We start from the raw sequence: 45,824 nt of genomic DNA, 5'->3' as shown, positions 1-45,824 counted from the left end.
AAGGTAAGATTGTTCACGTCGGGGGCTTAGTTTTTGTTGGTGTGAGAGCTTACATTTTCTAAGATCCTCGACTCCTTTTCCAGCCGGTCAGATTTTTTCTACACCCTTAAATGCGAAGAGCCAAAAATGGTCGAGTGAATGATTACTACGAAGTGACCTTTAAAACCGCATGTGCGCAAGGCGTGGGGTTCAGGGCCATTGAAGTAGATCCAGGCACCTGGATTGAAATAGATAACTTGTATGACCTGCGTATCGCGTCCTATCAGTTTTCCGAGCACAAGCATGCGCTGCTTTCCAGCCAGCATGGGGGCTATTGGCGTTTTCCGGTGACCGACCACGCCCTGATCTATAACTTGCACTTTCCGCCTGCGGGCCTGAAGAAGCTGATGGTTGATCGCTTTGCTGATATTGCCCTCAACTATCCGGCCTCGTCAGGTGCAAGTCTGCCGCTTTTGTCGGACTTCCTCGGGGTGCCTGCCGACAACCTGGTGATTGCCAATGGCGTCTCGGAAATCATTCGCCTGTTGCCCAGGATTTTTTCCGGCAATGTGCTGGTGTTCGAGCCGTCGTTCAACGAGTTCGCCAATGCCTTCCCCGTGGAGCGTGTCACGACGATCAGGCTGACAGCACACAATCAGTTTGCGCTGGATATCGAGCAGACGCTGCGCGTTATCGAACAGCGGCAGCCGGAGGCGATTGTGCTGGTGACGCCGAATAATCCCACAGGCGGGCTGATTTCCAGGGACACGATCCTGGAACTCTACAGACGTACCCAGGATCAGGCGCCTTATCTGATTGTGGACGAGTCATTTCTCGATTTTGCCGGCGATGCACGGGATCAATCGTTGCTCCATGACCTTCTGGCTTGGCCAAGAGTCATTGTGCTGCGAAGCATGAGCAAAACCTTCGGTATTGGCGGCCTACGGCTGGGTTACGCGGCGAGTGCGGACCAGGACTGGCTGAACGCGCTACGCAAGGAGCTGCCGATCTGGAACATCAATGGTTTTGCCGAGGAGTTCATGCTCAACCTGCCGCAATATCGTAAAGAGTATGCCGCCAGTTGCGCCCAGGTGCGGCGCGAGACGGATGGGCTGGTTGCGCAGCTGCGTGAAATCGAGGCCCTCGAGGTGTTCGCTACCGCCAGCAATTTTGTGTTGTGCCGGTTGAAGCCGGGCTACCCATCGGCCCCGGAACTGGCGGCATTACTGGTTGATGACTTCAGTATTTTCATCAAGGAATGCAGCGGCAAAGTGATGGATGACGCCGACCGATACCTGCGCATCTCCTCCAGGAATCGCGAGCAGAACGACAGGCTGGTGGACGCGTTGAAACACGTATTGCTTTTGGACGACTACACGCCGTCCCTTGGCCCCTGTGTCGGCCTGTCCCGCCTGCCCCTCAGCCAAGATGCAGCGCTCAGCGAGTGAGGACCCATGAACCCGATTGATTGCATGCAAAGGGCAATTGAACTGGCGCAACTGGGCCTGTATTCCACCAGCCCCAATCCACGGGTCGGCTGCGTGATTGTCAATCAGGGGCGCATTGTCGGCGAGGGCTGGCATGTCAGGGCCGGGCACGCCCATGCTGAAGTGCATGCGTTGCGCCAGGCGGGCGCCGCTGCTGCCGGGGCGACGGCCTATGTGACGCTGGAGCCTTGCTGCCACTTCGGCTCCACGCCGCCCTGTGCCGATGCCCTGATCAACGCCGGGGTGAAACAGGTGGTGATCGCCATGGTCGACCCTAACCCGCAGGTTGCAGGCCAGGGTGTCAGGCGCCTGCGTGCTGCTGGCATCAGCGTCGCATTCGGCCTGCTGGAGCAACAGGCCCGGCAGCTCAATCGAGGGTTTATCAAACGCATGGTCACCGGCCTGCCGCTGGTGCGGGTGAAAATGGGCATCAGCCTGGATGGCCGAACCGCCATGCACAGCGGTGAAAGCCAGTGGATCACAGGGCCGGTGGCGCGGGCAGAAACCCAGCGCCTACGGGCGCAGTCGAGTGCCGTTATCACCGGCGCCGACACGGCCCTGCGGGACCAGGCGCGACTGACGGTGCGCAAGGCCGAGTTGCAACTGGAAGAGTCCCAGGCCTGCCTGGCCATGGAACGCCCACCCCTGCGCGTGCTGATCGACAGCCAAAGGCGAGTGCCCCATGACGCCGCCTTTTTTAGCGCCGGCCCGGCGTTGGTGGCAACCACCTCGATCTCACTGACTGATCCGGGCGAGGGCCAGGAGTTACTGATGTTTGATGCGGTCGACGGGCAGGTGCCGCTTGAAGCATTGCTCAAGACCTTGGCAAGCCGTGGCGCAAATGAGGTGCTGATCGAAGCCGGTTCGCGGCTGGTGGCGGCGTTTGCGCGCTTGAACCTGGTGGATGAATACATATTCCATATCGCGGCCAAGTTTCTGGGCTCCACGGCCAAGCCGGCGCTGGACTGGCCGATCGACCATCTGGGGGACGCGGTGAAGCTTGAGTTCACCAGCGTCAAACCTTTGGGGGATGATCTGTGTGTGATTGCACGGCCAGTGGGGGCTGCGTGAAAGGGCTTGGGTCGTTACCGCCATGGTCTGTAGTCCAGATTTGATGCGGGAAGTACTGCTTGCTGGTGGAGCGTCGTTTGTCTGCTCCTGAAATTTGCGTACGAGTAGGAGCTTTCCTGTTTTCATGTAGCCCCATCTTTGATAGCACGGCGTTTGCTACTTTTGCGTAAAAAATATGCGGAGATAGGTTGTGCCCGAAGGCTTCGAGGATACGTTGGGCGGGCAGCGAGGCATCATTTTCTTCAAAGACTTTTGGCGTCGAGGCAACGAGACGTTTGGCAATCGCAGTGGTGACCACATTGATCTGTGGAATGGGCGGCGGTTGACGGATTGGCTGAGCTACCCGCGTATTCAACTGGGTTTTTCGATTGAGGGAACATTCTCGGATTATCACGAGTCCAGGGAGATTTGGTTTTGGAAGGTTTTATGAGGGTGGTTAAGGGCGTGGTATTTGTAGTTTTGGTGGTCGCCGTGGCAGTTGCGGTGTTTAACGGGGTGGTTGTGGCGGCTTCGGCTTACTTTGGGCCGTTTTACGAGAGTGATGCGGATCAGAGTCGGAATTTTGGGATTTGGTTGGTGGGGAATGGGGTGGTGGTGGTAGTTTCAGTGTTAGCTGGAGTTGTTTGGTACCGTCGGCGTTTGCTTAGGGGGTAGAGGGGCACCATACCTGTTGAGTCTTAACGGAGGAGCAATCATGAACTACGACGAAAAACTGATTGAAGACGCCGTGCTCGCCCTGTTGGCGGCCTTCAGTTCAGACAAAGGCAATACCTGGAAAGGTTTCGATTTCGAGATCATGAACCGATTGCATGAACAGGGCTTCATCAGTGACCCGGTGAACCGGAACAAATCGGTATGGTTGACGGAAGAGGGACTGGAGCGAGGTCGGCAGCTGGCCGGCCGGTTGTTTGGGGGGAGCGGATCCAACCCGGAGAGCTGACTTCATATGACGGGCGCGCTGGGTGGGGAGGCAGGTGTAGGCGGGCAGCTCAAGGGGCCCGGGGAAATTCTGCCACCTTCACCCCATCTGCTCGAACCGCCGCCGCTTGAGGAACAACCCCACCCCCAGTGCAACGGCAAAGATCGACAGCAGCCCCAGGTCAAACCCAAATAAACGGATGTGGCTCGCAGCCACGCAGCCGACCGCCCCAATCGTTACCAGCAGCATCCCTAGCCATTTGCGAAGCGGGTACGACTTAAGAAACCGATCGAGCAGAAAGAACAGCACCAGGGCAATGACCAGTTGGGTAATGTCAGACATGTGTTTCTCCCGTCAGGTCTTGATGATCAGGGTCGAGGCGCTACGTTGCGGGCCGATGCCGCCATTCACCTGCGCCTCGATGCTGACCAGTACGTCGCCTGCATGATAGGTGGGCAGGGTTTCATTCACATACATGCGCACACCGGCGCCGATAGGGGCACCCACGTAAGGGGAGGCGACATAAGAGGTGGCGCCAGCGAAGGCCGAGGCCGCGAGGTTAGCGATCTTGGTGCGTTGGGCATTGAGAACATCGCCCTGTTGCCGGGTCAGCGGCTTGGAGATACCGATCATCATCAGGCACGGCAGGTTCTTGGCCAGCATCTTGTCGTACACCTCGACGACCTTGCGGTTGACCTCATAGTGGGCGCTTTTCGCTTCACCAAAATGCAGCTCGCCCAGGCGTCCGCGTTCGCTGTCGGTGAGGGTGATCTGCGAGACGTTGAACACGATCCCGTGATTGCCCATGTATTGGAAAGTCCCTTCAAACTTCATTGCACGCATCCTTTCGAGCCAAAGGTGGGGATTGTCTAGAAGGCGCGCGCTGGATTCAAATCATTTCACCTGCCTGGCAAATCGCAGGCAAGCCAGCTCCCACATTTGATGGCGTACACCCGTTGAGTCAGCACCGCCTGCGGTAAAACGACCTTGGTTTTTACCGGCCGATCAACCCAGCAGGTGCTTGGAAATCAGCCTGGAGATTTCCACCATCGAGGTCTTGCCCGTGAACTCGAACTTCACTTTGCCCAGCGACGAAAAGTAGATCTCCAGCTCCGAATCCAGGTCGAACGTGCCGGAAGTTTCCACCGAGTACGCAACGATGTTTTTGTAGGGCAGGGAGGTGAAGTCTTTCTTGCTGCCGGTGATGCCTTGCACGTTCACGGCGATGATGCGCTTGTTGGTGAATACCACCCCGTCGCGCATGGCTTTGTAGGCATCGACCACGTGTTCGTCATCGAGCAGCAGGGAGGCAACGCGTTCGGCGTATTCATTGTTTTGCTTGAGCTTGAAGAAGCCTTTGTTGTTGAAGTCGATCATTGGGTGGTCCTTGTGGTGGGGAGGGTGCGTTATCGTTGGCGACTTTTATCGAGCAAGCTCGTTCCTACAGTGGTTGGACGGTCGGGGTGGTTACATGTTCAGCGTGCCATAACGTTGACGATCACATGCAGGATGAAGGCGGGTTCATAGCAGGGGTGGCCTTGTGCATCCTCGATTCGCCAGATTGAAGTGACAGTGCAGGTCTCCCTCGGGGCGGCGAACTCTACGCTGAGGTGCACCGGTTGGCCGGGCAGTGTTTCGGCGATGGGGATTTCGTTGCTGAGGCAACGCAGGTGTGTGTTCATCACCACCTCCAAGGGCGTACCCGTTTCGCTGCGCCGGGCGATGACGTATTCGCCGTCTACCCGTACCAGTCGGCGCCCGCGCCAGGGCCGGGTGCCCAGGTTCTGGATTTCCCAGGTTTTTTGAAAGACCTCCCCAGGCAGCACGACGGTTTGATCAGGTGTAGTGACATCTGCGTTGAACACGGCGATATCGCATGGGTCATTAAGGCCAATCGCTCGATTGGTGCTGGCCGTTGAGTAGCTATCGGCAGGAGCTCCCGTGAGGTCGGCGAAGTAGCGGAACAGCAATAGCGGTGATACCTGCAGCGCCTTGGCCAGCTTGATCAGTGTGCGTACCGAAGGGTCTTGAGAGACACCCCCTGCGAGGCCATAGAGATAAGTTCTGGAGATGCCGGACTCCTTGGCCAGAGTCGTCATGGGCTTACCCAGCTCCCGGCTACGCCTCACGATTAATGCTCGGAGTGTGTCGCGTGTTTTTATATTCATCTTCAGTTATTGATCTCCAATCCTTGGTGGCGATCGCTATCTTGTCCGCCAAAAAGGACAACCTGCTCGCCGCTACGTGTTTCGCGCAATGCAGACTGGCAACCTGCTGGCGATGTTGTGAAGGGCATGGATAGGTTATCCCGATGGTCACCCATATCCAGTGTCGTAGTTTCTCGCATGTTGTCAGAAGCTCGTATTTATTTCGTCAACCCTTGCCCCGACCAGGTGCTAACGGGATTTTGTCGTCGTCAGGCAATCAACTTGAACCGCACCGTAAATGCACGCCACACCAGCTTCGGTAATCAACCTATTCAGCTGCTTTGATATTACGGCGGGATTGAACACTTCATGTCTCCTTACTTCAGTGCCCTCTATCTAGAAGGCTTGCTCTTGGGCATCGGACTGTTCGCCGCCCCCGGCCCGAAAGACACCTTGGTCATACGCCAAGGTGTCAGCCGTGGCCCAGTCTGGAGTGTGGTCGCGGTCTGTGTGGTATCCGACGTTATCCTTATCGCCCTCGGCATCACGGGATTAGGCTCTTTGCTCGGCAGCCAGCCGAGTGTGGTGGCTCTCCTGTTGCTGTCGGGCGCGGGGTATCTGTTGTGGTTTGGCGGGCAGCGTTTGATGGCGTGCGTGCGCAATCAGTCGATGCCGGATACCCGGGGCGGTAGCTCACAACGGGGGTTGCTGCGCAGTGCGATGGTTCTCGGGTTTGCCAACCCTTACGCCTGGCTAGACACTGTGGTGCTAATCGGCTCTATCGGTGCCGCCAAGCCCGTTGGTCAGCAAATGCTGTTTGCGACAGGGGCGATGACGGCTTCGTTACTGTGGTTTGTAGCGTTGGCGCTAGGCTGTCAACGGTTGACGGAGTTGTTTCGGTCGTCGGTGGTCTGGCGTTGCCTGGATGCAGGCGTGGCGATACTGATGGTGTATCTGGCTGTGATGCTGGTTACCGACTCACTGGATGTCTTTCAAGTAGTCCTTGAGGGTGGTTAGCGGTACTTGCAGGGCGTTGAGGTCAGTGACGTTTTGCACGTCCGCGGACAGTTTTTGCAGCTCACGGCCCAGCACGGTCTCGGCACCACCCACGGCGTTCAGTGCCTGGTCAATGCACTCATTGAGCTTGAGTTGAATAGCCGTCAGATTTTCCTGGCGCACCAACAGCCCAAACACCTCCCGCTCATACCCATCCATGACCAGATCGTCGCGCAGAATCGGGCTGCCGTCTTCGGTCTCATGCACCAGCTTGAGGGCGAACAGAGCAACGGCTTCGAGTGTCAATTCCATGGTCCTGGTTCCTCGACTGTCGGGTGCGGTGGGCGATGATCACTTTTCTGCAGGCGAAAAAAAAGACCTTGAATTTCAAGGTCTTTTTTTAAGATGGTGCCCCGAGGGAGACTCGAACTCCCACTCCTTTCGAAAACGGATTTTGAATCCGCCGCGTCTACCAATTCCGCCATCAGGGCTCAATGGCGGCGAAGTATAGAGAGGTGATTACCGTTGGTCAATCACGTTTCATGGTCTATTTTCACTATTTCCGCTAGACTTCCCGGCCCTGCTAGACGAACCCCATCATGCGCGTTGCTGACTTTACTTTTGAACTCCCGGATTCGCTGATCGCCCGCCACCCTTTGGCCGAGCGTCGCGCCAGCCGACTGTTGACCCTGGACGGGGTCAGCGGTGCCCTTGCACACCGTCAATTCACTGATTTGCTTGAGCATTTACGCCCGGGCGACTTGATGGTCTTCAACAATACCCGGGTGATTCCGGCGCGGCTGTTTGGCCAGAAAGCGTCCGGCGGCAAGCTGGAAATCCTCGTGGAGCGGGTGCTGGACACCCATCGCGTGCTGGCCCATGTGCGCTCCAGCAAGTCGCCCAAGCCGGGTTCGCAGATCCTGATCGATGGCGGTGGCGAAGCCGAGATGGTGGCGCGCCATGATGCGTTGTTCGAGCTCAAGTTTGCCGAAGACGTGTTGCCGCTGCTGGAGCGTGTCGGCCATATGCCGTTGCCTCCTTATATAGACCGCCCCGACGAAGACTCGGACCGCGAGCGCTACCAGACGGTGTACTCCGAGCGCCTCGGCGCCGTAGCCGCGCCGACGGCCGGGCTGCATTTCGACCAGCCGCTGCTGGACTCGATTGCCGCCAAGGGGGTCGAAACCGCCTATGTGACCCTGCACGTGGGGGCCGGGACGTTTCAGCCGGTGCGTGTGGAGAACCTTGAAGATCACCATATGCACAGCGAATGGCTGGAAGTCAGCCAGGCCGTGGTGGATGCAGTCAACGCGTGCAAGGCGCGCGGTGGGCGGGTGGTCGCGGTGGGCACCACCAGCGTGCGTTCCCTGGAGAGTGCCGCGCGTGATGGCGTACTCAAGCCGTTCAGTGGCGACACCGATATCTTTATCTACCCGGGCCGACCGTTTCATGTGGTCGATGCCCTGGTGACCAATTTTCATTTGCCGGAGTCCACGCTGTTGATGCTGGTGTCGGCCTTCGCAGGGTATCCCGAAGCCATGGCCGCCTATAAAGCCGCCATCGAGCAGGAATACCGTTTTTTCAGCTACGGTGATGCGATGTTTATCACCCGTAATCCGGCGCCGCGCGGCCCAGAGGAACAACTATGAGTCGTATGTCGTTTGAATTATTGGCCACTGACGGCAAAGCCCGGCGCGGGCGCCTGACCTTCCCCCGCGGCACCGTGGAGACCCCGGCGTTCATGCCGGTCGGCACCTACGGCACGGTCAAGGGCATGCTGCCGCGCGACATTGTGGCCACCGGCGCCGAGATCATCCTCGGCAACACCTTCCACCTGTGGCTGCGCCCGGGCACCGAAGTGATCAAGAAGCATGGCGACCTGCATGACTTCATGAAGTGGCAAGGCCCGATCCTCACCGACTCTGGTGGTTTCCAGGTGTTCAGCCTGGGTGCCATGCGCAAGATCAAGGAGGAGGGCGTGACCTTCGCCTCGCCGGTGGACGGTTCCAAGGTGTTCATGGGCCCGGAAGAGTCAATGCAGGTCCAGCGTGACCTGGGCTCCGATATCGTGATGATTTTTGACGAGTGCACGCCGTACCCGGCCGATGAAGACGTGGCGCGGATCTCCATGGAGCTGTCGTTGCGCTGGGCCCAGCGCTCGAAGAATGCCCATGGCGACAACACCGCGGCACTGTTCGGTATTGTCCAGGGCGGTATGCATGAAAGCCTGCGCAAGCGCTCGCTGGAAGGCCTGGACAAGATCGGCTTCGATGGCCTGGCCATTGGCGGGTTGTCGGTGGGCGAGCCCAAGCACGAGATGATCAAGGTGCTGGACTACTTGCCGGGGTTGATGCCTTCTGACAAACCTCGTTACCTTATGGGCGTTGGCAAACCAGAAGATCTCGTAGAGGGTGTGCGCCGCGGTGTGGACATGTTCGATTGCGTGATGCCAACCCGTAATGCCCGCAATGGGCATCTGTTCATTGATACAGGCGTGCTGAAGATCCGTAACGCGTTCCATCGCCATGATGATTCGCCGCTGGATCCCACCTGTGATTGCTACACCTGCCAGAACTTCTCCCGTGCTTATCTGCACCATCTGGACAAATGCGGGGAAATGCTGGGTAGCATGTTGAATACCATCCACAATTTGCGTCACTACCAAGTCCTGATGGCTGGTTTGCGCGAGGCTATTCAACAGGGTACATTGGCCGCCTTTGTCGATGCCTTCTATGCCAAGCGCGGGCTGCCCGTGCCGCCCTTGGACTGAGTTTCCCGACCCTAAGATTCACTATTTGCAACTGGAGTGCTAAATGACCTTTTTTATCTCTAACGCTATGGCTGACGCCGCTGCACCGGCCGCTGCCGGTCCTATGGGCGGTGGTTTCGAGTGGATTTTCCTGGTCGGCTTCCTGGTCATCTTCTACCTGATGATCTGGCGCCCACAGGCCAAGCGCGCCAAAGAGCAGAAAAACCTGCTGGGCAGCCTGCAAAAAGGCGACGAAGTGGTCACCACCGGCGGTATCGCTGGCAAGATCACCAAGGTTTCCGATGCTTTCGTGGTACTGGAAGTCTCCGACACCGTTGAAATGAAGTTCCAGAAGGGCGCCATCGCCGCCACGCTGCCAAAAGGCACGCTCAAAGCGATCTGAGTAACAACTTTTACCAATCGACGGGGCGCGCAAGGCGCCCCGCGTCATAAGCGGGCGGCGTGATGCTGAACAAATACCCTCTGTGGAAATACGTACTGATCCTGGCGGTGCTGGCGATCGGCTTTATTTATTCCGCTCCCAATCTTTATCCAGATGACCCGGCGATCCAGATCAGCGGCGCTAGCACGTCGTTGCAAGTGACCGATGCCGATCTGGAGCGTGCGAGCAAGGCGCTCACCGAAGCCGGTTTGACGGTCAAGGCTTCCAGCCTGACGGCCAACGGCAAGGGCGGCCTGTTGCGCCTGGCCAAGCAAGAAGACCAGTTGCCAGCCAAGGATGTTGTGCGCAAGGTGTTGGGTGATGACTATGTGGTCGCACTGAACCTGGCACAAACCACCCCGCAATGGCTGCGCAGCCTCGGCGCGCACCCGATGAAGCTGGGCCTGGACTTGTCCGGTGGTGTGCACTTCCTGCTGGAAGTGGACATGGACAAAGCCCTCGACGCACGTATGAAAGTCTACGAAGGCGATGTGAAGAGCCTGTTGCGCAAAGAGCGCCTGCGTTATCGCAGCCTGCCGCAGCTCAACGGTGCCATCCAGCTGGGCTTTGCTGACGAAGCCACCCGTGAACAGGCCCGCGCCCTGGTTCGCAAGAGCTTTACCGATTTCGACATTGTGCCCGCCGACCTCAATGGTCAGCCGGTGCTGCGTCTGGCGATGACCCCGGCCAAGCTGGCGGAAATCCGTGAATACTCCATCAAGCAGAACTTGACCACGGTACGTAACCGCGTCAACGAGCTGGGTGTGGCCGAGCCGCTGGTCCAGCGCCAGGGCGCCAACCGCATCGTGGTTGAGCTGCCAGGCGTGCAGGACACCGCTGAAGCCAAGCGCATCCTGGGCAAGACCGCCAACCTTGAGTTCCGCCTGGCCGCCGAGCCGGGGGCTTCCCGTGCGACGACCGAGGAGTTTGAGTTCCGTGAAGGCAACCGTCCTCCAGCGTTGATCGAGCGTGGCTTGATCATCACGGGCGATCAGGTAACTGATGCCAAGGCGGGTTTTGACTCGCAACAGGGTTCTCCCGAAGTGAACATCCGTCTGGATGGTCACGGCGGCGAACTGATGAACCGCGCCACCCGCAGCAACGTCGGTCGCAGCATGGCGGTGATCTTCATCGAGCAGCGCCCGGTGACCACCTACGTCAAGCAGATGGTCAACGGCGTCGAGAAAGACGTGCCGGTGCAGACCTTCAAGGAAGAGAAGAAGATCATCAGCCTGGCGACCATCCAGTCGCCGCTGGGGGCTCAGTTCCGTATCACCGGCCTGAACGGCCAGGGTGAGTCTTCCGAGCTTGCGCTGCTGCTGCGTGCCGGTGGCCTGGCGGCGCCGATGTACTTCGCCGAGGAGCGCACCATCGGTCCGAGCCTGGGTGCAGACAACATCACCAAGGGTATCGATGCTTCCCTGTGGGGCATGCTGTTCGTATCGCTGTTTATCATCGCCATCTACCGCTTCTTCGGCGTGATCGCCACGGTTGCGCTGGCGGTGAACATGGTGCTGTTGCTGGCCCTGATGTCGCTGCTGGGGGCTACACTGACCCTGCCGGGTATCGCCGGTATCGTACTTACCATGGGGATGGCGGTGGACGCCAACGTGCTGATCTTCTCGCGGATTCGTGAAGAGATCGCGGCGGGCATGAGCGTACAGCGGGCAATCAACGAAGGTTTCGGCCGGGCATTTACTGCGATTCTCGACTCCAACCTGACCACTTTGCTGGTCGGCGGGATTCTCTTTGCCATGGGCACCGGCCCGGTCAAGGGTTTTGCGGTGACCATGTCCCTCGGTATCTTTACCTCGATGTTCACGGCCATCATGGTGACCCGCGCAATGGTCAACCTGATCTTTGGCGGGCGTGACTTCAAGAAGTTGTGGATTTAAGGGGCTGCCATGTTACGTACAATCAACTTCATGGGCGTTCGCAACATTGCGTTCGGCGTCACTGTGCTCCTTACCGTCCTGGCGTTGTTCAGCTGGTTCCATAAGGGCCTGAACTACGGTCTGGATTTCACCGGTGGTACGCTCATCGAGCTGACCTACGAGAAGCCGGCTGACGTCACCAAGGTGCGTGCCCAACTGAACGCAGCCGGTTATAACGAGGCGGTCGTGCAGAGCTTTGGTGCGACCACCGACCTGCTGGTGCGTATGCCCGGCGAAGACCCGCAACTGGGTCATCAGGTGGCCGAGGCCTTGCTCAAGGTCGGTGGCGATAACCCGGCGGCGGTCAAGCGCGTCGAGTTCGTTGGCCCGCAGGTCGGCGAAGAGCTGCGCGACCAGGGCGGCCTCGGCATGCTGATGGCGCTGGCCGGCATCATGATCTACCTGGCATTCCGCTTTCAGTGGAAGTTCGGCGTCGGTGCGATTGTCTCGCTGATCCACGACGTGATCGTGACGGTAGGTATCCTGTCGTACTTCCAGATTACCTTCGACCTGACGGTATTGGCGGCAGTGCTGGCGATCATTGGTTACTCCCTCAACGACACCATCGTGGTATTCGACCGGGTTCGCGAGAACTTCCGGGTACTGCGCAAGGCGACGTTGATCGAGAACATCAATATCTCCACCACCCAGACCCTGTTGCGCACCATGGCGACCTCGATCTCCACCTTGCTGGCGATTGCCGCGCTGATGATCTTCGGTGGCGACAACCTGTGGGGCTTCTCCCTGGCGCTGTTTATCGGCGTTCTGGCGGGGACCTACTCGTCGATCTATATCGCCAACGTGGTGCTGATCTGGCTGAACCTCAACAGCGAGGATCTGATCCCGCCTGTGGCGACAGACAAGGAGGTCGACGACCGCCCTTGATGGGTGTTTGTTGATCGGCTGTGACAAAGAAGGCGCGAGTATTGAACTCGCGCCTTTTTTATTGCTCCAAGGCTGGGTATAGCGCGGACGTTTCAGTCCGCTTGTGATGGTCAGGAGGTTCACGTGAACAAGTCGTTACTGGTTGGTGCGGTATTGGGTGCTGTCGGTGTGACTGCCGGGGGTGCTGTCGCCACCTACAGCCTGGTAAAAAGCGGCCCTGAGTATGCGCAAGTGCTGGCAGTGCAGCCGGTCAAGACCCAGATCAAAACCCCCCGTGAGGTCTGCAAGGACGTCACCGTGACCCGGCAGCGTCCGGTGCAGGATCAGCATCAAATCGCCGGCACGGTAGTCGGCGCCCTGGCAGGCGGCCTGCTCGGCAACCAGATCGGCGGCGGTACAGGCAAGAAGATTGCCACCGTAGCCGGCGCAGTCGGTGGTGGTTATGCCGGTAACAAGGTTCAGGAAGGCATGCAGAACCGTGATACCTACACCACCACCCAGACGCGCTGTAATACCGTCAACGACATCAGCGACAAGGTTGTTGGTTATGACGTGCGTTACAACCTGGATGGCAAGGAAGGATCGGTGCGCATGGAGCGTGATCCGGGTAGCCAGATCCCAGTGGATAAAGAAGGGCGTTTGATCTTGGGCCAAAATCAACAGTAATCCCAAGCCTGGCGCAGCTCAAAATGTGGGAGCGGGCTTGCCCGCGATGGCGGTGGATCCGTCAGATGTATCTAACCTGGCCCTCGGCTATCGCGGGCAAGCCCGCTCCCACAGTTGATTTGTGTTGTCGCTGGAATCGAGGCATGCCCAAATCCCGGGCATAAAAAAAGGTTCTTCACGGATTGCCGGGAAAGACGCTCTTGATCTTCATGAAAAAGAATTCGCTGTCCCGGTAACCGTACGCCATTCGTTTGATGACCTTTATTCGATTGTTTATTCCTTCCAACTGACCAGTGTGCATTGGCCAGCGTACCCGGCTCACGATGCCCCGCCAGTAGCCCTTTAGTCGCTTTGCGAACTGGATCAGTGCGGGTATTTCGCTTTCTTGAGCGTGACGCAGCCACTGCTTCCAGGCTGATCTCCAGTCCCAGGCATCGCTCGGCGCCCAGAGCATTTTGAGCTCGGCCTTCATCAAGTAGACCGTCATTAACGATTGGTTAGCGGCCAGCAGATCCTGTAAATGAACCTGCTGTTCCGGCTTTTTCAGGTTCTCCGGGTTACGCAATAGCAACCATCGCGCTTGCTTTATGATCTTTCGAGCGGGCTTGTCATGGCGCAATCGGTTCGCCTCGTCAACGCGAACACGATCAATCACTTCTCGGCCATATTTGGCGACCACATGGAAAAGGTCATAAATCACCCGTGCTTTTGGGCAGTGTTGGCGAACCTCCAGGTCATAAGCCGTGTTCATGTCCATCGCTACCGCTTCAATTCGGGCGCACCCTTCTGGCCCCAGCTCTTCGAAAAACGGTCTGACTGCCGCTCGGCTACGGCCTTCGCCGATCCAAAGCACTCGCCGAGTATCAGCGTCCAACACCACGCTGGCGTAGCGATGACCTTTGAATAACGCGAACTCGTCCATTATCAGGCGCCGTGGCTGGGCCTTGGGTAAGGCACTCAACGCCGCTTGCAGAGCGCGCCGCTCCAGCAACCGAACGGTGTCCCAGTGCAGCCCGAACATTTGCGCAACATGCAGTGTAGGAAGGCGTTCGCAGGCTTGAATAACGGCCTCTGCCAGCCGGCGCGTCATGCGGGCATAGCGATCCAGCCAACTGACGACCTCCATGCGCTTGCCACAATCACGGCAACTAACACGCCTGAGCTGCACGTTGAGGCGGACTGCGCGACCGAGAATCGGCAAGTCACGCACGACTCGATCGCAGTACTCATGAGTTGTTGAACAGAGCTTTTGGCAGCCACCACAGGTGGGAAATCGCGCGGCCTGGGGGATCAGATCGATTTGAAGGGCATCGCCGTCAGGTTTGATCGCAACGACAGAAAAGCCCTCCCAAAAAGGAAGGAAAGTATTAATATCGCGCATAAGAACGCCGGTTTTTTAGATGTGTTTGCTCGCACGAACATCATTCATCAAATCGGCGTTCTTGTTTCTGTGTTTCCCGGGATTCCGTGAAGAACCTAAAAAAAGCACCCCTCGGGGTGCTTTTTTGTGCTCGCTCGCTTAACGCTTCAGCGAAGCCGGCAGGTGCGGCTGGATCGCCGTCAGGACTGCCTTGAAGCATTTGGTGTTGCCTGCAACCACGTGACCCTTCTCCAGGAAGTCGTGACCGCCGGTGAAGTCGCTCACCAGGCCGCCGGCTTCTTGAATCAGCAGGGCGCCTGCGGCCATGTCCCACTCGGACAGGCCCGACTCCCAGAACGCATCAAAACGACCAGCGGCCACATACGCCAGGTCCAGGCTGGCGGCACCGGCGCGGCGGATGCCGGCGGTCTGGCCAACCAGGGCGCGGAACATGCCCAGGTAGTTTTCCAGGTTATCCATCTGGTCGTCACGGAACGGGAAGCCGGTGCCCAGCAGGGCGCCGTCCAGGCTGGTGCGGCCGCTGACGCGCAGGCGGCGACCGTTCAGCTGGGCGCCACGGCCACGGCTGGCGGTGAATTCTTCCTGGCGAACCGGGTCCAGGACCACGGCGTGTTCCAGGCGACCACGGTATTTGCAGGCAATGCTCACGGCAAAGTGCGGGATGCCGCGCAGGAAGTTGGTGGTGCCATCCAGTGGGTCGATGATCCACAGGTAGTCTTCGCCTTCGCCGCTGCCTTTGTGCAGGCCGGTTTCTTCGCCGAGGATGCCGTGGGTAGGGTAGGCCTTGCGCAGAGCGTCGATGATTTTCTGTTCGGCGGCGCGATCCACCTCGGATACATAATCCTTGGCGTCTTTTTCGTCGACCTTGATGGTATCCAGGCGCTCGATGGAGCGGAAGATCAATTCACTGGCGCTGCGGGCGGCGCGCAGCGCGATATTCAGCATGGGCTGCATGGATGTGTCACCTAAGGTTGTTAAAGAAAGCCGAGCATTCTAGCAGAAACTTTCTTCAGGTGAAGGATGGCGTTCGCTTTCATGGCATAACCTTAGGCTGTTCTGTAAGATTTGCTCCCCTTTCCCGTGTCCGCGAGCGCCTCCCTTGCTGCAAAACATTCGTGTCGTCCTCGTTAATACCAGTCACCCCGGCAATATCGGCGGGGTGGCGCGGGCCATGAAAAACATGGGGCTGACGCGCCTGGTGCTGGTGGAACCGCGCGTGTTCCCGCACCACGAAGCCGATGCGCGCGCCTCTGGCGCCAATGACATCCTGGAAAAAGCCCAGGTCGTCGCCACTCTGGAAGACGCTCTGGTGGGCTGCAACCTGGTGCTCGGCACCAGCGCCCGCGACCGGCGCATCCCCTGGCCGCTGCTCGATCCCCGTGAATGTGGAGCCAAAGTGGTCGAAGAGGCGGCCGGCGGCGCTGAAATCGCCCTGGTGTTTGGCCGTGAAGACTCCGGCCTGACCAATGACGAGTTGCAGCGCTGTCATTTTCACGTGCATATCCCATCCGACCCCGAATTCAGCTCGCTGAACCTCGGGGCGGCGGTGCAGGTGCTGAGCTATGAAGTACGCATGGCCTGGCTGGCAGCGCAAGGCCAGCCGAGCAAGATGGAGAAGGACGAGGTCGCGTCCACCAAAAGTGGCGAGTTGGCCACGATGGATGAGTTGGAGCGGTTCTATGAGCACCTGGAGCAAACCCTGGTCGCCATCGAGTTCCTTGACCCGGAAAAACCACGGCACTTGATGGCGCGCCTGCGAAGGCTTTACGGGCGCAGCTCGGTCAGTCGGGCAGAGATGAATATATTGCGTGGCATCCTCACGGAAACCCAGAAAGCGGCCCGTGGCGAGCTTCTTGAGCGGAAGGATTAAAAATGTTCGAGCGTTTGCGAGAAGATATCCAAAGCGTTTTCCACCGTGACCCGGCGGCGCGCAACGCCTTTGAAGTGCTGACCTGCTACCCGGGCATGCACGCGATCTGGATTCACCGCCTGTCCGGCGCCTTGTGGGGCATGGGCTGGAAATGGCTGGCGCGCCTGGTGTCGAACTTTGGTCGCTGGCTGACCGGGATCGAGATTCATCCGGGGGCCAAGGTCGGTCGTCGCTTCTTTATCGATCACGGCATGGGCATCGTGATTGGCGAAACCGCCGAAATTGGCGATGACGTGACCCTCTATCAGGGGGTGACGCTGGGCGGCACCACCTGGAACAAGGGCAAGCGCCATCCGACCCTTGAAGATGGCGTGGTAGTCGGCGCCGGTGCCAAGGTTTTGGGGCCGTTCACCGTCGGTGCGGGGGCCAAGGTCGGCTCCAATGCCGTGGTCACCAAGGCGGTGCCGCCGGGTGCAACTGTAGTGGGTATCCCTGGACGCATCATCGTCAAGCCGCAAGTCAGCGATGAGCAGGAGGCCAAGCGCAAGGCCATGGCCGAGAAAATCGGCTTTGATGCCTATGGCGTCAGCGAAGACATGCCGGACCCGGTGGCCCGCGCCATCGGCCAGTTGCTCGACCACCTGCAGGCGGTGGATGGCAAGCTGGATGGCATGTGTGGCGCGCTGAAGGATCTGGGTAGCCCTTATTGTGCGACGGATCTGCCTGAGTTGCGCGAAGAAGACTTTGCCGAGATCAAGGACGAAAGCGCCACCACCAAGGCTGGCTAGATTTTAAGGCCGAGAAAATCCCCTGTGGGAGCTGGCTTGCCTGCGATAGCGGTCTGCCAGTCACCCCTTGGGCTGCTGATCCGCCGTCATCGCAGGCAAGCCAGCTCCCACATTTGACCTCCATTGGTCTTGAGGTTGAGCTCCGGCCCTGTTCTTGCTGTTCGATCCCACCCCATCCTGCTATGATTCGCGCGCCCTTTTTACGGGTATTCCTGACTAAAGTACTAGGTCTTATAGTTGACTTAAATACTCGGGAATCGCATACTTGCTCCCATTCTGAAACACCTTGGTACTTGTCCATGAGACTGACTACAAAAGGCCGATATGCGGTGACCGCCATGCTCGACCTGGCCTTGCACGCGCAAAACGGGCCGGTGTCCCTGGCCGATATCTCCGAGCGCCAAGGCATTTCCCTGTCTTACCTTGAGCAACTGTTCGCCAAATTACGCCGCAGCAACCTGGTTTCCAGTGTGCGTGGCCCAGGCGGTGGTTATCAGTTGTCCCGTGACATGCAGGGCATCCAGGTCGCCCAGCTGATCGACGCGGTCAATGAATCCGTCGATGCCACCAAGTGCCAGGGCCTGGGTGATTGCCATGCCGGCGACACCTGCCTGACGCACCACTTGTGGTGTGACCTGAGCCTGCAGATCCATGAGTTTTTGAGTGGTATCAGCTTGGCTGATCTTGTGACTCGCCGTGAGGTGCAGGAAGTAGCCCAGCGTCAGGACCAGCGCCGATGCAATACCAAGGTGCCGCGTCTGGACAAGATTGAAGCGTCCGCCGTCGAGTGACAGCCGAAGAGCTAACGGCACGCCAGCCAGCCTGATTTAGGAGAAAGTCCATGAAATTGCCGATTTACCTTGATTACTCAGCGACCACCCCGGTTGATCCGCGTGTCGCGCAAAAGATGAGCGAATGCCTGCTGGTTGACGGAAACTTCGGCAACCCGGCTTCCCGTTCCCACGTTTTCGGCTGGAAAGCCGAGGAGTCGGTGGAGAATGCTCGTCGCCAGGTCGCCGACCTGGTCAATGCCGACCCGCGTGAAATCGTCTGGACCTCCGGTGCCACCGAGTCCGACAACCTGGCAATCAAGGGCGCCGCGCATTTCTACGCGACCAAGGGCAAGCACCTGATCACCACCAAGATCGAGCACAAGGCTGTCCTCGACACCATGCGCCAACTGGAGCGTGAAGGTTTCGAGGTCACTTACCTTGAGCCCACCACCGACGGTATCGTCACCCCGGCCATGATCGAAGCGGCGATGCGTGAAGACACCATCCTGGTTTCCGTGATCCACGTGAACAACGAAATCGGCACCATCAACGACATCGCCGCCATCGGCGAGCTGACCCGCTCCAAAGGCGTGTTGCTGCATGTCGATGCTGCCCAGTCCACCGGCAAGGTCGAGATCGACCTGTCCAAGCTGAAAGTCGACCTGATGTCGTTCTCGGCCCACAAGACCTACGGCCCCAAAGGCATTGGCGCGCTGTACGTCAGCCGCAAGCCGCGCGTGCGCATCGAAGCCACCATGCACGGCGGCGGTCACGAGCGCGGCATGCGTTCGGGCACCCTGGCGACCCACCAGATCGTTGGCATGGGCGAAGCCTTCCGCGTAGCTAAGGAAGACATGGCTGCCGAAAACGTGCGCATCAAGGCCCTCAGCGATCGTTTCTACAAGCAGGTCGAGAACCTTGAAGAGCTGTACATCAACGGCAGCATGACCGCCCGTGTACCGCACAACCTGAATTTGAGCTTCAACTACGTCGAAGGCGAGTCGCTGATCATGGCGCTCAAGGACCTGGCGGTTTCGTCCGGTTCGGCCTGCACCTCGGCCTCCCTTGAGCCGTCCTACGTCCTGCGCGCCCTGGGCCGCAACGACGAGTTGGCGCACAGCTCGATCCGCTTTACGTTCGGCCGTTTCACCACCGAAGAAGAAGTCGACTACGCAGCGCAGAAAGTCTGCGAAGCGGTCACCAAGCTGCGCACCCTGTCGCCGCTGTGGGATATGTACAAAGACGGTGTCGATATTTCCAAGATCGAGTGGGCGGCACACTAACTATAGAAGCCGCCACCCAAGCTCTGTAGGAACGTGGCGGAAAACGCAGGCGTTTCTACAGGGTTCCAGAGCGGCCCTGATGAGTGAGGATTCAGTACCATGGCTTACAGCGAAAAGGTCATCGACCACTACGAAAACCCGCGCAACGTCGGCAAGATGGACGCGCAAGATCCTGATGTGGGCACCGGCATGGTCGGCGCCCCGGCGTGCGGCGACGTTATGCGCCTGCAGATCAAGGTCAACGACGCTGGCGTTATCGAAGATGCCAAGTTCAAGACCTACGGCTGCGGTTCAGCCATCGCCTCCAGTTCCCTGGCGACCGAATGGATGAAAGGCAAGACCCTGGATGAGGCTGTCACTATCAGCAACACCCAGTTGGCCGAAGAACTGGCCCTGCCGCCGGTGAAAATTCACTGCTCGGTACTCGCAGAAGACGCCATCAAGGCGGCCGTTCGCGACTACAAGCAGAAGAAAGGCTTGATCTAAGCATTTGGCGACGAGTAAGGAGTCAACGATGGCTATCAGCATGACAGAAGCGGCTGCGCGGCACGTGCGACGCTCCCTGGATGGGCGCGGTAAAGGTGAGGGGATTCGTCTGGGTGTGCGCACCACGGGCTGTTCCGGCCTTGCCTATGTGCTGGAGTTCGTCGACGAGGTGGTTGCGGAAGATCAGGTGTTTGAAAGTCACGGCGAGAAAGTGATCATCGACCCGAAAAGCCTGACCTACCTGGACGGCACCGAGCTCGATTTCGTCAAGGAAGGGTTGAACGAAGGCTTCAAGTTCAACAACCCCAACGTACGCGGTGAATGTGGCTGCGGCGAAAGCTTCAACATCTGAGGCTATTTGTGGGTACTCCTTGTCATTTCGCTTTATTCGAGCTGCAGCCGAGCTTTCGCCTGGACCTCGATCAGCTTGCCACGCGCTACCGTGAACTGGCGCGTGGGGTGCATCCAGATCGCTTTGCCGACGCTTCCGAGCGTGAGCAACGCCTGGCGCTGGAGCAGTCAGCCAGCCTCAACGAAGCCTATCAGACGCTCAAAAGCCCTCCCAAGCGCGCGCGTTACCTGCTCGCCATGGGCGGTCGCGAGTTGCCGATGGAAGTCACGGTCCATGACCCTGATTTCCTGATGCAGCAGATGCAGTGGCGCGAAGAGCTCGAAGACTTGCAGGACGAGGCCGATCTGGCTGGCGTCGCGGTCTTCAAGCGGCGTCTGAAAGTGGCCCAGGATGAACTCAACGAAAGCTTCGCGGCCTGTTGGGACGATGCAGCGCAACGCGAGCAGGCCGAACGCCTGATGCGGCGCATGCAGTTCCTCGACAAGCTCACTTACGAAGTGCGCCAGTTAGAAGAGCGCCTCGACGATTAACCCAGTGCTGCACAGATTGCACGCCTGATAGACAGATAAGACCTGATTACCATGGCTCTACTGCAGATCGCCGAACCCGGCCAAAGTCCACAACCGCACCAGCGTCGCCTGGCGGTTGGCATCGACTTGGGTACTACCAATTCACTGGTCGCCGCACTGCGCAGCGGTCTCTCCGAGCCGTTGCCTGATGCTGATGGCCAGGTCATCCTGCCGTCCGCCGTGCGTTATCACGCCGATCGTACCGAAGTGGGCGAGTCCGCCCGCCTGGCGGCGTCTGCCGATCCGCTCAATACCGTGCTGTCGGTCAAGCGCTTGATGGGTCGTGGGTTGTCCGACGTCAAGCAATTGGGCGACCAGCTGCCGTACCGCTTTGTCGGCGGCGAATCCCATATGCCGTTCATCGATACCGTGCAGGGGCCGAAAAGCCCGGTGGAGGTGTCGGCCGATATCCTCAAGGTGCTGCGCCAGCGTGCAGAAACCACCTTGGGCGGTGAATTGGTTGGCGCGGTAATCACTGTTCCTGCCTATTTCGACGATGCTCAGCGCCAAGCCACCAAGGATGCAGCGAAACTCGCTGGCCTCAATGTGTTGCGCCTGCTCAACGAGCCGACCGCGGCCGCCGTGGCATACGGCCTGGACCAGCACGCTGAAGGCCTGGTTGCGATTTACGACCTGGGCGGCGGCACCTTTGATATTTCGATCCTGCGCCTGACCGGCGGTGTGTTTGAAGTGCTGGCCACCGGTGGCGACAGTGCCCTGGGCGGTGATGACTTCGACCATGCCATTGCTGGCTGGATGATCACCCGTGCCGGTTTGTCTGCCGACCTCGACCCGGGCGCGCAGCGTAAGCTGCTGCAAACCGCCTGCGCCGCCAAGGAAGCGCTGACTGACGCTGCATCTGTTGAAGTTTCCTACGGCTCCTGGTCGGCCCAACTGACCCGGGAAGCCTTCGATGCCCTGATCGAGCCGATGGTGGCCCGCAGCCTGAAAGCGTGCCGTCGCGCCGTGCGTGATTCCGGCATTGAGCTGGAAGATGTCGGTGCGGTGGTCATGGTTGGCGGTTCGACCCGTGTGCCACGGGTGCGCGAAGCTGTGGCCGAGGCCTTTGGTCGCCAGCCCTTGACCGAAATCGATCCAGATCAAGTGGTGGCCATCGGGGCTGCGATCCAGGCCGATACCCTGGCTGGCAACAAGCGCGACGGCGGCGAGCTGTTGCTGCTCGACGTGATTCCGTTGTCCCTGGGCCTGGAAACCATGGGTGGCCTGATGGAAAAGGTGATTCCGCGCAACACCACCATTCCCGTCGCCCGCGCCCAGGACTTCACCACGTATAAAGATGGCCAGACGGCCATGATGATTCATGTGCTGCAGGGCGAGCGTGAGCTGATCAGCGACTGCCGCTCCCTGGCACGCTTTGAATTGCGCGGTATCCCGGCCATGGTGGCGGGTGCGGCGAAGATCCGCGTGACCTTCCAGGTCGATGCCGACGGCCTGCTCAGCGTGGCAGCACGCGAGCTGGGCTCGGGCGTTGAGGCGAGCATTCAGGTCAAGCCGTCCTACGGCCTGACTGACGGTGAAATCGCCAAGATGCTTAAGGATTCGTTCCAGTATGCCAGTGACGACAAGGTCGCCCGCGTATTGCGTGAGCAGCAAGTCGATGCCCAGCGCCTGCTTGAGGCGGTGCAGGGCGCCCTTGAGGCCGACGGCGAGCGCCTGCTGGACGCTGAAGAACGCCTGGTCATCGACCTGCAGATGCAGGAGCTGGCCCAATTGATGAAAGGCACCGATGGCTATGCCATCGAACAACAGACCAAGCGCCTTTCACACGTAACCGATGCCTTTGCCGCCCGTCGTATGAACCAGACGGTAAAAGCCGCCCTGGCGGGACGCAACCTGAATGAAATTGAGGAATAACTGATGCCACGGGTCATTTTTCTGCCACACGCCGAGCATTGCCCGGACGGTATGGTCGTGGAGGCTGAGACCGGCAAGTCCCTTCTCGACGTCGCCCATGACAACCACATCGAGATCGAAAGTGCCTGTGGTGGCGTCAATGCCTGTACCACCTGTCACTGCATTATCCGCGAAGGTTTCAACAGTCTCAAAGAGGCCGATGAACTGGAAGAGGACTATCTTGATCGGGCGTGGGGCCTGGAGCCCACATCTCGCCTGAGCTGTCAGGCCAAAGTTGGAACCGAAGACCTCACCGTCGAAATTCCGAAGTATTCGCTCAACCATGCGGCCGAAGCGCCGCACTGATTCAAGGAAGTGTCATGAGTCTTAAATGGGTTGATGTGTTGGAAATTGCGATCCAATTGGCTGAAACCAAGCCAGATGTGGATCCGCGCTATGTGCGCTTTGTCGATCTCCATAACTGGGTTGTAGCGTTGCCGGAATTCGATGACGATCATAGTCGTGGTGGCGAGAAGGTGCTTGAGGCCATTCAGGCCGCCTGGATCGAAGAAGCAGACTGAGTCCTTTTTACGCAGTTAGGCAATACCCAAGAACCCGCGTATAATTCGCGGGTTTAATTTTTCGCAAATTACCGTTTCTGGAGTTACACCATGGCTGTTCAACGTACTTTCTCCATCATCAAGCCTGACGCTGTTGCAAAAAACGTCATCGGCGAGATCACCACTCGTTTCGAAAAAGCCGGCCTGAAGGTTGTAGCTTCGAAACTCAAGCAACTGTCCAAGGCTGAAGCTGAAGGCTTCTACGCTGAGCACAGCGCTCGTGGCTTTTTCGGCGACCTGGTTGCCTTCATGATCTCCGGTCCTGTTGTTGTACAGGTTCTGGAAGGCGAAAACGCTATCGCTCTGAACCGTGAGCTGATGGGCGCTACCAACCCTAAAGAAGCAGCTGCCGGCACCATCCGTGCTGACTTCGCTGACTCCATCGACGCCAACGCTGTACACGGTTCGGACTCCGAAGCCGCTGCTGCTCGCGAAATCTCGTACTTCTTCGCAGCTACTGAAGTAACCACTCGCTAAGCATTGGCTTAAAGAGTGAAGGTGAATCCATGACTACATCGACTGTAAAAACCAACCTGCTGGGTCTGACTCAACAGGAAATGGAAAAATTCTTCGACTCAATCGGGGAGAAGCGTTTCCGTGCCGGTCAGGTAATGAAGTGGATTCACCACTTTGGCGTCGACGATTTCGACGCCATGACGAACGTCAGCAAGGCCCTGCGCGACAAGCTCAAGGCGATTGCCGAGGTTCGTGGTCCCGAGGTTGTCAGCGAGGACATCTCCAGCGACGGCACCCGTAAGTGGGTGGTGCGCGTGGCGTCCGGCAGTTGCGTCGAGACCGTCTACATTCCCCAGGGCAAACGCGGCACCTTGTGCGTTTCGTCCCAGGCAGGCTGTGCCCTGGACTGCAGTTTCTGCTCCACCGGCAAGCAAGGCTTCAATAGCAACCTCACCGCCGCCGAAGTCATCGGCCAGGTGTGGATTGCCAACAAATCCTTTGGCAGCGTCCCGGCAACCGTCGACCGTGCCATCACCAACGTGGTGATGATGGGCATGGGTGAGCCGCTGCTGAACTTCGACAACGTGGTTGCGGCCATGCACCTGATGATGGACGACCTGGGCTACGGCATCTCCAAGCGCCGTGTGACCCTGTCGACCTCCGGCGTGGTGCCGATGATCGACGAGCTGTCCAAGCACATCGATGTCTCCCTGGCGTTGTCGCTGCACGCACCCAATGACGCATTGCGTAACCAATTGGTGCCGATCAACAAGAAGTATCCGCTTAAGATGCTCCTCGAATCTTGCCAGCGCTATATGTCGTCCCTGGGCGAAAAACGCGTGCTGACCATCGAGTACACCTTGCTCAAAGACATCAACGACAAGGTTGAGCACGCAGTCGAGATGATCGAGTTGCTCAAGAATACCCCGTGCAAGATCAACCTGATTCCGTTCAACCCGTTTCCCCATTCTGGCTACGAGCGGCCGAGCAACAACGCCATCCGTCGTTTCCAGGATCAACTGCACCAGGCAGGTTTCAATGTCACGGTCCGCACCACCCGTGGTGAAGACATCGACGCCGCTTGTGGCCAATTGGTAGGACAGGTGCTGGATCGCACCCGTCGTAGCGAGCGTTATATCGCCGTGCGCGAATTGAGCGCCGACAGCGATCTGGCGCAGAACGCCGCGACACGAACCTGAGAGAGGAACTCTATGCCCCTGCGCCTTGCGCTGCTGTTGCTTGTTGCCAGCCTGTCGGTTGGCTGTGTTTCATCGGGCTCTGATAGCCCGTTGCAAACCGGCAAGGGCCGTGACGAAGCGCGTGCTGCCTATGTGCAGCTGGGGCTGGGTTACCTGCGCCAGGGTTTGAGCGAGCAGGCCAAGGTGCCGCTGCAAAAGGCCCTGGCCCTCGATGGCCAGGATGCCGACGCCAATGCGGGGCTGGCCCTGGTGTTCCAGGCCCAGGCCGAGCCCGAGCTGGCCGACCAGTATTACCAGAAGGCCCTGGCGGTTCGCCCCCATGACCCGCGCCTGCTCAACAACTACGGCAGCTTCTTGTTCCAGCAGGAGCGTTATAAGCAAGCATCCGCTTATTTCCAGCAAGCAGCCACTGATACCCTATATCCTGAACGTTCGCGGGTTTTCGAGAACCTGGGAGTGACGTCCGTGCGCCTCGGCCAGCGTGAAGACGCCCGCCGGCAGCTGGAAAAGGCCCTGCACCTGAACCAGCGCCAGCCACGGGCCTTGCTCGAAATGGCCCAGTTGTCGTTTGAAGACAGGCATTATGTGCCGGCACGTGACTATTACGAGCGTTTTAGCCTGCTCAGTGGGCAAAATGCACGTAGTCTATTGCTGGGTGTGCGCCTGGCCACGGTTCATGAAGAACGCGACAAGGCCGCACGTTTTGGCCAGCAATTAGAACGACTCTATCCCGGTACGCCGGAATATCAGCAATACCTGTCGGAGCAATGATGAAAGCCGCGCACCCGGAAGTTGTAGCCGCTAATCGCGTAAACCCAGGCGAGACCTTGCGTCAGGCCCGCGAAAGCAATGGTTGGTCGCTGGAAGACGTGGCCCTCAAGCTCAATTTGACCACCTCTTCCCTGGGCAACCTGGAAAATGGCGCGTTCGACAAATTGCCAGGGCATACCTTCGCCCGTGGCTATATCCGTGCCTATGCCAAGCTGCTGGGCATCGACCAGGCCATCCTGGTCCAGCAATTCGACCAGTTCACCGGCACCGACTCCCAGGGCAGCAACGTACACGGTCTTGGCCGTATTGAAGAACCTGTGCGGGTTTCCCACACTATTTTGCGAATTGTCAGCCTGCTGCTGCTGATTGCAGTGATCGGTGGTGGTTTTATCTGGTGGCAGGACCAGACCTCGCTGCGCAGCAAGGACCTGATCAGCAACGCCCTGGAGCACGTCGAAGTCGAAAGCGCCGACGGCACCACCCAGATTCATCCCCTGGACGAGCCGGAAGACCAGGCCGTCGCCCAGGGCCAGGCCGCTCCCGAAACCCCTCTTGACCTGCAGGCGGGCCAGCCGCCGGCCGAGGCCGGCAGTGAAGCGGCGCCTGCCGCCGTAGCGCCGGCGCCAGCCGCACCCGTAACCCAGGCGCCGGTCACTGCGGCCCAGGTGCCTGTCATACCGGCTCCGGTCGCGCCAGCCGCGCCAACGGTTGCCGCCCCTGCCGCCCAGGTGCCTGCTGGTGTGGCGGGCGATGGTCGCCTCCTGATTACCTATGTTGCTGACTGCTGGACACAAGTCACCGACGGCAATGGCAAGGTCCTGTTCAGTGCTTTGAAGCGTAAGGGAGATACGCTTGAGCAGGTCGGCAAGCCTCCTTTGACGCTGCGTCTGGGCTTTGCCCGTGGCGCGCAAGTGGCCTACAACGGCCAGCCTGTAGACGTGGCGCCCTTCACCAGTGGCGAGACTGCTCGCCTGAAATTGGGACAATAGTCATGCACGGCGAATCTCCAATCAAACGTCGCGTATCGCGCAAAATCTGGGTCGGCTCCGTACCGGTGGGTGGCGATGCCCCCATCGCAGTGCAGAGCATGACCAACAGCGACACCAATGACGTAGCGGCCACCGTGGCCCAGATCAACCGCCTGGAAGCCGCAGGCGTCGATATCGTGCGGGTTTCCGTGCCGGATATGGACGCTGCCGAGGCCTTCGGTCGCATCAAGCAACTGGTCAAGGTGCCACTGGTCGCCGATATTCACTTCGACTACAAGATCGCGTTGCGCGTGGCCGAACTGGGTGTCGACTGCCTGCGGATCAACCCGGGCAACATCGGTCGCGAAGACCGGGTGCGTGCCGTGGTCGACGCTGCCCGTGATCGCGGGATCCCGATCCGCATCGGGGTCAACGCCGGTTCCCTGGAAAAAGACCTGCAAAAGAAATACGGCGAGCCCACCCCGGCCGCCCTGGTCGAGTCGGCACTGCGCCATGTCGAGCACCTTGAACGCCTGAATTTCCAGGACTTCAAGGTCAGCGTAAAGGCCTCCGACGTGTTCATGGCGGTAGAAGCCTACCGCCTGCTGGCCAAGGAAATCGTGCAGCCGTTGCACCTGGGCATCACCGAAGCCGGTGGTTTGCGCTCAGGCACAGTGAAATCTGCGGTGGGTCTCGGTATGCTGCTGGCCGACGGGATTGGCGATACCATTCGCATCTCCCTGGCGGCGGACCCGGTAGAGGAAGTGAAAGTCGGCTACGACATTCTCAAATCCCTGCATCTACGTTCCCGTGGCATCAATTTTATTGCCTGCCCGAGTTGCTCGCGGCAGAACTTCGACGTGGTGAAAACCATGAACGAGTTGGAAGTACGCCTGGAAGACCTGCTGGTGCCGCTGGATGTCGCGGTGATCGGTTGCGTGGTCAACGGGCCGGGTGAGGCCAAGGAGGCCCATGTGGGCCTGACCGGCGGTACCCCGAACCTGATTTACATCGACGGCAAGCCGTCGCAAAAATTGACGAATGATAATCTGGTGGATCAGTTGGAACGGCTGATCCGCGAGAAAGCGGCCGAGAAGGTCGCCTCTGACGCAGCGCTGATCGCTCGCGGCTGATCGAATGAATTTAAGGATTTGATGTGAGCAAGTCTCTGCAAGCCATTCGTGGCATGAACGACATCCTGCCCGAACAGACGCCCCTGTGGCGCTATTTCGAGAGCACGGTCGCGCGCCTGTTGGATAACTACGGTTACAAGCAGATCCGCATGCCAATCGTCGAGTTCACCGAGCTGTTCAAGCGCTCCATTGGTGAAGTGACCGACATCGTCGAAAAAGAGATGTACACCTTTGAAGACCGCAACGGCGACTCCCTGACCCTGCGCCCGGAAGGCACCGCTGCGTGCGTGCGCGCCGTGCTCGAACATGGCATCACCGGTGGTGGCCAGACCCAGAAGCTGTGGTACATCGGCCCGATGTTCCGCCACGAGCGTCCACAAAAAGGCCGTTATCGCCAGTTCCACCAGATCGGTTGCGAAGTCTTCAACCTCGATGGCCCGGACATCGATGCCGAGCTGATCGTGCTGACCTGGCGCCTGTGGGGCCAATTGGGCATCCGCGACGCGGTCAAGCTCGAGCTCAACAGCCTGGGCACCAGTGAATCCCGTGGTCGCTACCGTGAAGCCCTGGTCGAGTACCTGTCCGCCCACCTGGACAAGCTCGATGAAGACAGCCAGCGTCGCCTGAAGACCAACCCGTTGCGCGTCCTGGATACCAAGAACGCTGACACCCAGGCGGTGCTGGTCGATGCGCCGAAAATGGCTGACTATCTGGACGACGAATCCCGCACGCACTTCGAGGGCCTCAAGGCTCGTCTGGACGCGGCCGGGATTCCTTACGTGATCAACCCCAAGTTGGTGCGCGGCCTCGATTACTACAGCAAGACCGTGTTCGAGTGGGTCACCGACAAGCTCGGCGCCCAGGGCACCGTGTGTGCCGGTGGCCGTTACGATGGCCTGGTCGAGCAGATGGGCGGCAAGCCGACCACCGGCGTGGGTTTTGCCATGGGCATCGAGCGCCTGATCCTGCTGCTGGAAACCCTGGAGCAGATCCCTGAAGAAATTTCCCGTCAGGTGGATGTGTACCTGTGCGCCTTTGGCGAGGCGGCCGAACTGGCAGGCCTGGCCTTGAGCGAACAGTTGCGCGACCAACTGCCGAGCCTGCGCCTGCAAGTCAATGCCGGCGCGGGCAGCTTCAAGAGCCAATTCAAGAAAGCCGACAAGAGCGGTGCGTTGTACGCGCTGATCCTGGGCGACGATGAACTGGCCCAGCAAGTGGTAAGTGTCAAACCCCTGCGTGGCCAGGGCGAACAACAAAGCATTGCCTTTGATGCGCTTGCTGCGCACTTGGCCACCTGCATCGTGCAGGGTTGAAGCTGTCAAACAGCCGAATTTAGCGATTAAGGAGTATTGGGGTGTCGAGTACTGAAGATGATCAACTGGCCGAGTTCAAAGACTGGTGGCAGCGTAACGGCAAACCCCTGGTAACTGGCGGCCTGCTAGCGCTGGTGGTGGTGTTCGGTTGGCAGGCGTTCCAGAAGTATCAGGGCAATCAGTCGCAAGGCGCCTCGATGCTCTATCAGCAACTGCTGGAAACCACGCTGACGCCCACTGGCAAGCCTGACCCTGCCCAAGTGGCGGACCTGGCCGGCAAGCTGAAAAACGAATTTGGCGGTAGCACCTACGCCCAATACGGCAGCCTGTTCGTCGCGAAAGTCGCGGTCGATACCGGCAAGCTGGATGACGCAGCCTCCGAGCTCAAAGCCATCGCCGACAAGCCGAGCAACCCGACCCTGGGTGAAATCGCGCGTCAGCGCCTGGCCCAGGTCCTGGCCGCACAGAACAAGGCCGACGAAGCACTGAAACTGCTCGACGGCGATGCTGACAAGGCATTTGTAGCCACTCGCGAAGAGCTCAAGGGCGACCTGCTGGTCCAATTGGGTCGTACCGACGAAGCCAATGCTGCGTACCAAAAAGCCAAGGCTGCGCTGTCTGATGAAGCAGCGGTCGGTGGCTTACAAATCAAGCTGGACGACTTGGCCAAAGGGGATGCGTGACGTGATCCGTTGGAAACATGCAGCATTGCTGGCTCTGGCCGTTTTGGCCGCGGGTTGCAGCAGCAACAGCAAAAAAGAACTGCCTCCGGCCGAGCTGACCAGCTTCAAGGAAGAAGTGGTCCTGCAAAAGCAGTGGAGCCGCTCCATCGGTGACGGCCAGGGCGACACCTACAACATGTTGGTACCGGCAATCGACGGTGACAACATTGTGGCCGCTGACGTGACGGGCGTGGTGATCTCCATGGATCGCATGAACGGCGACGTCAAGTGGAAGAAAGACCTCGAACTGCCGGTTTCCGGTGCCGTCGGCGTGGGTTACGGCATGGTGATGATCGGCACGCTCAAAGGCGAAGTCGTGGCCCTGGATTCGGGCAGCGGTGAAGAGAAATGGCGCGCTCGCGTGACCAGTGAAGTTCTCGCACCGCCTGCCACCAACGGCGATATCGTCGTGGTACAGACCCAGGATGACCGTGTCATCGGCCTCGACGCCAGCACCGGTGAGCAGCGCTGGCTGTACGACAGCACCCCTGCGGTGCTGACGTTGCGCGGTACCAGTGGTCCGGTTGTGACCAATAACCTGGCACTGGCAGGTCTGTCGACCGGTAAAGTGGTCGCCCTGGATACCCAGAACGGCGTGCCGGCCTGGGAATCGCGGGTCGCCATTCCACAAGGTCGTTCCGAGCTGGACCGGGTCGTGGACATCGATGGCGGCTTGCTGCTGTCGGGTGAAACCCTGTACGTCGCCACTTACCAGGGCCGTGTCGCGGCGCTGGACCTGCAAAGCGGTCGCGTCCTCTGGCAGCGTGATGCTTCCAGCTACGCCGGTGTTGCCCAGGGTTTTGGCAGCGTCTACGTGAGCCTGGCATCCGGCACCGTTGAAAGTGTCGACGAGCGTTCCACCACTGCCCTGTGGAGCAATGACTCGCTGGCTCGCCGTCAACTGTCGGCGCCAGAAGTGTTCTCCAGCTATGTAGCGGTAGGCGACCTGGAAGGTTACCTGCACCTGCTGAGCCAGGTGGATGGTCGCTTTGTCGGCCGTGAACGTATCGACAGCGACGGCCTGCGCGCGCGTCCGCTGGTAGTAGGCAACATGCTTTATGTGTTTGGTAACAGCGGCAAGCTGGAAGCCCTGACCATCAAGTAAGAACTATGCTTGGGGTAACCCCCCAGGCGGCCCTGCTTCGGCAGGGCATGCGGCACCTTCGGGTGTTGCCCCGAGCACCAGCCGCTGCCTTGCAGCGGCTTTTGTATTTTCTGAAATAACGCAGTGGAGAGCCGCATGGTTCCCGTAATCGCCCTGGTGGGCCGACCTAACGTCGGCAAGTCCACCTTGTTCAACCGCCTGACCAGGACTCGCGACGCCATCGTCGGCGACTTGTCCGGTCTGACCCGTGATCGCCAATACGGTGAGGCAAAGTGGCAAGGGCGCTCCTACATTATTGTCGACACCGGTGGTATCTCCGGTGACGAGCATGGCATGGACGAAAAGATGGCCGAGCAGTCGCTGCTGGCCATCGAAGAAGCTGATGTTGTGTTGTTCCTGGTGGACGCCCGCGCCGGCTATACCGCTGCCGACCAGATGATCGGCGAGCACCTGCGCAAGCGTAACAAGCGCTCCTATTTGATCGCCAACAAGATCGACAACATCGACCCTGAGGCGGCCCGTGCCGAATTCAGCCCGATGGGCCTGGGGGACGCGATTCCGGTCGCCGGTGCCCACGGTCGCGGCATCACCCAGATGCTGGAAATCGCCCTGCGCGACTTCCCCAAGGATGACGCCGACGAAGTTGAAGGCGAAGAGGAGATCGTCGCCGAAGGCGAGGAAGCCAAGCGCATTCCTGGCCCGAGTGAAAAAGACGGGATCAAGATCGCCATCATCGGCCGCCCGAACGTGGGCAAGTCGACCCTGGTCAACCGCATGCTCGGTGAAGACCGGGTAATCGTCTACGACCAGCCTGGCACCACCCGCGACAGCATCTACATCCCGTTCGAGCGTAACGACGAGAAGTACACGCTGATCGACACCGCCGGTGTGCGCAAGCGCGGCAAGATCCACGAGGAAGTCGAAAAGTTCTCGGTGGTCAAGACCCTGCAGGCGATCAAAGACGCCAACGTCGTGATCTTCGTCATGGACGCCCGCGAAGGCGTGGTCGACCACGACCTCAACCTGCTGGGCTTTGCCCTGGAGGCCGGTCGGGCACTGGTGATCGCGATCAACAAGTGGGACGGCATGACCCCGAGCGAGCGTGACTTCGTCAAGGTCGAGCTGCAACGTCGGTTGTTCTTCGTCGACTTCGCCGATATCCACTTTATCTCGGCGTTGCACGGCACTGGCGTGGGCAACCTCTACGCCTCGGTGCAGAACTCGTTCAAGTCCGCGGTTACCCGCTGGCCGACCAACCGCCTGACCCAGATCCTCGAAGACGCGGTGGGCGAACACGCGCCACCGATGGTCAATAACCGCCGGATCAAGCTGCGTTACGCCCACTTGGGGGGTGCCAACCCGCCGATTATCGTGATCCACGGTAACCAGATCGAGAAGGTGCCCAAGTCCTACGTGCGTTACCTGGAAAACACCTACCGCCGCGTCTTGAAGCTGGTCGGCACGCCGATCCGCATCGAGTTCAAAGGTGGCGAGAACCCGTACGAAGGTAACAAGAACAGCCTGACTGACCGCCAAGTGAACAAGAAACGTCGCTTGATGAGCCACAACAAGAAGGCTGACAAAAAGCGTAAAGACCGCCGCTGATAGTGGAGCGCGCTTGTGTGGGAGCGGGCTTGCCCGCGATAGCGACAGGTCAGACACCGATGTGCTGACTGACCCACCGTCATCCCAGGCAAGCCAGCTCTTATGTAAGTTAGGCGTTACCCAAGAAGGGGCTCTGAACGAGCCCTTTTTTGTGCCTCACGATTGACCCTTCGGCGCTTGCAGCTTACAACTTGTAACTCACCGCCAGGGGCCCACCGAATGATCACCAGCAAGTTGCCAAATGTCGGCACCACCATTTTCACCACCATGTCGCAACTCGCTGCCGAAACCGGCGCGCTGAACCTGTCCCAGGGCTTCCCCGACTTCAACGGTCCCCAGGCCTTGCTCGACGCGGTGGGTAAACACGTTGCCAGTGGCCATAACCAATACGCACCGATGACCGGCCTGCCGGCCCTGCGCCAGCAAGTGGCGGCCAAGATCGCCCGCAGTTATGGCGTGCAGGTTTGTCCCGACAGCGAAGTCACCATCACCCCCGGCGCCACCCAGGCGATCTTCTGTGCGATCCAAGCGGTGATCCGCAGCGGTGATGAAGTAATCGTCTTCGACCCGTGCTACGACAGCTATGAGCCGGCGGTGGAACTGGCCGGTGGGCGGTGCGTGCATGTGCCATTGGCGCCGGGGGATTTCAGCCTGGATTTCGAGCAGATCAGGGCCGCGCTGTCCCCGCGTACGCGCATGATCATCCTCAACACCCCGCACAACCCCAGCGGTGCCCTGATCAGCCGTGCCGAGCTGGACCAGTTGGCCGAACTGATCCGTGACCGTGATCTCTACCTGGTCAGCGATGAGGTCTACGAGCACCTGGTATTCGATGGTGTGCCCCATGTCAGCGTCCTGGCCCACGAAGAGCTGTATCCGCGCGCGTTCGTGGTCAGCTCCTTTGGCAAGACCTATCACGTCACCGGCTGGAAAACCGGCTACGTGGTGGCGCCCGCGGCCTTGAGTACCGAGCTGCGCAAGGTACATCAATACGTCAGCTTCTGCGGTGTAACGCCGTTGCAGTACGCCCTGGCCGACTTTATGGCCGAGCACCCGGAACATGTCGAAGAACTGCCGGCCTTCTACCAGGCCAAGCGCGACCTGTTCTGCGATCTGCTGGCTCCCTCGCGTTTTAGTTTTGCGCGGGTGCCCGGTACTTACTTTCAACTGGTGGACTACTCACAGATTCGCCCGGACCTGGATGACGTGGCCATGTCGCTGTGGATGACCCGCGAGCATGGCGTGGCGACAATTCCGGTCTCGGTGTTCTACCAGAATCCACCTCAAGGCCAGCGCCTGGTGCGCCTGTGCTTTGCCAAACGCGAGGAGACGCTGCGCCAAGCAGCTGAGAAACTATGCGTGATCTAAGTGCTTTACCCGACCTGAACATCGCCCTGGTACAGACCACCCTGGCCTGGCATGACCGCCAGGCCAACCTGGAGCATTTTGAACTGTTGCTGGAGCAGGCCGCGGGCGCCGACCTGATCGTGCTGCCGGAAATGTTCACCACCGGCTTCTCCATGGCGTCCGAAGCGCTGGCCGAAGCGGAGCAGGGGCCGACCCATAAGTGGCTCAAGGCCCAGGCGCAGAAGTACAACGCGGTGATTACCGGCAGCGTGATCATCCAGGCGGCCGATGGCAGCCACCGCAACCGCCTGTTGTGGGCGCGGCCCGATGGTGAGGTGCTGCACTACGACAAGCGCCATCTGTTTCGCATGGCCGGTGAGCATAATCACTACACCCCCGGCGAGCGCCAGGTGCAGTTCGAGCTCAAGGGCTGGCGGATTCGCCCGCTGATCTGCTACGACCTGCGCTTCCCGGTGTGGAGTCGCGACGCCCAGGATACCGACCTGCTGCTGTACACCGCCAACTGGCCGGGTGCGCGGCGCCAGCACTGGAACCGCCTGTTGCCGGCCCGGGCCATCGAAAACCTGTGTTATGTGGCGGCGGTGAACCGGGTGGGCACGGACGGCAAGGGTTTTGCCTACACCGGGGACAGCCAGGTCCTGGACTTCCAGGGCGAAAGCCTGCTGAGCGCGGGGGAGGCGGACGGGGTGTTCCAGGTGTGCCTGGAGGCGGCGCAGTTGGCGGAGTATCGTCAAAAATTCCCAGCAAACCTGGATGCCGATGCCTTCACATTCCTGTGACTGATCGTTCCCACGCTCCGCGTGGGAACGCCTCCAGTGACGCTCCGCGTCGTGCCTTTAAGAGCGGACGCAGAGCGTCCTGAGGTGCATTCCCACGCGGAGCGTGGGAACGATCAGGGCAGCGTTACGCCGCTTTCGCTTCCAGCTGGCTCAACGAACGGTTCAGCGCGCTGAACACCGCCTTGAAGCTGGCCGTGGTGATGTTTTCATCGATACCCACGCCATGCACCGGACGCTCGCCGTTCACGCGCAGTTCGATGTAGGCCGCCGCCTTGGCGTTAGTGCCCGCGCCAATCGCGTGCTCGTTGTAGTCCATGATCTCGACCCCAATCGGCAGGCCGGCCACCAGCGCTTCCAGCGCACCATTGCCCTTGCCGTGCCAGCGCAGGTTGGTTTCGCCCTGGCCCTTGCCGGAGACTTCAACTTCTACCGAGCTGTTGCCGTTTTCTTCCTGCAGGCGATGGCTGACCAAGGCGTACGGGGTGTTGGCTTGCAGGTATTCGCGCTGCAATAACGCGTGGATCTGCGCGGCGGTCATTTCCAGGCCCACGCGGTCGGTCTCGGCCTGTACCACCTGGCTGAATTCGATCTGCATGCGGCGTGGCAAGCTGATGCCGTATTCCTGCTCCAGCAGGTAGGCGATGCCGCCCTTGCCCGACTGGCTGTTGACGCGGATCACCGCCTCGTAGCTGCGGCCAATATCGGCCGGGTCGATCGGCAAGTACGGCACTTCCCACAAGGCATCCGGTTTCTGCTGGGCGAAGCCCTTGCGGATTGCATCCTGGTGCGAGCCGGAGAACGCGGTGTGGACCAGGTCGCCGACATACGGGTGACGTGGGTGCACCGGGATCTGGTTGCACTCTTCGACCACTTTGCGTACGCCGTCGATGTCGGAAAAGTCCAGCCCGGGGTTCACGCCCTGGGTGTAGAGGTTCAATGCCACGGTGACCAGGTCGACGTTACCGGTACGCTCGCCATTGCCGAACAGGCAGCCTTCGACACGGTCGGCGCCGGCCATCAGGCCCAGCTCGGTGGCCGCGACGCCAGTGCCACGGTCGTTGTGGGTGTGCAGGCTGATGATCACGCTGTCACGACGGTTGATATGGCGACCGAACCACTCGATCTGGTCGGCATAGATATTGGGCGTGGCGCATTCCACGGTGGCCGGCAGGTTGAGGATCATCTTGTGCTCGGGTGTCGGGTTCCACACCTCGATCACCGCATCGCACACTTCCTTGGCGAATTCCAGTTCAGTAGCGCTGAAAGTCTCCGGGGAATACTCGAAGGTCCACTGGGTTTCCGGCTGCTGGGCGGCGTATTTGACGAACAGCTTGGCGGCGTCGACCGCGATGGCCTTGATCCCGTCCTTGTTCTGGTTGAACACAATACGGCGGAAGGACGGCGAGGTGGCGTTGTACAAGTGCACGATGGCTTTCTTGGCGCCGCGCAGGGATTCAAAAGTCCGTGCGATCAAGTCTTCACGGCCCTGGGTCAGCACCTGGATGGTGGTGTCCTCGGGGATATGGTTGTCTTCGATCAGGGTGCGTACAAAGTCGAAGTCGGTCTGCGACGCGGCCGGGAACGATGCCTCGATTTCTTTCACGCCCACGGCGACTAGGGTTTTCCAGAAGCGCAGTTTCTTCACCGCGTCCATCGGCTCGATCAGCGACTGGTTGCCGTCGCGCAAGTCGGAGCTGCACCAGATCGGCGCGCTGGTGATGGTTTTCGATGGCCAGGTGCGGTCCGGGATATCAATGGTCGGGAACGCGCGGTATTTAGACGACGGGTCTTTGAGCATGCTCATCAGAAGAATCCTTGTTGTAGGGCCGAGAAGAGGCGGCCTGCCAGAAAGCGTTTATTGGATAAAACCGGGGGGCGAGGCAGATCGATTCAGCCTGGCAGTCGTGCGCTGACGAGGCACAGGCTGCGGTGCTGGCGGAGCTGAATGAGGGTGTGAGAGGTTTTCATAAGCTCAACCCTAACCGCCGGGGTGAAAGATGGCAAGCAGTCGAAAAAAATTGAGATAAGTTCTGCTATTGCTGTAGGAAACGAGATTTTATTGTGCTGAAGGTCTAGAGGCTTTGTTTTGTTTGCGTAAGGCTTTCAAGATGCGCAATCAGCGGCGACAGGGCTGGCGCCGTCGCATGCAAGCCCGCGATGGCGCCAGTGTGCCCAGCGATCACATCAAGGCTGGAACGCGCCAATAAAGATCGCCGGGTCCACCCGTGCATCATTCAAGCTGACATTCCAATGCATATGCGGCCCGGTCGCCCGGCCCGTCGAACCGACCTTGCCGACCACCGCCCCACGTACCAATTGCTGGCCTACCTTCACGTCAATTTTCGACATATGGCAGAACATGCTGATAAAGCCCTGGCCATGGTCGACAAACACGGTGTTGCCATTGAAGAAGTAATTACCCACCAGGATCACCTTGCCATTGGCCGGCGTCTTGATCGGCGTGCCGGCGGGCACCGCGAAGTCCAGGCCCGAATGCGGGTTGCGCTCTTCACCGTTGAAGAAGCGGCGCACGCCGAACTTGCTCGACAGCGGGCCGTTCACCGGCTTGTCCAGCACCAGGTTGCTCGGCAGGTTCGGGCTGAAGCTGCGGTAAGCCTTGAGCTGTACGGCCAACTCGCCTTCGATGCGCTTGAGTTGCGCCGGGGCGGGGTTGACCTGGCTTTTGTTCTTCAGGGTGATGCGCTGTTCCAGGTACTTTTTGTAGCCGACGATAAACGGCAGGGTGCGCCCGCCACTGCTGATGCGCTCGTTACCGGGCTTGACCGTCAACGGGATGCCGACAATCGCCAGCCAGTTGTCCTGTTCCTTGACCACCAGCACCGGCTTGCCCTGATAGGTGGCTTTTGGCGCGGCGGCCCCAGGGCCCAGGTCGACCACGGCCACGCCACCGGGCACCGGCTTGTTCAGGGTGCGGGTGATGTAGCTGTCGGCATGGGCATTGAAGGCGAGGCACAGCAACATCAGCAGGCTAAATAGACGAGGCATCAATCAATCCAGTAATGAAAGGGTGACGGGGGTCAGGTGGTTATCTTCGACCCGCACTTGCAATTGGCCTTCACCGAGGCGCGCGGTCAGGCGCTGGCCGGTGTGGGTTTGCGCGGCAGTGCGAATGGCCTGGCCGCGCTCGTCCAGCAGGATGCTGTAGCCACGGCCCAGGGTCGCTAGCGGGCTGACCACCTGCAACGTCTGCACCTGGCTTTGCAGTTGCAGGCGCCGCGCCTTGAGGCCTTCGCGCATGGCCCGGGGCAGGCGTTCGGCGAGGCTGTCCAGGCGTTGGCGCAGCAGGGCCAGTTGCCGCCCCGGATGCTGGCCGGCCAGGCGCGTTTCCAGGCGGATCAGGCGCTCGCGCCGGGTATTGAGGCTGCGCTCGAACGCACGGCGCAGGCGCATGTCCAGGTCATCCAGGCGCTGGGCCTGCTGGCGCAGGCGCTCACCGGGGTGGCGCAGGCGCCGGGCCATACCGTCCAGGCGCAGGCGGTCGTGGGTCAGGCGGTTGCGCATCAGCATCACCAGGCGCCGGTGCAGGCTTTCGACCTGGCGCACCAGGTTGCTCGCATCCGGCGCCAGCAGCTCAGCCGCCGCCGACGGCGTGGGCGCGCGTACGTCGGCCACGAAGTCGCTGATGGACACATCGGTCTCATGGCCGACCGCACTGACGATAGGCGTGACACAGGCATCGATGGCCCGCGCCACGGCTTCTTCGTTGAAGCACCAGAGGTCTTCCAGGGAGCCGCCACCCCGGGCCAGGATCAGCGCGTCGAAGCCACGGGCATCCGCGAGCTTGAGGGCGCGGACAATCTGCGCCACGGCTTCGCGGCCCTGCACGGCGGTGGGGATCAGGGTCAGTTGCACGTTCGGTGCGCGGCGGCCGAACACACTGATGATGTCGCGGATCACCGCACCGGTGGGCGAACTGATAATCCCGATGCGCCGCGGATGGGCCGGCAGTGGCACCTTGCGCTCGGCACTGAACAACCCTTCGGCGCTGAGTTTTTCCTTCAGGGCATCGAAGGCCAGGCGCAGCGCACCATCGCCGGCCGGCTCCACGGTGTCGAGGATCAACTGATAGTCGCCACGCCCCTCGAACAGCGAGACCTTGCCGCGCACCTTGACCGCCAGGCCATCCTTCAGCGCCTGGCGCACCCGCGCAGCGTTATTGCGAAACAGCGCACAACGCACCTGCGCGCCGCTGTCCTTGAGGGTGAAATACACATGACCGGAGGCCGGGCGGGCGAGGTTGGAGATCTCGCCCTCGACCCAGATATTGCTGAACACGTCCTCCAGCAACACCCGCGCGCGGCCGTTGAGCTGGCTGACCGTCAGGACTTCGCGGTCCAGGCCCAGGCGGGCAAACGGGTCTTTAATCATGGCAAGAGATCTTTAGTCATGGGCGGCAGTTTATAGGCATTCGCCCAAGGTTTGACAGAACTGCGCCACCAACGCGCTCGGCGCCTGCGCGCAGGCCAGGGCCACGGTGCTATGAGCATCGGGGTCGGCCAGGGGCAGGAAGTGAATATTGGCCGGGGCAATGTCGCGCATCGACTCGGGTAGCAGGGCAATGCCAAACCCAGCCTGGATCAACTGCAACTGGGTGGTCTTGCGCGACATCACCCGGGCGGCCTTGGGGAAAAATCCGGCACGCATGCACAACTCGGCTGACAGGTAACTCAGGCCGCCGCGTTGCGGGTGGGGGATCGAGATAAAGGCTTCGTCTTTCAATTGCGCCAGTTCAATGGCCGATGTGTGCCCGGCCAAACGGTGGGCCGGCGGGACGGCCAGCAACAGTGGCTCCTTATATAAAGGCACGATGCGCACCCCTTCGCGCTGACGCAGCACCGGCAGGCGGAGGAGGCCGACCTCCAGGCGACCCTCGGCAATCTCCTCCAACTGCGCTTCGGAGGACAGTTTGGCGATATCCAGCGACACCCCGGGGCACTGCTCCAGCCAGGTGCTGATCCCGCGCAGCATCCGCCCACTCATCGGCACCGTACTGGAATGGCTCAGGCGCAGGGTGCCGAGCTGGCCGTGGCCGACCTGGGTCGCCAGTTCACTGGCCTTGTGCAACTCGCCCAGCAGGTTGCGTGCCCGTGGATAAAACGCTTCGCCGGCTGCTGTGAGTCTGGGTTGGCGGGCGGTGCGCTCGAACAGCGGCGTTTGCAGGAAGTTTTCCAGCTCCTTGATCTGCCGGCTAAGGGCCGATTGCGCGACAAACAGGCGCTCAGCGGCGGCGCTGAAGCTGCCGCTCTCGGCGATTTCAACGAAGTAACGCAGTTGCCGGGTGGAAATCACGAGTTATGCCTTTTCGAGATAGGTGGAGGGCCTGGAAGATATTAGTCGCAACTCATCCGCTTGGCTAAAGTGAGGGCCATCACTGACAAGGAATATTGCATGAGCCTGGTTGAATTGATGGGGCAGTGGTCGTTCGGGACGGTGGACTGGCTGGTGATCGGCCTGGGGATTGCCCTGGCTTACATCGTGTTTGGCATCGCCGGTTTTGGCACGGCGCTGGTGGCCGGGCCGATCCTGATTATGTTTATGCCGCTGTCGAAGATTATCCCGCTACTGGTGCTGCTGGATTTTGTTGCAGCGTTTGGCAACCTGCTGCAATCGCGGCGGGATGTGGTTAGGCCGGAGCTGCTGCGATTACTGCCGTGCATGGCCATTGGCTGCACCCTCGGCGTGGTCTTCTTGCTCAACCTGCAGTCGGACCTGCTTGTGCTGTTGATGGGCCTGTTTATCAGCGCCTATGCCATCTACAGCCTGGCGGTCAGGGCCAAGCCCACGGCCCTGGCTGCCGGCTGGGCGGTGCCGATGGGCGTGGTGGGTGGGTTGTTTGGTGCGTTGTTTGGCAGTGGCGGCTTTTTATATGCGATTTATCTGAACAGCCGCCTGCCCAAGGACGGGGCACGGGCGACCCAAAGTGCGCTGATCAGTGCGAGCACGGTGGTGCGCCTGAGTCTGTTTTTGATCGCCGGGGTGTATGCCGAGTTGCCACTGCTGCTGTTGGCGGTGTGCCTGCTACCGGCGATGGCCCTGGGGTTATGGGCGGGGCGGCGGTTGACCTTGCGCATGTCCCGTGAGACGTTTGTGCGGTTGGTGACGTGGTTGGTACTGGCCAGTGGCATTGCCTTGATTGGGCGGTATTTGAGTACTTGACCTGTGTGTATCAGGGATTAAGCTGCCGGGCTCTAGGGCCTCATCGCGGGCAAGCCCGCTCCCACATTGAAATGCAATCGAATGGGGGAGCGGGCTTGCCCGCGATGGCGTCAGACGCCACACCGCAGGACTCCCATGAATTCCCAAAGCATCCTTGTCCCGAAAATCTCCACCTTGCCTGTCCACGAACCCCGCGCCCGGGCCATCGTGCGTTGGCTGGTGCGCAAGAACATCATCAAGGAAGAACTGACCACCTGTGGCCGCACCGGCAACCGCATGGGCTACGCCCTGGCCGACGGCGCCCGCGCCGTGGTGCTGCACCCCGAGGCGCTGCCGTTCAACGAGCCGGTCAACGGCCTGGAAATCATCTACAAACGCTGCATCTATACCCCGGCCAAGGGCTTTCTCGAAGAAGCCGGCTGCCCGGAATGCCGCAAGGAAGTCGGCGAGGCGCTGTTCGATAGCCTGGAAGACTGGATGCCCGGCCACACCGACAACTTCACTTGCCCGCTGTGTGGGCATGAAGATGACATCAATGGCTTCCTGTTCCTGCAGGAATGCGGGTTTTCCAACCTGGGCTTTATCTTCAACAACTGGGCGGAAGCGGGCTTCAAGCAGAGCTTTATCGACGAGTTTGCCGATTGGCTGGACCAGAAAATCAGCTGGGTCAAAGTCGAACTCTAGCAGCACCCTGATCGTTCCCACGCTCTGCGTGGGAACGATCAGGGTCTGGAAATTCCCCATCTATCAGTATTACCAAGTTTGTCAGAGTTTTACGTTGAGGCCCGAGGGGTGTCTGAGTATAATGACGCGCTTCCATTTTCCCGCTCGGGAGCCCCCGCGATGCTGCGTATCAGCCAAGAAGCTCTGACATTCGACGACATTCTCCTAGTGCCCGGTTATTCCGAGGTGCTTCCTAACGAAGTCAGTCTCAAGACCCGCCTAACCCGTGGCATCGAGCTGAATATTCCCCTGGTTTCCGCTGCCATGGACACCGTCACCGAAGCCCGTCTGGCCATTGCCATGGCCCAGGAAGGCGGCATCGGTATCATCCACAAGAACATGACCATCGAGCAGCAAGCTGCCGAAGTGCGTAAGGTCAAGCGTTACGAAGCCGGTGTGGTGAAGGATCCGATCACCATCGAAGCCGACGCCACCGTGCGCGACCTGTTCGACCTGACCCGCCTGCACAACATCTCCGGTGTTCCCGTGCTGCACAATGGCGACCTGGTCGGCATCGTCACTTCCCGTGACGTGCGCTTTGAAAACCGTCTTGAAGTCACCGTCCGCGAAGTGATGACGCCTAAAGAGCGCCTCGTCACCGTCAAGGAAGGCGCCGACAAGAACGATGTGCGTGAACTGTTGCACAAGCACCGCATCGAGCGCGTGCTGATCGTCGACGACAAATTCGCCCTCAAAGGCATGATGACCGTCAACGACATCGAAAAAGCCAAGGCTTACCCGCTGGCCAGCAAGGATGACCAAGGTCGTCTGCGCGTTGGCGCCGCCGTTGGTACCGGTAAAGACACCGGCGACCGCGTTGCGGCCCTGGTCGCTGCCGGGGTTGACGTGGTGGTGGTCGACACCGCCCACGGTCACTCCAAAGGCGTGATCGACCGCGTACGCTGGGTCAAGCAGAACTTCCCCGATGTACAGGTGATCGGCGGCAACATCGCCACCGGCGCTGCCGCCAAGGCCCTGGCCGAAGCCGGCGCTGATGCGGTCAAGGTCGGTATCGGCCCTGGCTCGATCTGCACCACGCGGATCGTCGCCGGTGTGGGCGTGCCGCAAATCAGCGCCATCGCCAATGTTGCCGCTGCCCTCGAAGGCACTGGCGTACCGTTGATCGCCGACGGCGGCATCCGTTTCTCTGGTGACCTGTCCAAGGCCATCGTGGCCGGTGCTTCCTGCGTGATGATGGGCTCGATGTTCGCCGGTACTGAAGAAGCCCCGGGCGAGATCGAACTGTTCCAGGGCCGTTCGTACAAGGCTTACCGCGGCATGGGTTCGCTGGGCGCCATGTCCCAGGCGCAAGGCTCTTCGGACCGTTACTTCCAGGACTCCTCGGCAGGCGCCGAGAAGCTCGTCCCGGAAGGCATCGAAGGCCGTGTGCCGTACAAGGGCACCCTGAGCGCCATCATCCATCAACTGATGGGCGGCCTGCGTTCCTCGATGGGCTACACCGGCAGCGCCGACATCGAAGAAATGCGCACCAAGCCAGAGTTCGTACGGATCACCGGCGCCGGCATGGCTGAATCCCATGTCCACGACGTGCAGATCACCAAGGAAGCGCCAAACTACCGCGTAGGTTGAGGCTTCCAGCAAAACGTTAAGTAACCGGGGCTGTTCTTCAGCCCCGAGTTGTTTCTGATTCATTAGACGAGACTGACTTCATGGCCCTCGACATTCACGCCCACCGCATCCTGATCCTCGACTTCGGTTCCCAGTACACCCAGCTGATCGCCCGCCGCGTGCGTGAAATCGGCGTGTACTGCGAACTGCACCCGTTCGACATGGATGACGAAGCGATCCGCGAATTCGCCCCTAAAGGTGTCATCCTGGCCGGTGGCCCCGAGTCTGTGCACGAAGCCAACAGCCCGCGTTGCCCGCAAGCGGTGTTCGACCTGGGCGTGCCGGTCTTCGGTATCTGCTACGGCATGCAGACCATGGCCGAGCAACTGGGCGGCAAGGTTGAAGGTTCCGAACTGCGTGAATTCGGTTATGCCCGTGTGGACGTGGTCGGCAAGAGCCGCCTGCTGGACGGTATCGAAGACCACATCGACGCCGACGGCCTGTTCGGCCTCGACGTCTGGATGAGCCACGGTGACAAAGTCACCCGGATGCCGGAAGACTTCCACATCCTGGCCAGCACCCCAAGCTGCCCGATCGCCGGCATGTTCAGCGACGAGCGTCGTTACTACGGTGTGCAGTTCCACCCGGAAGTGACCCACACCAAGCAAGGCGGGCGCATCCTGTCGCGCTTCATCCTCGACATCTGCGAGTGTGAAGCCCTGTGGACCCCGTCGAAAATCGCGGAAGACGCCATTGCCAACGTGCGTGCCCAGGTCGGCACCGACAACGTGCTGCTCGGCCTGTCCGGCGGCGTTGACTCCTCCGTGGTTGCCGCGCTGCTGCACAAGGCCATCGGCGACCAGTTGACCTGCGTGTTCGTCGACAACGGCCTGCTGCGCCTGCACGAAGGCGAGCAAGTGATGGCCATGTTCGCCGAAAACATGGGCGTCAAGGTGATCCGCGCCAACGCCGAAGATCAGTTCCTGAACAACCTGGCCGGCGAGTCCGACCCGGAGAAGAAGCGCAAGATCATCGGCCGTACCTTCATCGACGTGTTCGATGCCCAGTCCAACAAACTGGACAACATCAAGTACCTGGCCCAGGGCACCATCTACCCCGACGTGATCGAGTCGGCCGGCGCCAAGAGCGGCAAGGCCCACGTGATCAAGTCCCACCACAACGTGGGTGGCCTGCCTGAGGAAATGAACCTCAAGCTGGTAGAACCGCTGCGCGAGCTGTTCAAGGACGAAGTCCGCCGCCTGGGCCTGGAACTGGGCCTGCCGTACGACATGGTCTACCGCCACCCCTTCCCGGGCCCGGGCCTGGGCGTGCGCATCCTCGGTGAAGTGAAAAAGGAATACGCCGACCTGCTGCGTCGTGCCGATCACATCTTCATCGAAGAACTGCGCAAGGCCGACTGGTACCACAAAGTCAGCCAGGCCTTCGTCGTGTTCCAGCCGGTGAAATCGGTTGGCGTGGTTGGCGATGGCCGTCGCTACGCCTGGGTCGTGGCCCTGCGTGCCGTCGAAACCATCGACTTCATGACCGCCCGCTGGGCACACCTGCCGTACGAACTGCTGGAGACGGTCAGCGGCCGTATCATCAATGAAATCGAAGGTATTTCGCGAGTGACTTACGACGTGTCGAGCAAGCCGCCGGCGACGATTGAGTGGGAATGATGGGGCGTGGGGCCTTGCCCGGCACCCACTAGCAAGAAATGTCCTGGAGCCCGCGTAATTGCGGGCTTTTGGCTTTTTGGGGTTGGCGCGCTCTGACCGCTTTGTGCCTTGTCAAAGGGTGTCCCGTTGAGGGGCTCTCTCTAAAATCTGAAAGCAACGCCTGCGTTCATACCATGGCTGTTCTCGCTGCCAGACACGATCCCGCTGTAGTTGAGAGAAATCGAAGTGTCTTTGGATAACGCAATTTCGGCGCTGGCCTTCAGCAGGGCTCCATCGCGGGACACAGGTACACTGTTGATCGTAAAGGCTGTATCACTGCCGGCAAACTTCAACGAAGTATCACGATCCCGATTGCCGAATTGATGCTGCCAGCCTAATTCACCACGCAAGGTCACCGCTCTGACCGACTCGATGGGCACATGCATTTGCCCGCGAACCCCCAACGTGGAGAATGTCGCGCTCTGGGTCTGTGCGCTGGAATGCAGGGAGGTTTTCCCTCCAAGTTCGTTAAAACTGTCACTCTTGAAGTTGACTTGATTCAAGTTGACAAACGGCTCCACATTTTCCCATCGGTTGTAATTGGCCTCGGCGAATACTTGGTCGGTGCGGGAGGTATATTGCGCCTTCTGACGCTCTGATATTTGAGCGTACACAACGCTGCGCGATGTCGCCTGATCATGCCAGGTAGACGCCGCCCCTATACGCAATGACAGGCTATCGAAGCGTTTGCCGCCATATAACGACAGATGATAATTGTCACTTTCACCAGAAGCAGAAGACGCGCCATTCAACGTTGTGCGGGTATAGCCGGTTGCGCCTCCTAAACGCCAGCCATCCATTACTTCAGTATCCAGGCCGAGCAGTACACCGTTGGTGGAAGGGCGGTCTCAAGGAGCAAGTGCAACACCTCATGTAAGGTGTTGCCATGTCTACCCAATACAACCACCTGAGTACCGAGGAGCGCGTCACCATTATGGTGATGCTCTTTCAACGACAGACGCTGCGA

At 59.8% G+C, this 45,824-nt stretch carries 48 protein-coding genes, 1 tRNA gene and 1 pseudogene; 37 read left to right on the top strand and 13 right to left on the bottom strand.

Going from position 1 to position 45,824, the window contains the following annotated elements:
* Positions 1-134 precede the first annotated feature (134 nt).
* The 5 genes from BLL38_RS23485 (at position 135) to BLL38_RS23465 (ending at position 3,477) form a co-directional block, all read left to right on the top strand.
* Entirely contained in the window at positions 135-1,427 is a 1,293-nt protein-coding gene (locus BLL38_RS23485; protein WP_076964524.1) for a pyridoxal phosphate-dependent aminotransferase, read from the top strand.
* A 6-nt stretch (positions 1,428-1,433) separates the two neighbouring features.
* Entirely contained in the window at positions 1,434-2,537 is a 1,104-nt protein-coding gene (gene ribD / locus BLL38_RS23480; RefSeq protein WP_076964523.1) for a bifunctional diaminohydroxyphosphoribosylaminopyrimidine deaminase/5-amino-6-(5-phosphoribosylamino)uracil reductase RibD, read from the top strand.
* Positions 2,538-2,727: 190 nt separating this feature from the next.
* Positions 2,728-2,967 (top strand): T6SS effector amidase Tae4 family protein, encoded by a 240-nt coding sequence (locus BLL38_RS23475; protein WP_090412788.1) that lies wholly within the window; start codon positions 2,728-2,730, stop codon positions 2,965-2,967.
* Entirely contained in the window at positions 2,964-3,191 is a 228-nt protein-coding gene (locus tag BLL38_RS31500) for a hypothetical protein (RefSeq protein WP_076964522.1), read from the top strand. Before BLL38_RS23475 ends, BLL38_RS31500 begins: the two co-directional genes overlap by 4 nt.
* Positions 3,192-3,231: 40 nt before the next feature.
* Positions 3,232-3,477 (top strand): DUF6429 family protein, encoded by a 246-nt coding sequence (locus BLL38_RS23465; protein ID WP_076964521.1) that lies wholly within the window; start codon positions 3,232-3,234, stop codon positions 3,475-3,477.
* A 78-nt stretch (positions 3,478-3,555) separates the two neighbouring features.
* Here BLL38_RS23465 and BLL38_RS23460 read toward each other — a convergent pair whose 3' ends face one another.
* From BLL38_RS23460 to BLL38_RS23445, 4 genes are all read right to left on the bottom strand, one after another.
* Positions 3,556-3,798: a hypothetical protein gene (locus tag BLL38_RS23460; RefSeq protein ID WP_076964520.1), complete on the bottom strand. Its 243-nt coding sequence runs from the start codon at positions 3,796-3,798 to the stop codon at positions 3,556-3,558.
* 12 nt (positions 3,799-3,810) lie between these two features.
* On the bottom strand, positions 3,811-4,290 hold the full coding sequence (locus BLL38_RS23455; protein WP_076964519.1) for a hypothetical protein: 480 nt from the start codon (positions 4,288-4,290) through the stop codon (positions 3,811-3,813).
* 171 nt (positions 4,291-4,461) lie between these two features.
* Complete coding sequence (locus tag BLL38_RS23450; protein WP_076964518.1) at positions 4,462-4,833, bottom strand: PH domain-containing protein; 372 nt, start codon at positions 4,831-4,833, stop codon at positions 4,462-4,464.
* A 98-nt stretch (positions 4,834-4,931) separates the two neighbouring features.
* Positions 4,932-5,624 (bottom strand): NBR1-Ig-like domain-containing protein, encoded by a 693-nt coding sequence (locus BLL38_RS23445; protein ID WP_076964517.1) that lies wholly within the window; start codon positions 5,622-5,624, stop codon positions 4,932-4,934.
* A 348-nt stretch (positions 5,625-5,972) separates the two neighbouring features.
* Between BLL38_RS23445 and BLL38_RS23440 the strand changes: the two genes are divergently transcribed.
* Entirely contained in the window at positions 5,973-6,620 is a 648-nt protein-coding gene (locus tag BLL38_RS23440; protein WP_076964516.1) for a LysE/ArgO family amino acid transporter, read from the top strand.
* Here the strand turns inward: BLL38_RS23440 and BLL38_RS23435 are convergent.
* Positions 6,582-6,911 carry a hypothetical protein gene (locus tag BLL38_RS23435; protein ID WP_076964515.1) on the bottom strand — a complete coding sequence of 110 codons (330 nt, stop codon included), beginning with the start codon at positions 6,909-6,911 and terminating at the stop codon, positions 6,582-6,584. The genes BLL38_RS23440 and BLL38_RS23435 overlap by 39 nt on opposite strands.
* Before the next feature lie 94 nt (positions 6,912-7,005).
* Positions 7,006-7,090, bottom strand: a tRNA-Leu gene (locus BLL38_RS23430).
* Positions 7,091-7,198: 108 nt separating this feature from the next.
* Here BLL38_RS23430 and queA point away from each other — a divergent pair.
* The 6 genes from queA (at position 7,199) to BLL38_RS23400 (ending at position 13,275) form a co-directional block, all read left to right on the top strand.
* Positions 7,199-8,248, top strand: a complete 1,050-nt coding sequence (gene queA, locus BLL38_RS23425) for a tRNA preQ1(34) S-adenosylmethionine ribosyltransferase-isomerase QueA (protein WP_076964514.1) — start codon at positions 7,199-7,201, stop codon at positions 8,246-8,248.
* A 5-nt stretch (positions 8,249-8,253) separates the two neighbouring features.
* Positions 8,254-9,369 (top strand): tRNA guanosine(34) transglycosylase Tgt, encoded by a 1,116-nt coding sequence (tgt, locus tag BLL38_RS23420; protein WP_032858353.1) that lies wholly within the window; start codon positions 8,254-8,256, stop codon positions 9,367-9,369.
* A 43-nt stretch (positions 9,370-9,412) separates the two neighbouring features.
* Positions 9,413-9,751 carry a preprotein translocase subunit YajC gene (gene yajC, locus BLL38_RS23415; protein ID WP_076964513.1) on the top strand — a complete coding sequence of 113 codons (339 nt, stop codon included), beginning with the start codon at positions 9,413-9,415 and terminating at the stop codon, positions 9,749-9,751.
* A gap of 62 nt (positions 9,752-9,813) precedes the next feature.
* Positions 9,814-11,685, top strand: a complete 1,872-nt coding sequence (secD, locus tag BLL38_RS23410; RefSeq protein ID WP_076964512.1) for a protein translocase subunit SecD — start codon at positions 9,814-9,816, stop codon at positions 11,683-11,685.
* Positions 11,686-11,694: 9 nt separating this feature from the next.
* Entirely contained in the window at positions 11,695-12,609 is a 915-nt protein-coding gene (gene secF / locus BLL38_RS23405) for a protein translocase subunit SecF (protein WP_076964511.1), read from the top strand.
* A gap of 123 nt (positions 12,610-12,732) precedes the next feature.
* Positions 12,733-13,275 carry a glycine zipper 2TM domain-containing protein gene (locus BLL38_RS23400; protein ID WP_029298576.1) on the top strand — a complete coding sequence of 181 codons (543 nt, stop codon included), beginning with the start codon at positions 12,733-12,735 and terminating at the stop codon, positions 13,273-13,275.
* 175 nt (positions 13,276-13,450) lie between these two features.
* Here the strand turns inward: BLL38_RS23400 and BLL38_RS23395 are convergent, their stop codons facing one another.
* Positions 13,451-14,656, bottom strand: coding sequence for an ISL3 family transposase (locus BLL38_RS23395; protein WP_076964510.1), 1,206 nt, complete (start codon positions 14,654-14,656; stop codon positions 13,451-13,453).
* Positions 14,657-14,794: 138 nt separating this feature from the next.
* On the bottom strand, positions 14,795-15,610 hold the full coding sequence (suhB, locus tag BLL38_RS23390; protein WP_003175971.1) for a type III secretion system regulator SuhB: 816 nt from the start codon (positions 15,608-15,610) through the stop codon (positions 14,795-14,797).
* A 145-nt stretch (positions 15,611-15,755) separates the two neighbouring features.
* Here suhB and trmJ point away from each other — a divergent pair, with 145 nt between their 5' ends.
* From trmJ to BLL38_RS23285, 21 genes are all read left to right on the top strand, one after another.
* Complete coding sequence (gene trmJ / locus BLL38_RS23385; protein ID WP_076964509.1) at positions 15,756-16,526, top strand: tRNA (cytosine(32)/uridine(32)-2'-O)-methyltransferase TrmJ; 771 nt, start codon at positions 15,756-15,758, stop codon at positions 16,524-16,526.
* A 2-nt stretch (positions 16,527-16,528) separates the two neighbouring features.
* Complete coding sequence (gene cysE, locus BLL38_RS23380; protein ID WP_076964508.1) at positions 16,529-17,314, top strand: serine O-acetyltransferase; 786 nt, start codon at positions 16,529-16,531, stop codon at positions 17,312-17,314.
* A gap of 299 nt (positions 17,315-17,613) precedes the next feature.
* Entirely contained in the window at positions 17,614-18,105 is a 492-nt protein-coding gene (gene iscR, locus BLL38_RS23375) for a Fe-S cluster assembly transcriptional regulator IscR (RefSeq protein WP_076964507.1), read from the top strand.
* Between the two features lie 50 nt (positions 18,106-18,155).
* Positions 18,156-19,370 (top strand): IscS subfamily cysteine desulfurase, encoded by a 1,215-nt coding sequence (locus BLL38_RS23370; RefSeq protein ID WP_076964506.1) that lies wholly within the window; start codon positions 18,156-18,158, stop codon positions 19,368-19,370.
* Positions 19,371-19,469: 99 nt separating this feature from the next.
* Positions 19,470-19,856, top strand: a complete 387-nt coding sequence (iscU, locus tag BLL38_RS23365) for a Fe-S cluster assembly scaffold IscU (RefSeq protein WP_034100437.1) — start codon at positions 19,470-19,472, stop codon at positions 19,854-19,856.
* Positions 19,857-19,884: 28 nt separating this feature from the next.
* Positions 19,885-20,208 carry an iron-sulfur cluster assembly protein IscA gene (gene iscA / locus BLL38_RS23360; RefSeq protein WP_010565230.1) on the top strand — a complete coding sequence of 108 codons (324 nt, stop codon included), beginning with the start codon at positions 19,885-19,887 and terminating at the stop codon, positions 20,206-20,208.
* Between the two features lie 8 nt (positions 20,209-20,216).
* The gene (gene hscB / locus BLL38_RS23355; protein ID WP_076964505.1) at positions 20,217-20,738 is read left to right on the top strand and encodes a co-chaperone HscB; all 522 of its coding nucleotides are present in this window, start codon (positions 20,217-20,219) and stop codon (positions 20,736-20,738) included.
* Positions 20,739-20,789: 51 nt separating this feature from the next.
* Entirely contained in the window at positions 20,790-22,652 is a 1,863-nt protein-coding gene (hscA, locus tag BLL38_RS23350) for a Fe-S protein assembly chaperone HscA (protein ID WP_076964504.1), read from the top strand.
* 3 nt (positions 22,653-22,655) lie between these two features.
* Positions 22,656-22,997, top strand: coding sequence for an ISC system 2Fe-2S type ferredoxin (gene fdx / locus BLL38_RS23345; protein ID WP_076964503.1), 342 nt, complete (start codon positions 22,656-22,658; stop codon positions 22,995-22,997).
* 14 nt (positions 22,998-23,011) lie between these two features.
* Positions 23,012-23,212 carry a Fe-S cluster assembly protein IscX gene (gene iscX, locus BLL38_RS23340; protein WP_076964502.1) on the top strand — a complete coding sequence of 67 codons (201 nt, stop codon included), beginning with the start codon at positions 23,012-23,014 and terminating at the stop codon, positions 23,210-23,212.
* Positions 23,213-23,302: 90 nt separating this feature from the next.
* On the top strand, positions 23,303-23,728 hold the full coding sequence (gene ndk / locus BLL38_RS23335; protein ID WP_017846179.1) for a nucleoside-diphosphate kinase: 426 nt from the start codon (positions 23,303-23,305) through the stop codon (positions 23,726-23,728).
* A gap of 29 nt (positions 23,729-23,757) precedes the next feature.
* The gene (gene rlmN, locus BLL38_RS23330; protein ID WP_057437941.1) at positions 23,758-24,906 is read left to right on the top strand and encodes a dual-specificity RNA methyltransferase RlmN; all 1,149 of its coding nucleotides are present in this window, start codon (positions 23,758-23,760) and stop codon (positions 24,904-24,906) included.
* Between the two features lie 12 nt (positions 24,907-24,918).
* Positions 24,919-25,677: a type IV pilus biogenesis/stability protein PilW gene (pilW, locus tag BLL38_RS23325; protein ID WP_076964501.1), complete on the top strand. Its 759-nt coding sequence runs from the start codon at positions 24,919-24,921 to the stop codon at positions 25,675-25,677.
* Complete coding sequence (locus BLL38_RS23320; RefSeq protein WP_076964500.1) at positions 25,677-26,666, top strand: RodZ domain-containing protein; 990 nt, start codon at positions 25,677-25,679, stop codon at positions 26,664-26,666. The genes pilW and BLL38_RS23320 overlap by 1 nt, the downstream gene beginning before the upstream one ends.
* A gap of 2 nt (positions 26,667-26,668) precedes the next feature.
* On the top strand, positions 26,669-27,778 hold the full coding sequence (gene ispG, locus BLL38_RS23315) for a flavodoxin-dependent (E)-4-hydroxy-3-methylbut-2-enyl-diphosphate synthase (RefSeq protein WP_057437947.1): 1,110 nt from the start codon (positions 26,669-26,671) through the stop codon (positions 27,776-27,778).
* A gap of 23 nt (positions 27,779-27,801) precedes the next feature.
* Positions 27,802-29,091, top strand: coding sequence for a histidine--tRNA ligase (gene hisS, locus BLL38_RS23310; protein WP_029298538.1), 1,290 nt, complete (start codon positions 27,802-27,804; stop codon positions 29,089-29,091).
* A gap of 41 nt (positions 29,092-29,132) precedes the next feature.
* Positions 29,133-29,774, top strand: coding sequence for a YfgM family protein (locus BLL38_RS23305; protein ID WP_057437951.1), 642 nt, complete (start codon positions 29,133-29,135; stop codon positions 29,772-29,774).
* The gene (gene bamB / locus BLL38_RS23300; protein ID WP_076964499.1) at positions 29,767-30,918 is read left to right on the top strand and encodes an outer membrane protein assembly factor BamB; all 1,152 of its coding nucleotides are present in this window, start codon (positions 29,767-29,769) and stop codon (positions 30,916-30,918) included. The genes BLL38_RS23305 and bamB overlap by 8 nt, the downstream gene beginning before the upstream one ends.
* Before the next feature lie 135 nt (positions 30,919-31,053).
* On the top strand, positions 31,054-32,523 hold the full coding sequence (gene der / locus BLL38_RS23295) for a ribosome biogenesis GTPase Der (protein WP_076964498.1): 1,470 nt from the start codon (positions 31,054-31,056) through the stop codon (positions 32,521-32,523).
* Positions 32,524-32,742: 219 nt separating this feature from the next.
* A complete protein-coding gene (locus BLL38_RS23290) occupies positions 32,743-33,891 on the top strand; it encodes a pyridoxal phosphate-dependent aminotransferase (protein ID WP_076964497.1) in 1,149 nt (382 codons plus the stop codon).
* A complete protein-coding gene (locus tag BLL38_RS23285; RefSeq protein WP_076964496.1) occupies positions 33,879-34,670 on the top strand; it encodes an amidohydrolase in 792 nt (263 codons plus the stop codon). Before BLL38_RS23290 ends, BLL38_RS23285 begins: the two co-directional genes overlap by 13 nt.
* 124 nt (positions 34,671-34,794) lie before the next feature.
* Here BLL38_RS23285 and leuA read toward each other — a convergent pair whose 3' ends face one another.
* From leuA to BLL38_RS23265, 4 genes are all read right to left on the bottom strand, one after another.
* Positions 34,795-36,474: a 2-isopropylmalate synthase gene (gene leuA / locus BLL38_RS23280; RefSeq protein ID WP_076964495.1), complete on the bottom strand. Its 1,680-nt coding sequence runs from the start codon at positions 36,472-36,474 to the stop codon at positions 34,795-34,797.
* A gap of 380 nt (positions 36,475-36,854) precedes the next feature.
* Positions 36,855-37,676, bottom strand: a complete 822-nt coding sequence (locus BLL38_RS23275; RefSeq protein ID WP_076964494.1) for a M23 family metallopeptidase — start codon at positions 37,674-37,676, stop codon at positions 36,855-36,857.
* A 3-nt stretch (positions 37,677-37,679) separates the two neighbouring features.
* Positions 37,680-39,059, bottom strand: a complete 1,380-nt coding sequence (gene xseA / locus BLL38_RS23270) for an exodeoxyribonuclease VII large subunit (protein WP_076964493.1) — start codon at positions 39,057-39,059, stop codon at positions 37,680-37,682.
* 30 nt (positions 39,060-39,089) lie between these two features.
* Positions 39,090-39,980: a LysR family transcriptional regulator gene (locus BLL38_RS23265; RefSeq protein WP_076964492.1), complete on the bottom strand. Its 891-nt coding sequence runs from the start codon at positions 39,978-39,980 to the stop codon at positions 39,090-39,092.
* Positions 39,981-40,079: 99 nt separating this feature from the next.
* Here BLL38_RS23265 and BLL38_RS23260 point away from each other — a divergent pair, with 99 nt between their 5' ends.
* The 4 genes from BLL38_RS23260 (at position 40,080) to guaA (ending at position 44,818) form a co-directional block, all read left to right on the top strand.
* Positions 40,080-40,847, top strand: a complete 768-nt coding sequence (locus BLL38_RS23260; protein WP_076964491.1) for a sulfite exporter TauE/SafE family protein — start codon at positions 40,080-40,082, stop codon at positions 40,845-40,847.
* Positions 40,848-40,982: 135 nt separating this feature from the next.
* On the top strand, positions 40,983-41,531 hold the full coding sequence (locus tag BLL38_RS23255; RefSeq protein WP_076964490.1) for a sugar ABC transporter ATPase: 549 nt from the start codon (positions 40,983-40,985) through the stop codon (positions 41,529-41,531).
* 159 nt (positions 41,532-41,690) lie between these two features.
* The gene (guaB, locus tag BLL38_RS23250) at positions 41,691-43,160 is read left to right on the top strand and encodes an IMP dehydrogenase (protein ID WP_076964489.1); all 1,470 of its coding nucleotides are present in this window, start codon (positions 41,691-41,693) and stop codon (positions 43,158-43,160) included.
* An 80-nt stretch (positions 43,161-43,240) separates the two neighbouring features.
* Positions 43,241-44,818, top strand: a complete 1,578-nt coding sequence (gene guaA, locus BLL38_RS23245; RefSeq protein WP_076964488.1) for a glutamine-hydrolyzing GMP synthase — start codon at positions 43,241-43,243, stop codon at positions 44,816-44,818.
* Positions 44,819-44,958: 140 nt separating this feature from the next.
* On the opposite strand, the pseudogene BLL38_RS23240 reads toward guaA, so the two are convergent.
* A pseudogene (locus BLL38_RS23240) lies at positions 44,959-45,696 on the bottom strand (autotransporter outer membrane beta-barrel domain-containing protein); the annotation flags it as partial.
* Between the last annotated feature and the right edge of the window lie 128 nt (positions 45,697-45,824).

Origin of the sequence: Pseudomonas gessardii (genome assembly GCF_001983165.1) — a bacterium.
Taxonomy (GTDB): Bacteria; Pseudomonadota; Gammaproteobacteria; order Pseudomonadales; family Pseudomonadaceae; genus Aquipseudomonas; species Aquipseudomonas gessardii.
The sequence above is the reverse complement of the archived record's forward strand: the minus strand, read 5'-3'. Positions and strand labels throughout refer to the sequence as shown.

Excerpts from the sequence above, each read along its gene's own strand:
- BLL38_RS23255 (WP_076964490.1), top strand. The coding sequence starts at position 40,983 with ATGAATTCCCAAAGCATCCTTGTCCCGAAAATCTCCACCTTGCCTGTC.
- BLL38_RS23395 (WP_076964510.1), bottom strand. The coding sequence starts at position 14,656 with ATGCGCGATATTAATACTTTCCTTCCTTTTTGGGAGGGCTTTTCTGTC.
- BLL38_RS23465 (WP_076964521.1), top strand. The coding sequence starts at position 3,232 with ATGAACTACGACGAAAAACTGATTGAAGACGCCGTGCTCGCCCTGTTG.
- BLL38_RS23290 (WP_076964497.1), top strand. The coding sequence starts at position 32,743 with ATGATCACCAGCAAGTTGCCAAATGTCGGCACCACCATTTTCACCACC.
- BLL38_RS31500 (WP_076964522.1), top strand. The coding sequence starts at position 2,964 with ATGAGGGTGGTTAAGGGCGTGGTATTTGTAGTTTTGGTGGTCGCCGTG.
- suhB (WP_003175971.1), bottom strand. The coding sequence starts at position 15,610 with ATGCAGCCCATGCTGAATATCGCGCTGCGCGCCGCCCGCAGCGCCAGT.
- BLL38_RS23440 (WP_076964516.1), top strand. The coding sequence starts at position 5,973 with ATGTCTCCTTACTTCAGTGCCCTCTATCTAGAAGGCTTGCTCTTGGGC.
- pilW (WP_076964501.1), top strand. The coding sequence starts at position 24,919 with ATGCCCCTGCGCCTTGCGCTGCTGTTGCTTGTTGCCAGCCTGTCGGTT.
- yajC (WP_076964513.1), top strand. The coding sequence starts at position 9,413 with ATGACCTTTTTTATCTCTAACGCTATGGCTGACGCCGCTGCACCGGCC.
- fdx (WP_076964503.1), top strand. The coding sequence starts at position 22,656 with ATGCCACGGGTCATTTTTCTGCCACACGCCGAGCATTGCCCGGACGGT.
- BLL38_RS23285 (WP_076964496.1), top strand. The coding sequence starts at position 33,879 with ATGCGTGATCTAAGTGCTTTACCCGACCTGAACATCGCCCTGGTACAG.
- guaA (WP_076964488.1), top strand. The coding sequence starts at position 43,241 with ATGGCCCTCGACATTCACGCCCACCGCATCCTGATCCTCGACTTCGGT.
- BLL38_RS23455 (WP_076964519.1), bottom strand. The coding sequence starts at position 4,290 with ATGAAGTTTGAAGGGACTTTCCAATACATGGGCAATCACGGGATCGTG.
- BLL38_RS23460 (WP_076964520.1), bottom strand. The coding sequence starts at position 3,798 with ATGTCTGACATTACCCAACTGGTCATTGCCCTGGTGCTGTTCTTTCTG.
- cysE (WP_076964508.1), top strand. The coding sequence starts at position 16,529 with ATGTTCGAGCGTTTGCGAGAAGATATCCAAAGCGTTTTCCACCGTGAC.
- iscA (WP_010565230.1), top strand. The coding sequence starts at position 19,885 with ATGGCTATCAGCATGACAGAAGCGGCTGCGCGGCACGTGCGACGCTCC.
- BLL38_RS23275 (WP_076964494.1), bottom strand. The coding sequence starts at position 37,676 with ATGCCTCGTCTATTTAGCCTGCTGATGTTGCTGTGCCTCGCCTTCAAT.
- der (WP_076964498.1), top strand. The coding sequence starts at position 31,054 with ATGGTTCCCGTAATCGCCCTGGTGGGCCGACCTAACGTCGGCAAGTCC.
- BLL38_RS23435 (WP_076964515.1), bottom strand. The coding sequence starts at position 6,911 with ATGGAATTGACACTCGAAGCCGTTGCTCTGTTCGCCCTCAAGCTGGTG.
- BLL38_RS23320 (WP_076964500.1), top strand. The coding sequence starts at position 25,677 with ATGAAAGCCGCGCACCCGGAAGTTGTAGCCGCTAATCGCGTAAACCCA.
- ndk (WP_017846179.1), top strand. The coding sequence starts at position 23,303 with ATGGCTGTTCAACGTACTTTCTCCATCATCAAGCCTGACGCTGTTGCA.
- ribD (WP_076964523.1), top strand. The coding sequence starts at position 1,434 with ATGAACCCGATTGATTGCATGCAAAGGGCAATTGAACTGGCGCAACTG.
- guaB (WP_076964489.1), top strand. The coding sequence starts at position 41,691 with ATGCTGCGTATCAGCCAAGAAGCTCTGACATTCGACGACATTCTCCTA.
- iscU (WP_034100437.1), top strand. The coding sequence starts at position 19,470 with ATGGCTTACAGCGAAAAGGTCATCGACCACTACGAAAACCCGCGCAAC.
- xseA (WP_076964493.1), bottom strand. The coding sequence starts at position 39,059 with ATGATTAAAGACCCGTTTGCCCGCCTGGGCCTGGACCGCGAAGTCCTG.
- leuA (WP_076964495.1), bottom strand. The coding sequence starts at position 36,474 with ATGAGCATGCTCAAAGACCCGTCGTCTAAATACCGCGCGTTCCCGACC.
- ispG (WP_057437947.1), top strand. The coding sequence starts at position 26,669 with ATGCACGGCGAATCTCCAATCAAACGTCGCGTATCGCGCAAAATCTGG.
- queA (WP_076964514.1), top strand. The coding sequence starts at position 7,199 with ATGCGCGTTGCTGACTTTACTTTTGAACTCCCGGATTCGCTGATCGCC.
- BLL38_RS23450 (WP_076964518.1), bottom strand. The coding sequence starts at position 4,833 with ATGATCGACTTCAACAACAAAGGCTTCTTCAAGCTCAAGCAAAACAAT.
- iscX (WP_076964502.1), top strand. The coding sequence starts at position 23,012 with ATGAGTCTTAAATGGGTTGATGTGTTGGAAATTGCGATCCAATTGGCT.
- BLL38_RS23370 (WP_076964506.1), top strand. The coding sequence starts at position 18,156 with ATGAAATTGCCGATTTACCTTGATTACTCAGCGACCACCCCGGTTGAT.
- secF (WP_076964511.1), top strand. The coding sequence starts at position 11,695 with ATGTTACGTACAATCAACTTCATGGGCGTTCGCAACATTGCGTTCGGC.
- BLL38_RS23260 (WP_076964491.1), top strand. The coding sequence starts at position 40,080 with ATGAGCCTGGTTGAATTGATGGGGCAGTGGTCGTTCGGGACGGTGGAC.
- secD (WP_076964512.1), top strand. The coding sequence starts at position 9,814 with ATGCTGAACAAATACCCTCTGTGGAAATACGTACTGATCCTGGCGGTG.
- BLL38_RS23445 (WP_076964517.1), bottom strand. The coding sequence starts at position 5,624 with ATGAATATAAAAACACGCGACACACTCCGAGCATTAATCGTGAGGCGT.
- rlmN (WP_057437941.1), top strand. The coding sequence starts at position 23,758 with ATGACTACATCGACTGTAAAAACCAACCTGCTGGGTCTGACTCAACAG.
- iscR (WP_076964507.1), top strand. The coding sequence starts at position 17,614 with ATGAGACTGACTACAAAAGGCCGATATGCGGTGACCGCCATGCTCGAC.
- hscA (WP_076964504.1), top strand. The coding sequence starts at position 20,790 with ATGGCTCTACTGCAGATCGCCGAACCCGGCCAAAGTCCACAACCGCAC.
- tgt (WP_032858353.1), top strand. The coding sequence starts at position 8,254 with ATGTCGTTTGAATTATTGGCCACTGACGGCAAAGCCCGGCGCGGGCGC.
- bamB (WP_076964499.1), top strand. The coding sequence starts at position 29,767 with ATGCGTGACGTGATCCGTTGGAAACATGCAGCATTGCTGGCTCTGGCC.